Consider the following 57065-nt stretch of genomic DNA (forward strand, 5'->3'; position numbering starts at 1 on the left):
TTTTTCATCGCCGAATAAAACGGATTGATCGCGGCGCCCGGCACGCCGAAGGCCGTGTCGATGCCTTCTTTCTCGAGTACGAGTACGGCTGCGTCGACGGCTCTCATTTTCGGCATGGGTGTCTCCTGTCCTGAAATGACAATGCGTTCTTCGATTGGAAGCACTGTAGAAGTCCGGCAAAGGTTTGATAAGATCGCTTCCGGTTGATAGATCCGATACAAAAAGTATTGAATGGCGCGAGCATCCGGGCGCCGCGCACAAGGAGACCGGCGATGGACCGCTTCAAGCAGATCGAAACGTTCGTGCGCGTGGCCGATGCCGGCAGCCTGGCGGCTGCTGCGCTTGAGGAAGGCGTCTCGCCCGTGGTGCTCGGGCGGCGCATCGATGCGCTCGAAAAGCGCCTCGGGGTGAAGCTGATGTACCGCTCCACGCGCCGTCTGGTCGTAAGCGAGGACGGCGCTGCGTTTCTGGAGCGCTGCAGGGGGCTGCTCGCCGAGTGGGATCAGGCCGAAAACGAGCTCGCGGCCGGCCGCCGCGCGGTGGGAGGGCACCTGATCGTTTCCGCGCCGGCTGCGTTTGGCCGCAAGCACGTGGCGCCGCTCGCTCCGGCGTTCATGGCGGATAAGCCCGATCTGAGGGTGTCGTTCAATCTGACCGATCGTGTCGTCGATCTCGTTCGCGAGGGCTACGATCTTTCGATCCGGATCGGCGGCGCGGTCGATCCGAGTTTCGTTGCCGTGAAACTCGCCACGAACCGGCGCGTCGTGTGCGGCACGCCCGCGTACTTCGCCAGGCACGGGCGCCCGCGCGCGCTCGACGAGCTGCCCGCGCACAACTGCCTCGCTTTCAATCTGCAAGGGGGCCAGAACAGGGGCTGGTACTTTCGCCGTAATGGCAAGCTTGCGACGGTTCGCGTAACGGGCACGCTCGATTGCAACGACGGCGAACTGCTGCACCGCTGGGTGTCGGAAGGGCTCGGCCTCGGCTGGCGCTCGACCTGGGAGATTGCCGAGCAGCTCGCGCGCGGCGAGCTCGAGACGGTGCTCGACGAATTCGCGCTGCCCGATTACGACATCCTCGCCGTCTATCCCCAACAGCGGTACGTCCCGGCCAAGGTCCGATACTTCATCGACTACCTGAAAGCGGTTTACGCCAAACCGGGATACTGGGGCGGGGCGACCTGATCCCGCTCCCTTGCAGCCGCTACCACCCTTTGCCACCCACCCTTTGCCGCCCGTACCACACCGGCCCGGCGGGCCATCGTCGGGCCGGTCAGGGGGCAAGGAGAGTTGGGGGGCGGCGCTGAATTGCGCGCGCAGCCGGACTGGGTTACAATTTCCGGCTTCTCACTTGCCACACCGGTTGGTTGCTGCTGACCATCGACGCCCGGGTGGCTTCAATCCAAAAGGAGTGAATATGCGTCATTACGAAATCGTCTTCGTCGTGCACCCCGACCAAAGCGAGCAGGTGCCCGCGATGATCGAGCGGTACAAATCCACGATCACCGCCCGCAGCGGTCAGATCCACCGCATCGAAGACTGGGGCCGTCGCCAACTGGCCTACATGATCGAGAAACTCGCGAAGGCTCACTACGTCTGCATGAACATCGAATGCGATCAGGCGACGCTCGAAGAGCTCGAGCACGCATTCAAGTTCAACGACGCCGTTCTGCGTCACCTCATCGTCAAGATGAAGAAGGCCGAAACCGGCCCTTCGCCGATGATGAAGGAAGTGCAGCGCGAAGAAGCCAAGAAGGCGGCTGCATCGCAGCCGTCCGAAGCGCAGGCTTAACGGTATTTACGTTTAGAGCCGCCGAGGTCAAACCGCGTACTCCGTATTTCAGCCGCTGCCGTGAACAGGCTGCAACTGCTGGCGAGCGTCGTCGAGCGCGAACCGCTGCGCTACACGCCCGCGGGTGTGCCGATCGCCAGCTGCACGTTGCATCACCGCGCGGAAGTCGTCGAAGCCGGCATCGTCCGGCAAGTCGAACTGACGATTCCCGCGCTGGCGGCCGGTACGGTGAGCGGCAAGCTCGAAAGCTGTGAGATGGGCGTGGATGCGCTTTTCACCGGCTTTCTCGCGAAAAAGAGCCGCAACGCGAAGACCTTGGTGTTTCACATCACAGAATTGCAGGACATTGGAAAGGACTGAACATGGCCCGCCCCACCGGTAAGAAATTCGACAAGCGTCGTCAGCAACAGAACCCGCTCTTCAAGCGCAAGAAGTTTTGCCGCTTCACGGCTGCCGGCGTCGAGTACATCGACTACAAGGACATCGAAACGCTGAAGGACTTCATCGGCGAAAACGGCAAGATCACGCCGGCTCGTCTGACGGGTACGAAGGCCCACTATCAACGCCAGCTCGATACGGCCATCAAGCGCGCGCGCTTCCTCGCGCTGCTGCCGTACACCGATCTGCACAAGGCCTAATCAGACGACGCAACAAGGAGAATCCGAATGCAAATCATTCTTTTGGAAAAAGTCGTCAACGTGGGCAACCTCGGCGACATCGTCAAGGTCAAGGACGGCTACGCCCGTAATTTCCTGATTCCGCAAAAGCTCGCCCGTCGTGCCACGAAGGACGCGATCGCCGAATTCGAAGTGCGCCGTGCCGAGCTCGAGAAGGCCGCTGCCGAGAAGTTCGCCGCCGCACAGGCGCTGGGCGAGAAGATGTCGGGTCTGACGGTCCAGATCGCTCAGAAAGCCGGCGTCGACGGCCGTCTGTTCGGCTCGGTGACCAACGCTGATGTGGCGGAAACGCTCACGAAGCAAGGCTTCGCGGTCGAGAAGGCCCAGGTTCGCATGCCGTCGGGCCCGCTCAAGGTCGTGGGCGACTATCCGGTGCAGGTTTCGCTGCACACGGACGTGACCGTCGACGTCACGGTGTCGGTGCTCGGCGAGCACGCCTGACATCGAACAGCGGGCGTACAGCCCGCGGCGCGGTCCGAACGAGGGCAGGAGCCGGGTTTCCGGTTCCTGCCTTTTTTCATGTGCGCGTCGCTGGCTAATGGCCGGCCAATTCGCGATAATTCCACCCCATGAACGCACCGTCCAAAGACCCTCAGCTCGAGTCGCTGAAAGTACCGCCGCATTCGATCGAAGCCGAGCAATCGGTGCTGGGCGGCCTCTTGCTGGACAATGCGGCGTGGGATCGCATCGCGGATTTCCTCGCCGCCAGCGACTTCTATCGCTACGACCATCGCGTCATCTACGAGCACATCGGGCGCCTCATCGCCGGCACGCGGCCGGCCGACGTCGTCACGGTCTATGAGGCGCTGACGACGTCCGGCAAGGCGGACGACGTGGGCGGCCTGGCCTACCTGAATGCGCTTGCCCAGAACACGCCGAGCGCGGCCAACATCCGGCGTTACGCGGAAATCGTGCGCGATCGCGCGGTGCTGCGCAGACTCGTCTCGGTGGCGGACGAAATCTCGGCCGATGCTTTCAATCCGCAAGGCAAGGAAGTTCGGCAACTGCTCGACGAGGCCGAGTCGAAGGTTTTCTCGATCGCGGAAGAGGGCGCGCGCGGCACGCAGGGTTTTCTCGAGATCGGCCCGCTATTGACCGAGGTGGTCGAGCGCATCGATACGCTTTACCACACGGCGAATCCGAGCGATGTCACGGGCACGCCTACCGGCTTCGCCGATCTCGACCGCATGACGTCGGGCATGCACGGCGGTGAGCTCATCATCGTCGCGGGTCGCCCGTCAATGGGTAAAACCGCATTCTCCATGAACATCGGCGAGTACGTTGCGGTGGAGTATGGCCTGCCCGTGGCCGTCTTTTCGATGGAAATGCCGGGTACGCAACTCGTCATGCGGATGCTGGGCTCGGTCGGCCGCCTCGATCAGCACCGCATGCGCACGGGACGGCTCACCGACGAAGATTGGCCGAAGCTGACGCACGCTGTCCAGAAGATGAGCGAGGCGCAGCTTTTCATCGACGAAACTGGCGGCCTCAACCCCATGGAGCTGCGCTCGCGCGCTCGCCGGCTCGCCCGGCAATGCGGCAAGCTCGGGCTCATCATCGTCGATTACCTCCAGCTGATGTCGGGCAGTTCGCAGGGCGAGAACCGTGCCACCGAAATTTCGGAAATTTCGCGCTCGCTCAAAAGCTTGGCGAAAGAACTCGACGTGCCGGTGATCGCGCTTTCGCAGCTCAACCGCAGTCTCGAGCAGCGGCCGAACAAGCGTCCTGTCATGTCCGACTTGCGAGAATCCGGCGCTATCGAGCAGGACGCGGACGTCATCCTCTTCATTTACCGGGACGAGGTCTACAACCCCGACAGCCAGGACAAGGGCACGGCCGAGATCATCATCGGCAAGCAGCGTAACGGCCCGATCGGGCCCGTGAGGCTCACGTTCCTCGGGCAATACACGAAGTTCGACAATTTTGCGGGCCCGCAGACGTTTTACGGCGGGGAGTAAGGTCCACGCCCCTCGTGGGCGCGGTCTCATCCCTTGCGGATGGGCGCCGCCATGCATGCCGGCGCCCATTCTCTCTCAGGCCGTCAGAGCAGTTCCACTGCCACTGCGGTCGCTTCGCCCCCTCCGATGCACAGGCTGGCGACGCCTCGTTTTGCGTTGTTCGCGCGTAGCACACCGAGCAACGTAACGACGATCCGCGCGCCCGATGCGCCGATGGGGTGACCGATCGCGCACGCGCCGCCATGCGCATTGATGCGCTCGCGTGCCACGTCGAATTCGCGCATCACCGCCATCGGCACGACCGCAAACGCTTCGTTGATCTCGTAGTAATCCACATCGCCCGGTTGCCAGCCCGTGCGAGCGAAGAGCTTCTTCAATGCGCCGATGGGCGCGGTCGTGAACCACTCCGGCTCCTGCGCGTGCACGCTGTGCGCGTGAATCACCGCGAGCGGCGTCTTGCCGAGCCGCTTCGCGACCGATGCGCGCGTCAGCACGAGTGCCGCCGCGCCGTCCGATAGCGGGCTCGAACTCGCCGGCGTAATCGTGCCAGTCGGGCTGAACGAGGGCTTGAGCTTCGGGATCTTGGCCGCATCGACGGTCTGAGGCTGTTCGTCCGCGGCAATCGCGCTCGTGCCTTGCTTCGTTGTCACCTCCACGGGGGCGATCTCCCAATCGAAGCGGCCGTCGCGTTGAGCTTGCTGCGCGCGCAGCAGCGACTCGGTCGCGTACGTATCCTGCGCCGCGCGCGTGAAGTCATAGTGCTGAGCGCACTGTTCGCCGAATTCGCCCATCGCGCGGCCACGATCGTAGGCATCTTCCAGACCGTCGAGGGCGACGTGGTCGTAGAAGGTTGCATGACCGTTGCGATAGCCGGTGCGCGCCTTCAGCGCGAGGTACGGTGCGTTCGTCATGCTTTCCATGCCGCCGGCGACGACGAGTTCCGTGCTGCCGTTGGACAGCCCATCGAATGCGTAGCGGATCGCCTGCATGCCCGATCCGCATACCTTGTTCACGGTCACGGCGGCTACCGAGCGCGGCAGCCCGGCGCCGATCACCGCCTGCCGCGCGGGCGCCTGTCCAAGCCCTGCGGACAGCACGCATCCCACATACGCTTCTTCAACGCTCGACGGATCGATGGCCGCGCGCTCGACCGCCGCGCGAATGGCCGTTGCGCCAAGCTCGGGAGCGCTCTTCGACGACAGATTGCCCAAATAGCGGCCAACCGGCGTGCGCGCCGCGGAGAGAATCACGATTGGATCGGAGGACATGGCAGGCTCCAAAGGGAAGGGAAGGGAAGTGGAATGCATTCCGCATATTGAATGCGTATGCATGTATTTGAGGCTGCAGCCGCATCATACTACGCAACGGTGCTTTGGATGACGATCGTCATGCAAATGCCCGGGTAGCGCTTGTTCAGCGGCAGGGTCGTGCCAAGGCGGGCGGCGAAGAGGAGGGAAGGTAGGTGTGGTGATGCGTGCGCGTCAGCCGGCCATTCGGTCGACCGCCTTTACGCCTGCCGTCAGCAGTTGCTTCGAGAGCGCGGGATCGTCGACCGTGCGTGCGAGCAGCAGCGCGCCGACCGAGAGGGCGACGGTTGCCAGGGCTGTGTCGCGACGTTCGGCGGGCGTGCCGTCATCGGGCATCGCGCTTCGGATGAGCGCATCGAGCTGCTCGGTGAATACGCGCCGCACCGTCTCGTCGCAGCGGCCGATCTCCGCACCGAGTGCCGCGGCGACGCAGCCTGCATCGGGTTCGTTTCGGTGGTGCTCGTTCAAATAGGCCTTGGCGAAGGCAACGGGCTTCGACCGTCCTGGGTGACGCGCAATGCCATTGCGCAAGCGCTGCGCGGCTTGCTCGAAGCCCAGCGCAACGGCGGCAGCGATGAGCGCATCCTTGGATTTGAAATGCGCGTAGAAGCCGCCGTGCGTGAGCCCGGCGCTTTCCATCAGGCTCGCTATGCCGACTGCGTCGATTCCTTCGCGGCGAAAGCGGGCGGACGCGACCGTTTCGATGCGTTCGCGGGTTTTGGCCTTATGGTCGGAGTCGTAGCGCATGGCATCACCATGAAGATAAAGAGCCTTGAGGGAGACCGAAACGTCGAGCGCGCCGCTTACCCGGCCAGCGCCTCGGTGACCGCATAAACCTCATCGCCGAACGCCTGGATGTCGCGCTTGCCGATGCGGCGCGCGAGTTCCTTTTGCGCCTCTTCCCAGTCGGGCAGGCAAGCCTCGAGTAGCGTGCCGCCCTTGCGCGTGAGGCTCCAAAGCCGCATTCTCCGGTCTTCATCAGCGGTTTGCGCGCTGACGAGCTTGCGTGTTTGCAGCGTGGCGAGCGTGCGGCTCAACGTCGTCTGGTCGAGCAACAGCAGCGTCGACAGCAACCCGGTCGATAGCTTTTCGCCACCGCGCAGGGCCATCAGGATCGTGAACTGCGTGATGCGGATTCCGTGCTTCGCGAGCCGCGCATCGTACAACGATGTCACCGCGCGCGCGGCTTGCCGCAGCGTGCCGCAATGGCAGTTCAATCTCAGCGGACCTTGGCTCACGACCTGCTCCTCCTTGCATACGGCCGGTTTGCCGACATTCTATGCTATTGCATTGAAATTCGCGCGAAGCGGCGTCAGCGGCTCGCCGCGACCGTCGGATCATCGCTGTGCCAGCCCCCGCCGAGTGCGCGGAAGGTCGCAACGGCGGCTCGCGCATGATCGGCTTTCAGTCGCGCGAGTTCCGCGCGTGCCGAGAGCAGTTGCCGATCCTCGATCAGTACTTCCACAAGGCTCGCATCTCCTTGCGCGTACGCTTCGCGCGCAGCGCGCTGAGCGGCCGCCTCGGCGTCCACCTCGCGTGCGACTTCGTCGCGTTGCTCGCTCACGTGCGCCCACATGGTGACGGCGTTCTCGACGTCTTCCGCCGCGCGCAAAACCGCCTGCCTGTATTGCGCGAGCGCTTCCGCATAGCGGCCTCTCGCATGCGCCACCTCCGCATCGACACGGCCGAAGTCGAATAGCCGCCAGCGCAGTCCGGCGAGCGCGCCCGGCTGGAACGCGGCCGACTTGAAGAGCGGACCGTTCAATGCCTCGAAGCCGAGAATGCCGGATAGCGAAACGTGCGGATAGTATTCGGCGAGTGCGCTGCCGATCTCCGCGTTGGCGGCCGCGAGCCGGCGTTCGGCGGCGACGACGTCGGGTCGCCGCCGCAGCAGTGCCTCGGGACGGATGTCGCCGGACAGCGCCGGGACCGAGAAATCCGCGGCCGCAGCGGCGAGCTCGGCGGAGAACGTGCCCGGTGGCGAGCCCATCAGAATGTCGAGCCGGTTCGATTCGCGCACGCGTTGCGCGTCGAGCGGCGGCAAGAGCGCGCGCGTCTGTGCGAGACGCGCATCGGCTTCGGCTGCCTCTCGGCGCGTGGCGACGCCGTTTGCCACGCGGTCGCGCACGAGCGAGGCAAGGCGCGCGTTTGCATCGATCTGCTCTTTCACGATCGCGATGTTCGCCTGCAGCCCGCGCAGCCTGAAGTAGGCATCGGCGGCGTCGGCCGCGACCGACACGCGCGTGCCCGCATGGAGCGCGTTGGCCGCCTGCGCCTCGGCGCGCGCCGCTTCGGCCGCACGGCGCTGGCCGCCCGCCAGATCCAGTTCCCAGCTCGCACCGACACCTAGCTGCGTGAGCGTCTGATTGCGGTCGTAGCCGGGCAGCGCGGAGCCTATCCGCCCGAGCGGCGATTCGAGCGACTGCCGCTGCCGTGCGGCGGAGCCTTGCAGGTCGATGCGAGGCAGATACGTGGCGCCTGCTTCCGCGGCGGCCGCGCGGGCCTGCGCGATTCTCGCCTCGGCCGCGGCCATGTCGAGGTTCTGCGCGAGCACGCGTTCGACGATGCGCGTGAGCGCTGGATCATGAAAGTCGAGCCACCAGGTATCGAGCGAAACGGTGCTGGCGGGCGACGTGGTCTGCACGCTGTGCAGTGCGTCCTGGCTCGCGTATGCGCTGGCAAGCGGTGCTTGCACGGGCATGTAGTCGGGGCCGACCGCGCAGCCCGAGAGGGCGAGCATGCCTGCGAGCGGGAGTGCGGGGACGAGACGGGCGGCGGCGAACAAGCGAAAGGGAAGCGTCGAAGGCATCGGGCGAATTCTCAATGAGCGTTCTTCGTCGGACCGGGCGAGGGGGGCGTGACTTTGCGCATCAGCGGCACAATCAGCGTGGCGAAGAGAAAGCCGATCATGATCGTCGACAGTGCGTCGCCATACGCCATCGTCTGTGCTTCGCGAAACGCGATGTTGTGCAACTGCTCGAGCGTGGCCACGTGCGCGGCCTGGGGCGAGCCGAGCGCGAACGAGAGATGGGTATCGAGTTTGCCGAGCATGTCGAGCATCGGTGCGTTCGCACTCGTGAGCCGTGAGGCGATGTCATGGAAATGCTGGTTCGTGCGGTCGTTGAGAATCGCGCCCACCACGGCGATGCCGACCGCGCCGCCGAGGTTGCGCATCATGTTGAAGAGGCCGCTCGCGTATTTCAGGCGCTCCGGAGTCAGGCTGCCGAGCCCGAGCGTGACGGCGGGCGCGATCGCGAACACCTGCGGAAACCCGCGCAGCAGTTGGGGCCACAGCAGTTGATCTCCGCCCCAATCGTGCGTGATGAAGCGCATGTCCCACATCGACAGTCCGAACATCGCCATGCCGAACATCATCAGCCAGCGCAGATCGGTCTTGCGCGCGAACATGACGTAGACGGGCACGCCGATGAGTGCGGCGATGCCCGTCGGCATCATTGCGATGCCGGTTTGCCACGCGTTATAGCCGCGCACGTAGCCGAGAAAGAGCGGCGTCAGGTAGATCGACGAAAATGCGCCGACGCCGGTCAGAAAAGACAACGTGCAGCCGATCGCAAAATTGCGGTTGCCGAACGCGCGCAGATCGACGATCGGATTGTCGATGCTCAGGCAGCGTGCGACGAACACCAGCCCGGCGCACGCGGAGATCGCGATCGCGCGCGCAATCGTGGCGTCGTCGAGCCAGTTCCAGCGTGCGCCTTCTTCGAGCACGTATTCGAGCGTGCCGAGAAAGATGGCCATCAGTACGATGCCGGGATAGTCGGCGGCGCGCAGCAACGAGTGATCCGGCTTGTCGATGTCGCCGCCGAGCGAAACGCCGAGCGCGACGAGCAGTCCCGGAATCAGATTCACGTAGAACAGCCAGCGCCAGTTCGCGGTTTCGGTGATCCACCCGCCCACGATCGGCCCGAGCGCGGGCGCGAGCGAGGCGATCGTGCCGATGACGGCGGCGGCGATCACGCGCCGCTTGCCGTCGAAGTAATGGAACGACGACGTGAAGACCGTCGGAATCATCGATGCGCCGAGCACCCCTTGAATCGCGCGAAACGCGATCATGCTCTCGATGTCCCACGCGAGCCCACACAGCATGCTCGCGGCCGTGAAGCCGAGCGCAGAGGCCGTAAACAGCCTGCGCGTGGAAAAGACGCGCGTGAGCCAGCCCGACATCGGGATCACGGTAATTTCGGCGATCAGGTACGCGGTCTGCACCCAGCCGATCTCGTCTTGCGCGGCGTTCAGGCCACCGCCGATCTCCTGTAAAGACGAAGCGACGATCTGGATGTCGAGCAGCGCGACGAACATGCCCACGCACATGACGGCGAACGGCCAGGCAGGCGGCGTCGCGGCGGCGCTCGCCGCCTCGCGCGCATCGACGATTTGCGCGGTATCGCTCACCGGTCGGCTCCGCGCGTGTCGACGGTCACGATCGTGGAAAGGCCGGGGCGCAGCGTGCCGAGTACGGCATCGGCATCGTCGAGCGCGATGCGCACCGGCACGCGTTGCACGATCCGCGTGAAGTTGCCCGTCGCGTTTTGCGGGGGAATCACGCTGAATACGGCGCCCGTCGCTGGCGCGAAACCGCGCACGACACCATGGAAGCACTTCGACGGCAGAATGTCCGCGCAGACCTTCGCGGGCTGCCCGGGCTTCATGTGCGTCAGTTGATCTTCCTTGAAGTTCGCGTCCACCCACATGCCGCGCGCGGCGACAACCGACATCAATTGCGTGCCCGGCGTCACGTAGCTGCCGACGTGCGCGGCACGGTTGCCGACGTAGCCGTCGATCGGCGCCGTGAGCTCCGTGTAGCCGAGGTTCAGGTCCGCCTTGCGCAGTGTCGCGCCCGCGCGCTTGAGCGATGCGTCGGCCTCGGCGATCTTGCCGTCGAGCACCGCGATCTGCTGGCGTGCGGCGCGCAGTCGCGCCGTCGATGCGTCGAGCTGCGCCTTCGCCTGTTTGAGCGCCGCATTCGAGCGCTCTTCGCTTTGCCGTGTGCCCGCTTCGGTGGCCACGAGCCTGCGGTAGCGCGCGGCGTCCGCCTGCGCGAAGCTGAGCGCGGCTGTCTTGTCGGCGACATCGGCGCTCGCCTGTTCGATCGCCGTTTGCTGCAAGGCGCGCTCGGCGGCGAGTTGCTCGCGCGTGGCGCGCATCTCTGCCTGGGTTGCCGTTGCCGCATCACGCTCTGCCTGGAAGTCGCTCTGATGCAGGCGCAGCAACGGCTGCCCCGCGTGTACGCGTTGGTTGTCCTCCACGAGCAGCTCCGAAACATAGCCGGCGACATGCGGCGAGATCACGGTGATGTTGGCGCCGACATACGCATCGTCGGTCTTTTCGATGAAGCGGCCGGTGAGCCACCAGTAGACGCCATACGCGATGAGCGCGATCAGCAGCGCAATCACGACGGGCAGCACGAGCCTTGGGCGTTTGCGGGTAGTGCGGTCCACGGACACGGGCGCGTCGGAACGAATGTCGCTCACCTGTCGAATCTCCTCTTGCGATTACGCGTTCGAAATGCGGGAAGCTCATGCCGCCGGACAGGCCGCTCCGCAACTTTTGATATTACTATCATCATATAAAGAATCGTTGTCAAGCAAGGCCTGCGCGCGGGGGGGCGGTTGCGGGGCGAAACAGAAAAGGAAACGGAAAAGGAAAAGGAAAACGCGGACGCGGGGCGGAGGCGGGCCGCGGGCACGACGCGCCGCGGGCGGCACTCACGCACGAGCGCGCGGCATCCGCTCGGGCATGCAGGCCGGTCGACGCAGCGAACCGGCCTGCATGCGAGGACGCGAGGCGTAACGCGCTACCAGGTCGCGAGCAGCGAATCGACGCCGCGCAGCGCATTGTTGCGCCGGTAGTTCAGCGTATCGACGTTGGTGAGCTGCAACTTCGGCAGGCGTTCGAACAGCGTTTCGAGGGCCGCTACGATTTCGAGCGTCGCCAGCCTCGCACCAAGGCAATAATGCAGCCCGTTGCCGAACGACAGGGGGCGCACACCCTCGCGATCGATCTTGAGCGTGTTCGGATCGTCGAACTGCTTCGGGTCGCGATTGCCACCGCCCAGGAACACGCAGACAAGGTCGCCACGCTGCAGCTCGTGACCGTCGATTTCGAGGTCTTCGAGGGCGACGCGCTGCGCGATCAGCACCGAACTATCGTAGCGCAGGCACTCGTTCACCACGGCTGGCAAAATCGCCGGGTCCGTTTTGGCGCGTGCGAACGCATCGGGGTGGTGATGCAGTGCGATCAGCGAGTTGCCGATCATGTTCTCGGTTGTTTCATGACCGGCGACGAAGAGGAAACACAGGTTCGCGACGATTTCGTCGTCGCTGAGCCGCTCGCCGTCTTCCTCCGCGAGAATCATCTGGGAGATCAGGTCGTCGCCAGGCTGCCTGCGGCGCTCGGCCAGCACGCGGCCGAAATAGGCCTCCAGTTCCAACGCCGATTGTTTCGCGACTTCGAGCTGCTCGGCATTGAGCGGAGTCACGTTGAGTGCGCCGGCCGCATTGTCGGCAGCCTTTTTGAACATCGCGGCGTCCTCGAGCGGCACGTCGAGAATCGTGCAGATGGTTTGCATCGGCAGAAGGAATGCAAAGCCGCTGACGAGATCTCCTTGCGGCTCGCGCGCGAGCTTGTCGATGAGCCGGTTCGAGATCGTGTATGACGCTTCGCGAAACTTTTCGACCTGCCGTGCGTTGAACGACTTCATGATGAGCGCACGCAGATGCGTGTGCTTCGGCGGATTAAGGCCCGGCAGCATCGAGCGGAACGTGCGAAACGGCGGCTGATCGATCACGCCTTCGCCATAGCGTGCCTTCACCGCTTCGACGATGCCCTTGCCGAACCGGCGATCGAGCAGCAGCTTTTCGCCGAACGCGTAATGCGCCGTCGCATAGAGTTTCGGCGCGAGCCTTACGAGTTCGCCTTCGTCCCGCATGGCATCGAAAATCGGGTACGGATTGGCGAAGTACTCGGGTGTCGAAAGATCGCTGTATTGCATGGGGGTTCGAGTCCTTTGATTGTGAACGGGAAGGGGACTGGGCACCGCTCAGATGCGAACCATCTCGAAGTCGCTCTTCGGCACGTCGCATTCGGGGCAGCGCCAGTCGTCGGGAATGTCTTCCCAGCGCGTGCCCGGTTCGATGCCGGCTTTCGGGTCGCCGGCCGCTTCGTCATACAGGTAGCCGCATATCAGGCACATCCATGTGCGGTATTCGATGGCGATGTCGGACATCTACGATTCTCCTCGTCAGCCGTGCAACGCGGGTTCCGCGTCCGCATCGACGGGGCTTTGGTTAAGTTGTTTGCGCAGGCGATGCAGATCCTTGAGCGTGAGCAGCGGGCACTCGAGAAGAATCGCCAGGTTGTGCAGAATGCGGTCCGCGACGCGGCTCTCCCATTCGCGGTCGAAATGAATTTGCGCGTCCAGCCAGTGGCTGAGCCATTCGGGGTCCGGAAGCCGGCTTTGCACCGTATCGTTCGGAAAGAGCGACCGGTTGACATGCAGGTTCGTCGGGTGAATGGCCTTGGCCGAACGGTTGCCGCTCGCCATCAGCGTGCCGATCTTCGCGAACGCGCGGCGTGCATCGTCGCCATGGCGTTCGAGCGCGCGCCGCATGTACTTCAGGTAGGCGGCGGCGTGCCGCGCCTCGTCGCGCGAGATGAGCTCGTAGATCTGCCGGATCACCGGCTCCGTGTGCCATTGCGCGGCGCAGCGGTACCAGTGGTTGAGGCGGATTTCGCCGCCGAAATGCAGTGTCAGCGTCTCGAGTGCGGGTGCTGGATCGAACGGAAAGCGCACCGCGTGCAGTTCTTCCTCGCTTGGCGCGAGATCGGGGCGGAACCGCCGCAGATACTCGATCAGCACCAGCGAATGCTTCTGCTCCTCGTAAAACCAGATCGACATGAATGCCGAGAAATCGCTGTCGTCCTGGTTGTCGCGCAGGAACATCTCCGTAGCCGGCAGGGCGGCCCATTCGGTGATCGCGTTCATCTTGATCGAACGCGCCTGATCCTCCGAGAGCCGCCTCGGGTCGAAGCGATCCCAGGCGACGTCGCGCTGCATGTCCCAGCGCGCGCGCTCGAGACTCGTGAACAGTTCGGGATAGAGCATCGCCGCTCTCCTCAAGAATCGGCTCCGGAGGCCGCGCCAGTGCCTGCGCTCAGGAAGCCGGTCGTCCTTTCGAGCACATATGCGTCGGACAGAATGCGCACGTGACCGACCTTATCGATGCGCTCGAATGTCGTGTCCGGCAGCGCCGCCACGATGTTCTCCGCTTCGCAGATCGGCACGATCTTGTCGGCCGGGCTGTGCATCACGAGCATCTCTACCGCGAGTCCGCGACCGAGTGCGCCGATGTCCCAATGTTGCGGCGGCACACCGTTGCGGCGGTGCAGCTCCGCATACATTGCGCGCATCGTGCTCGGGCTCAACTGCAGAAAGCCGTTCGACCAGCGGTCGATGACGGCGGGTAGTGTGCACGGCGGTGCAAGCAGGACGAGCCGCGAGGGCGCCGCGGGGCCGAGCTCGGCGAGCGCGCCCGTGGATGCGATGCTGCCGAGCGAATGCGCGACGATTCCGTGCACTCCGCCGAGCGAGGCGATCGCGCCTTTCACCGCGTTCTTGAACGCGGTCATCGTCGTGACTGTCCCGGTGGACACGCCGTGCGCGGGAGCGTCGAACGCGGCCACGCGAAAGCCGGCTTTCACGAGCTTCGGCACGAAGGAGAACATCGTGCTGCTGTCGGCGCCCCAGCCGTGCACGAGCAGGACGGTGCGCTCGGCGTTGCCCCATACGTGGCCGTGCGTCACGCCGTCGACACCTTCGATCGCAAAGCGTCGCGCACCGAGCGGCGTCACGTCCTTCGGCGGTTTCTTTCGATAGCCGCGCGTGTAGCCGAATACGTCGGTCGCGCGGCGCGCGGCCGCACGCGGCGAGACGGCGCTCAGGACGTCGACGTAGCCTTTCATGACCCGCTGCCTGAACGGGAGCTGCGGCGGCGGGATCTGCGGCGGGACGGCGGCCGGCGCGGGCACGCTCACGTGGCCGGGCGCCGGGCGAAGAATGGACTGCTCTGTGGTATCGGACATCGCGGCTTCCCCTGGCTGAATGACGTCAGACCGCTGCATCGGCCTTGGGCGGCGTCGGCGCAGCCGGCGTCGCGATGGTCTCGAACGACTGGTAATAGCCGTGCAGCGGATCGTAGAGGTGGCACGAGCGGATCACTTTCCAGACCTCGCCGGCCGTGAACGGCTTCTGGCGGATCGCCCCGGGATAGGCCTGCTTGAGCGCTTCGCGTGCTTTCGGCAGGTTGTAGAACGGGATCACCGGCACGACGTGGTGCGCCGTATGCACCGAAATGTTGTGCGTGAAAAAGTGCAGCCACTTCGGGTATTCGTAGTCGGTCGTCATCAACAGACGGCTTCCGTTCTGCGTCCAGTGCTCGCGCGTGAGGAACGGCAGATCATCCGAGATGTGATGCATCATCGTCGTCGTGCTGAACCACGCGTGGATGCCGAGCCACGGACCGAGAAAGTACAGAAAGAAGCCCTGCCAGCCGGTGAAGTAGACGAGCGTCGGCAGGTAGACGACCGCGAACAGCAGCGTGACGGCGATCGAGCGGCGGACGTCGTTGCGCGCCTCGCGCTTCGGGAACATGCCCGGGCGGAACCCGGAGTGCCGCTGATAGTTGACGGTGCCGAGCCAGAAAAGCCAACTGCGCGTGCTGCGATAGACGAACTTTTCCCATGGGCCCATGCGCCGGTATTGCTCCGGCAGCACAGGGCGCCAGTCGGTGTCCATCTCGAGGCTGTTCGTGTTGGCGTGATGCAGGTTATGCATGTGCCGCCAGCCGTGGAACGGATACAGCAGCGGGAAGAGCGAGATCTGGCCGAGGATGAAGTTGAACCGCCGGCTCTTCGAGAACGAGTTGTGGCCGCAGTCGTGCGCGATGCAAAAGAGCCCCCAGCCGCCGAGCCCGGCCGCGAGCCACAACGGAATGTAAAGTGCCCAGTGCGGCGCGTAGTACACGCCGACGACCGCGCCGACGTACAGCGCCGCGCTCGCGAAAAATCCGAGCAGCCCGCGGGCCAGGCGCGGTTCGTACAGTTCGCGCGGGATGGCGTCGGCAAGCCGTTCGCCATCGAGTTCGTGAATCGCGTCGACGAACGCGCGGAAATGCTGCGTCTGCTGTCGGGGTAGCTGAATCGTTGCCATCGTATGTGCTCCTTGGGGCGTGCCGACTACGCCTTGACTTCGGCGGAAGCGAGTTCGCTCGCGAGATACCGGGTGAGATCGTCGATGTTCTGGTATTCGAACAGCAGCGCCGGCGACAGACGCTGTTCGAGCAGCTTCTCGAGGTCTCCCGCGACCTGCAGCGCGACGATGGAGTCGAGCCCATACGATTCGAACGAGCGAGCGGGGTCGATTTGCGACGAGGGCACGTCCAACTGCTTTGCGAGCCGCTCGACAAGCCACTTGTGCAGGTCGGCCTCGGTAATCGGCCCGGTTGCGCGCTTTTCCTCGGCGAGGCCGATCTTGCTGAACAGGCTCGAAATAAACGCCATGATGTGTACTCCGGTTGAGGTGACGAAACGGTTCGTGCGCTCAGGCAGCGTTGCGCCTGCGGACGCGGTCGATCATGTCGCGGCTCGGCGAGCGCAGCTCCCAGACCACGCCGAGCTTGCCGAGCAGGGCGAGAATCCAGCCCGAGAGGTCCGGCTCCCACCAGCGCACGCCGTGGCGAAACCAGGCGGGGAACGCATGATGGTTGTTCTGGAGCCCCTCGCCGAATGTGAGAAACGCGACGATCCAGTTGTTCGTGCTGTGGTCGTTCGTGTCGAACGGCCGCGCGCCATAGCGATGGCAGATCGAGCCGACGCACCACGCGAACTGATTGGCAATGAACATTCGCGCAAAGCCTCCGAACACGAGGCCGGACAGTGCGCCGTGCCAGTTGCCGGTTGCGAAGCCGCCGATGCCGGCCGGAATCAGCAGGCCGAGTACGACCCAGTAGAAATAGGTCTGATTGAAGAAGAAGAGTGCGCGATCCTTCAGGATGTCCTGGGCGAAATAGCTCCAGCTCGACATTTCCGGCGACATCATCCACGGCATGTGTGCATGCCAGAGCCCGCGCAACCGCTGGGCGCGGCTTTCTCCGCACAGATTCGGCGAATGCGGATCGCCGGGCCGGTCGCTGTATGTGTGATGACGACGATGCGTCGTGACCCAGAATAGAATCGGACCCTGTGCGGCCATCGAGCCGCAGATCAGGATCAGGGCCCTGAACCAGTTCGACGTCTTGAACGCGCGATGAGCGAGAAAGCGGTGGTAGCCGATGGATACGCCGGCCATGTGCAGCACGTACATGACGGCGAAAAGCCATGCGTCGACCCACGTCGCCAATCCCACATAGAGCATCCATACGCCGGCGAGCGTGCCGGCGAACGGAATCGCCATGACGCCGAGTGCGGTCAACGCCTTGATACGTGCACCGCGCGCGTCGAGCACGCTGACGCCGCGCACGGGCGCGCTGTGGTCGGCCGGCGAGCCCTGGCCGGCCGGGTTCATCGGCAAATCTCCGGTTGACGGAATGTGCATGAGGGGGCTCCTGTGATCACGATTGCGCGGCTTGCGCGGCGGGGCGTTCGGGGCGGCGCACGTCCCATACGAGGCCGAGCAGCGCGAGCAGCTCGATGAACGAGCCGGAAATGTCGAGCTGCCAGAAGTGCTGGCCGGTACGTGCGAGCGCCGGAAACGCGTGGTGGTTGTTGTGCCACCCGCCTCCGACAGCCGGCAGGGCGAGCCATGCGACATTGCGGCTCGCGTCTCGGGTGCGGTTCGGTCTCGGGCCGAAGCTGTGCGCAAACGAGTTGATTGCCCACGTGGCCTGGTCGACGAGAAATATCCGCATCAGCCCTCCCCACAGAAAACCCATCAAGGCGGAGTACGCAGTTCCGCCGATCAGCCAGCCGGCCGCCGCGGGAAGCGCGAGCCCGAGCGCGATCCAGGCGAAGTAGAGGCGGTTGAGTTGCACGATCCAGCGATCGCGCAGAAGGTCCGGCGTGAACTGGCTCCAGTTTTGGCGGCGCAGTGTGAAGAGCCACCCCACATGGGCGTGCCACATGCCGCGCAGCCGGCCGCGCAACCCGCTGCCATGCAGCCGCGGGGAGTGCGGGTCGCCTTCCTGATCGGTGAACGCATGGTGCATCCGATGCGTTGCCGCCCAGAACAGCACGGGACCTTGCGCGGCCATCGAGCCGAAGATCGCAAAGAGAGCGGTCACGATCGGCCCTGCCTTGAAAGCCTGGTGCGAGAAAAATCGATGCAGGCCCGCCTCGACGCCAAGCGCCGTGCACAGATACATCGATGCGAGCAGCCCGATCTCGAGCCGGCCGACCCCGTAGCGAATCGCAAGCGCCACCGTGGCGGCGGCACCGACGGTCGGGATGCCGACGGTGAGCCATGCGAGGCGGCGCTCGGTGATGCCGGTGCGATCGTCGAGCTGCACCGGGCGGGAAGACGCATGCGGATGCTGATGGTCCATGGTGTCGTTTGCCTGTTATTCGCCAGTGGGGGAATAGGTCGCGAGCGCACGCGATAGCAACGCGTGCCGCGTCGCGTAGCGCTGGATCTTGCCGCTCGTCGTCAGGGGAATCGCGCCCATCGGTGCGAAATGAACGACGTGCGGTGCGGCGCCGAAATTCGCCGTCACGCGCTCGACGATCGCCTGACGCATCGATTGCAACTCGTTGGTGCCGAGGCGTTCTCCGCGGCGAAGCTCGGCGACGACGGCGATGCGCTCCGCGTCGCCGTCGTCGATCGAAAACGCGGCCACGCCGTTCGGGCGAATCCGCGTATCGGCTTCCTGCACCGCAAGCTCGATGTCCTGGGGATAAAGATTGCGTCCCGCGACGATGATGAGATCCTTCATCCGGCCCGTGACGTAGAGCTCGCCGTTGCGCAGAAAGCCGAGATCGCCGGTCCGCATGTATCGCGCCGGCGAGCCGGACAGCGTGGCCTGAAACGTGTCGCGGCTTTCTCTCTCGCGCTTCCAATACCCGATGCCGACGTTCGGGCCACTGACCCATACTTCGCCGATCGCGCCATCGGGCACGGGATGTCCGTTCGCGCCGACGATGCGCACGTCGTGGCCGGGCGCCGGCACGCCGCAGCTTGCAAGCGGGAACGCGCGCGGGTCGTCGTCATCCACGGTTGCGGCTTCGCCGCGCGCGAGCTGGTCCTGGTCGACGACCGCGAAGGTCGGCGCGGCGCCATCCGGCTTGCCCGATACGAACACGGTGGCTTCGGCGAGGCCGTAGCACGGACCGAACGCGTCGGCGCAAAAGCCGCAGCGCGCGAAGCGGGCGGCGAAGCGCTCGAAGGTGCCTCGCCGCACAGGTTCGGCGCCGCAGTAGATCGCCTCGAGCGACGACAGGTCGAGCGCGGCAAGCGCGTCCTCGGCAATCGTGTCGCAGCAGAGGTCGAAGGCGAAATTGGGCGCGATCGTCGTCGTGACGCGATGGCGCGAAATGGCCTCGAGCCATCGCAGTGGCTGCTGGATGAAATGGCCGGGCGAGAGGATCAGCGTCGGGAACCCTTCGTAGATCGGCTGCAGGATGCCGCCCATGAGCCCCATGTCGTGGTAAGGCGGCAGCCACGTGCAGCCGATACGAGCGCGCTCGCCGCCCATCCAGCTGCTCGCACAATGGCAGTTGCTGAGCAGATTGCCATGGGTGAGCATCACGCCTTTCGGATCGGAGGTCGATCCGGAGGTGTATTGCAGCAGCGCGAGATCCGAGGCGGCAACGAGCGGCAGATCCGATCCGGCTGCCGTCGCGGAATTAGATGTATATGCATGTGAATGCGCTAAAAGGACGGCTTCGGCCTCCAGCCAGCCGTCCTCCGGAAAAGAGTGCGGCAGCAGCGCGAGCACACGCTCGCGCAGCCGCGAGAAGCGGGCGTTGGTCAAGATCAGCTCGGCTTGGGCGTCTTTTGCGATCAAGGCCAGCCGGCCGAGCGCACGCGTGCCCACCGGGGGGAACGACGGTACCGCCACCGCGCCGGCCATCAGTACCCCCATGAGTGCGGCGACGTACTCGATGCCGGCTTCGAACAACAACAGCACGCGCTTGCCGGTGGCACCGCGCTCGAGCAGGCTGCGGGCAATCGCAGTGGCCTGGCCGCATAACTGCACATAAGCGATCGGCACCTCGTCGCGCTCGCCGTCGACCAGGTGAATGAACGCGGTTTGCTCCGGCATGGCTGCGGCACGCAGACGCAGTACGTCGATGAGCGTCTCGACGGGAGATTCGCCAAGCGTTGCAGGCGCGGCATGATTGGGACGAGCCGTCGACGGCGCGCGCACGTGCTCCACGATATCCGCTTGAAGATCGGTCATATATCGGTCCTTCGATTGTGGGCCAGCACTCGGCCATTACGAAACCTTCGCGCGCAAAACCACACGGCCGGCGTTCGAAACGGCGGTCCTGCATTGCATATTACTAATTCCCGGGCACGGCGAAGCCCCGCCCGGGAGGTGGCAATCGTAATTCTAATAAGGCGGCTCGACGCTGAAAGCGCGTCGCGAAATAAAGCGATTATTTAAATTTTCAGATGCGACGAATTCTCGGTGTCTCGTCTATTACATACGCTTCGCTTAACCGCGAAGCCCTCATTGGCGAAGCATTGGTTTGCCAATAAATCTCGGACTGCGAACGGTCAAACGACATCGCAACAGCCGCCCATCGCGGCGCGGGATCGCGGACGCGATCGATTCCGCCGCAACAGCGGCATGCGAACAACGGGTAGACGGACGCGCGCTACGGGCGGCCCGCGGCCACCAAGGCGTTCCACCGGCGGAGTGCCATGCGCAAGACTCCACGCCAGTGAGAACCGCGCGCTTGCGCGACGGACGGCACGGCGACGTGCCCGCCGCCGGTGAGCGGCACCGGGAAGGGAAACGGCCTAGTATTCATGAGCCCCTCGGAGGCAGATTATTTATATGCGTACGCATGCATATTTATTCAGTCTGGGACTAAAGTCAAGAGTATTCGCGAAAAATTTTATGCCTCTCTGCGGTGCGAAGCGTGGCGCGATATACGTATTATTGCGTAGGGATGGGGCTGATTTCGGTAACTGCGTGCGGCCGTCCACCTTGTAATGAAAGGAAAGCGAGAAGTCGGGCGCGCCGGCCGGTAAAACGGCACGATGCAACGGCGGCGAAAGCGCAATATCCAAAAGGAGAGTAAGTACACTAAGAATGGATTGGGTTTACCGGCTACGCACAACCGGGCCTTGGCGGGACTGTCGTCCGATCGTGCGTGTTCCGGATGGGTTTCGGCAAACAAGTGTTTCAAAAGCGCGAGCGAAATGATTCGCAGTGGATTTCCCGCGGACTTCCAGGTCCTGCAGTGTGTTCGTCCCTTTCGCCAAGGCGAATAAACGCGAGTCGAGGCGAGTCAAGGCGAGTCAGGCGAAAGCGCTGACTTGGGCGTGCCCTGTTTTCCGGAACGGCCTCTGCTTGCCGGAGCGCTGCCGCTTTCCTATAGAATGCCGCTTGTCACAATCCTGTCACCCAGGCGGACGATGCGCAACGGGCGTTGTCGAGACGCTGCGGTTTGGGCGCCGCTGGCGCGGGTCTTATGTATAAGACCATGATTTCATTGCAAGTTTAGGAACGGGCTACCTTTCTATGTTTGGCCGATTCATGCCCACCGAGGGCAAATTCTTCGAAATCTTCGATGCGCACGCCAAGTGCATCGTGGCCGCGAGTCAAGAGCTCGAGCTTTTGATCGACAACCTCGGCGAAGCCGAGGTCCACAAGCAGCGGGTGCAGGCGAACGAAAAAGCCGCCGACAAGCTGACGCACGAGACGATCGATCTGCTCCACAAGACGTTCATCACGCCGCTCGACCGCGACGAGATCCACAAGCTCATTACGACGATGGACGACATCCTCGATCTGATGGAGGACGTCGCAACGGCCATTTCGCTTTACGACGTGCAGGCTGTGACCTCCGAGGCGAGCCAGCTTGCCCATATCTGCACGAACACGGCGAAGCACGTTCAGCAGGCCGTCAGCATGCTCTCCGACATGAGCCAGGCTCGCGCGATTCTCACGGCCTGCGAGGAGATCGACCGGCTCGAATCCGAAGCCGATCGGGTGTTGCGCGCCGCGATGTCGAAGCTCTTTCGCGAGGAAGACGACGTCAAGACGCTGATCAAGCTGAAGGCGGTCTACGAACTGCTCGAAACGGTCACCGACAAATGCGAGGATGTCGCGAACATCATCGAAGGCATCGTTCTGGAAAACGCCTGAGCCTCTCCGAACAATTCAACCGATGCACTCGATACAAATCGCTCTTTGGGCGCTCGCGACGCTGATCGCGGTGGCGCTCGTCTTCGACTTCATGAACGGCTTTCACGACGCGGCGAACTCGATCGCCACCGTGGTGTCGACCGGTGTTCTGAAGCCTCAGCAGGCCGTGGCGTTTGCGGCGGCCTGCAACGTCATTGCCTATTTCATCTTCCACCTGAAAGTTGCGCAAACGGTAGGCAAGGGAACGATCGATCCAGGGATCGTCGACCACTACGTCGTCTTCGGTGCGCTCGTGGGTGCGATAGGCTGGAACATCCTGACGTGGCGCTTCGGTATTCCGTCGAGCTCCTCGCATGCGCTGATCGGGGGGCTCGTGGGCGCGGCGCTCGCGAAGTCGGGCTGGTGGTCGCTCAACCTCGACGGCTTGCTGAAAACCGTTGCTTTCATCTTCATTTCGCCGCTGCTCGGCTTCGTGCTCGGGTCGTTCTTCATGCTGACGGTGTCGTGGATCTACTTCCGCACGCCGCCAAGCAAGGTCGATCGCCGCTTCCGGCGCTTGCAACTGTTCTCCGCGGGCCTTTACAGCCTCGGCCATGGCGGTAATGACGCGCAAAAGACGATCGGCATCATTTGGATGCTGTTGATCGCGACCGGCTATGCGTCCGCCACGGCCGATGCGCCGCCGATCTGGGTCATTGGCCTGTGCTATCTCTCGATGGGCCTCGGCACGCTGTTCGGCGGCTGGCGGATCGTACGCACCATGGGCCAGAAGATCACCAAGCTCAAGCCGGTTGGCGGGTTTTGCGCCGAAGCGGGTGGGGCGATCACGCTTTTTCTCGCGTCCGCGTTAGGCGTACCGGTCTCTACCACGCACACGATCACCGGTGCGATCGTGGGTGTCGGGGCGACACAAAAACTCTCGGCCGTGCGCTGGGGCGTGGCAGGCAACATCGTCTGGGCCTGGATCTTGACTATCCCGGCGTCGGCCTTGCTGGCGGCGATCGGGTGGTGGGTCGGCCACCGGTTCCTCTAAGGCTTCGCGCCGTCCGTTTGCTGCTGTTCGTTTGCCGCTGTTCGGTTGCGTCTGTTCGTCTGCGAGGATGGGGCGGTGGCCCACGCGCCGCGCGCCCCATCGCCGCGCTCGCGTGGCGCCGGTGCGCCGACGCAGGGCCGCGCTGGCCCGGTACCTTCCGGGTGCGCGCCTGCGGGGGCTTCCGACTATTCCCCGTCTGCCGCGAAACGCGCGATCGGGTCGTCGGTTGTGGACGTCGTGGCTGGCTGGGGATTCGGCGTGGTGGACGCGCGCATGATCTGCACGCCCGGTAGCGCCGGCTCGATCGACCGGCCACCGGCTTGCCGGGCTTGCCGCGATGCTTGAACGGCGGCGGGCGGTGGCGGCTCGAACGCATCCGCCGCTGCGTCGATTGCATCCACGGGGGCGGCCGTGGTCTTGCCGATGCCCGTGGACGAGACGGTAGCGAGGCTTGCGTGGTCGCCCGCCTGATTACTGACTGCCGGCGGCGGCTGATAAGGCTCGATCGGCGTACCGGCCTGAGTGGCGTTGTTTGCAATGGTGTCTGCGCGCCTGCCGGCCGTTTCGGTGCGTGTCGGGGTGCCGGGCGCGGGATGCGATTGCTGCGCCAAATAGGTCGGTGCGTCGAACGGTGCCGGCTGTTGTTCCAGCGGCGGGGCGACTCGTCGAATGCCGTCGAAGCGCTTGGCCCAGTAGGGGTTGGTCAGGTAATCGAGCCGTACGGTCCCACCGGTCGATGGTGCGTTGATGAAGCGCAGCTTGCCGACATAAATGCCGACGTGCGAGTGCGGTCTGCCGCTCGTATTGAAAAAGATGAGGTCGCCCGGCGCGATCTCGTCGGGCTCGACTGCCTGACCACGCAGACTCATTTCCGCGGTCGTACGCGGCAGCTTGACGTCGGCCGCACGCGCGAGCACATACTGAACCAGGCCGCTGCAGTCAAAGCCGCTCGCGGGTGTGTTCCCTGCCCAGCGGTAGGGAACGCCGACGAGGCTCATGGCCTGTACCGAAATCTCCTCGCGTCCAATGCTGTGATCGACGAAGTTGGGCAGGCCGCGCGGAACGGTGCGCAGCGCCTCGCCGCCCGCGCGCGAGTTCGAGCGGGACGCTTGCGGCGGCGCGCTCGAGCAGGCGGCCAGCGAGAGCGCAACGAGAATGAGGAACCAGAATCGGCGCATGAGCAAAAAAACCGATAAACGCCTGCGGTTGAGCAGACGAATGAGCCGGTGCGACCGATAGTAGCCTTAGCGGCGGCGCTCTCGCAAGGATTCCTCATAAATTACTTTAAGTTCGGCCGCGGATTGTTGCGTCGCGGGCACGTCGGGCCGTCGCAAGACCAGCGTGGCCAGGTTCGCCCGAGCCGCTGTTGCGGCGGCATCGCCGCCGTTGCGGGTGCAGCCGGCAGGCGAAAAAAACCCGGCCGAAGCCGGGTGTGGTTCTGGGGCTGCTTGTCCTCTCGCTACGGACCGGCTACTGACCTGCTGAGAAGCGGCCGAGACGTCGCGTCGGGTACCGAAGGTCAAAGGATGTCGGACGCGTAATCGGCCAGCCGCGACCGCTCGCCACGCGCGAGCGTGACATGGCCGCTGTGCGCCCAGCCCTTGAAGCGATCGACGACGTAGGTCAACCCCGAACTGCCCTCGGTGAGGTAAGGCGTATCGATCTGCGCGATGTTGCCCAGGCAGACGATCTTCGTTCCAGGGCCTGCGCGCGTGACGAGCGTCTTCATTTGCTTGGGCGTCAGATTCTGCGCCTCGTCGATGATCAGGTATTTGTCGACGAACGTGCGGCCGCGCATGAAGTTCATACTCTTGATCTTGAGCCGCGAACGAATGAGCTCCTGCGTGGCGGCCCGGCCCCATTCGCCGGCGTTGTCGTCGGTCTTTTGCAGGACCTCGAGGTTGTCGTCGAATGCGCCCATCCACGGCTGCATCTTCTCCTCTTCGGTTCCGGGCAGAAAGCCGATGTCCTCGCCGACCGGCACCGTCGCGCGCGTGACGATGATCTCGTTGTAGCGCTTTTCGTCGAGCACTTGCGCGAGGCCCGCGGCGAGCGCCACCAGCGTTTTGCCTGTGCCCGCCTGACCCACGAGCGTGACGAAGTCGATCTCGGGGTTCATCAACAGATTGAGAGCGAAGTTCTGTTCGCGGTTGCGCGCGGTAATGCCCCAGACGTTGTTCTTGTGATGACTGTAATCGCGAAGCGTCTGCAGCAGCGCCGTCTTGCCGTTGATCTCGCGCACGATCGCCTGAAACGACGGCTCGCCATTCGTAGGCTCGAGGTAGAGGAACTCGTTGACGAGCAGCGATGGACAAAGCGGGCCTGTCACGCGGTAGTACGTCGTGCCTGTCTTCGTGTCCTGCCAGCTTTCCATGCCTTTCGCGTGCTTCGTCCAGAAATCCTGGGGCAGCGCGCGTACGCCCGAAAACAGCAGATCTTTGTCTTCGAGAACCTGGTCGTTGAAGTAGTCCTCGGCTGGCAGCCCCAACGCATGAGCCTTGATTCGCATGTTGATGTCTTTCGACACCAACACGACGAGCCGGTCCGAGCGGTCGCGTTGCAGCGCCCGCACGACGCCGAGGATCTGGTTGTCGGCCTTGCCCTGCGGCAGACCCTCGACTGGCTCGATGTCCGTCAGCGTGGTCTGGAAGTAGAGCCGGCCCAGCGCTTCGCGGCTGCCGAGCCGCGAAAGCGGCAAGCCTTCCGCAATCGGTCCTGCGTTGGCGACGAGCGTGTCGAGCGTGCGGCTTACCTGCCGTGCGTTGCGCGCGACTTCCGACATCCCTTTCTTGTGGTTGTCGAGCTCCTCGAGCGTCATCATGGGCAGATAGACGTCATGCTCCTCGAACCGGAAAAGGCAGGTCGGGTCGTGCATCAGCACGTTCGTGTCCAGCACGAAGAGCTTGCGAACGTCCGTCGGCACGGCTGTCGCCGACTTGCGCGAGCGCGCGGGCTTGGCGGCACCGCGCTCATTGGCTGCCGGTGCCGGCTCGGCGGCCGGGGTTTCGTGCCGGGCGGCGGGCGCCGGGACAGGCTGCAGCAAGGCGGCCGTCTGCCTTGGTTTGCGGCCGCGCGCAACGGCCGCGGCCTCGGCGGGAGGCGGTGTTTCCACGAGCCTCGGCATGGCGGCGGTGTGGCTCGAGCTCGCTACGGGCTCGGCGGCGCGCGGCGCACTGCCGGCGCTGCCGTAATCGGCCGCTTCTGCTTGCTCCCCGACGGTGCCCTGTTTTTTCGCGTTTTTCGCTGGCCGAGCTTTGGCCTTGAATTCATCCGGCGGCAACAGACTGCCGAGCTTGCTGGGCGGGGTAGGCAAAGGCATGGTTTCCCTCAAAGAATCGGGTCGCTATCGTACGCCGCTGTAGCGTCCGGCTCGAGCCACGTTATCGGGCCGAGCACGCGGACGACAAGCGGCGCGCTGTCAATTGAAACGCCGGTTCGCCTAGATTTCGATCGACTCCTTGGTGTCGGGGCGCCAGGGCGGTTTACCGGCCTGGCTGCGCGGAAATAAAAAAGCCGCCGCTCCTCGTGCATCGGAGCTGGCGGCTCGGCTTCGAGCGAAGCGCTGCGCCCGGCGAACGAAAGAAAGGCGTGTTCGGTCGAAAGGCGCAACTGCAGCGGAAACGGAATAAACGGGAACTCATTGCAACGCAATATAACGCGCGTCAAAGTCCTTGTACAGCTTGCAGGATCTCGTCCACATGGCCAGGCACCTTCACGCCGCGCCACTCGCGCCGCAAGACGCCGCTTGCGTCGATGAGAAACGTCGAGCGCTCGATGCCGCGTACTTCCTTGCCGTACATCTTTTTCATTTTGATGACATCGAAAAGCGCGCAAAGCTGCTCGTCGCCGTCGGACAACAGCGGGAAGGGCAGCTCGAGCTTGGCCTTGAAGTTCTCGTGCGAGCGGATGCTGTCGCGCGAGACGCCAATGATCTCGGCTCCGGCCTTTTTGAATTTCGGATACAGGTCGCGAAACTGCAAGCCCTCGGTTGTGCAGCCGGGCGTGTTGTCCTTGGGGTAGAAGTACAAGACCACTTTCTTGCCCCGCAAGCCGGACAGCGCGAACGCGGCCCCGCCGGTAGCGGCGGCCGTAAAATCGGGGACAGGTTGGTCGACTGCAATGGGCACGTGGTTTCTCCTTTTTTATCGCGCAAAGCGTTCGAGCAGGGCGGTGGCCGGCTTACCCCGGCGCAGCCCAGGCGGCGCGTGCCAGCCCTAGTCGGGCTGGACGATCAACTCGCCCGCACGCCCCGGAATCTCGCCCCAGGTCACAGGGTACGATGGGAGCGAGTCGCGGTCCAGCGTCGCATGGTAATCGCCCATTGTCGCGAATGTGTGACCTTGCGCCTGCCATCCGGCCAGCAGTCGCTCGAAGACCGGTGCGAGCTTCTGGCCTTCCAGTTCGGCATGCAGCGTGAACACCTGATCGTGCGGGTTGCGTTCCGTTGCGGCGAGCAAACGCGTGGCCACGCTCGTTTCGTCGAGGCTATCGACGCCGAGCAGTTCGTCGAGCGTAGGCAAGGTCGTCGGCAATTGAACGTGGTCGAGCGTCCGGGCGCCGACCACCGGGCGATACGGTCCATGGCCGCGTCCGTCCGACGCGTAGCGCATGCCCCATGCGTCGATCTGCTCGAACGCGTGTTCGTTCATTTGCCAGCCTGCGGCGCCGTGCGTGGTGGGGGCGGTGCCGAAAATTTCGGCGAATCGCTCGTAGCTCTTGCCCATTTCACCAGCAGTCCAGGCCTGCGACCGGCTGCGGACGTTGTCCTGCCAATAGACGTGGTCCCACGTGTGGATACCGCATTCGAAGCCGGCTTCATGCACCGCACGCATCTCGGCGGCTGCGCGTACCCCGATGTCGGGCCCCGGCAGCAGCACGCCATACATGAGCTGGCGCACGCCGTAATGCTCGACGACGGACGTGCGCGACACCTTTTTCAGAAAGCCTGGCCGAAAGACGCGCCTGAGCGCCCACCCCGTATGGTCCGGACCGAGGCTGAAAAGGAACGTGGCCCGCGCTTTGAACCGATCGAGCATGCGCGCGAGGTTGGGCACGCCTTCGCGCGTGCCGCGCAGCGTATCGACGTCGATCTTGAGGACGATGCGAGCCAACGTGCGCCGCCTTACTGTTGCTGTTCGACGAGCGCGCGGGCGTCGGCCACGTGGGAGCGATAGGCTTCGAAGATCTTGCGCAGCGCGTCGTCGAACGTCGCCTGGGGCGCCCACCCGAGTTCCGCCATCGTGTTGTCGATCTTCGGCACGCGGTTTTGCACGTCCTGGTAGCCCTGGCCGTAGTACGCGCCCGACGACGTTTCGACGAGCTTCACGGCTTTCGCGGACTCGGCGTACTCCGGATACTCGGCTGCCAGCGCCAGCATCTTGTGCGCGAGCTCGCGCACCGAGAAGTTGTTCTTCGGGTTGCCGATGTTGTAGATCTTGCCCGAAGCGATGCCGTTCGCGTTTTCGATGATCTTCATGAGCGCACTGATGCCGTCGTCGATATCGGTGAACGCACGTTTTTGCGAGCCGCCGTCGACGAGGCTGATGTTCTCGCCACGAACGATGTGGCCGAGGAACTGCGTGACGACGCGCGAGCTGCCTTCCTTCGGCGTATAGATGGAGTCGAGGCCGGGCCCGATCCAGTTGAACGGTCGGAAGAGCGTGAAGTTCAGCCCTTCTTGCATGCCGTAGCCCCAGATCACGCGATCCATCAATTGCTTGGAGCAGGCGTAGATCCAGCGCGGCTTGTTGATCGGGCCGTAGGTGAGCGCCGAGGCTTCGGGGTCGAATTCCTCGTCGGCGCACATGCCGTAGACTTCGGAGGTCGACGGAAACACGAGGTGCTTACGGTACTTCACGGCCGAGCGGACGATCGGCAGATTCGCCTCGAAATCGAGTTCGAACACGCGCAGCGGCTGCTGGACATAGGTGGCAGGCGTGGCGATCGCGACGAGCGGAAGAATCACGTCGCATTTCTTCACGTGATACTCGACCCACTCCTTATTGATCGTGATGTCGCCCTCGAAGAAGTGCATCCGCTCGTGGTTGGCCAGATCGCCGAGCCGGTCGGTCTGCATGTCCATGCCGAAGACTTCCCAGTTGGTCGTCTCGAGGATGCGCTTCGACAGGTGATGGCCGATGAAGCCATTGACGCCGAGAATCAGTACTTTTTTGGCGAGATCTGCCATGTTCATGAATGCCGGGAAGAGTGGATGATCTGAGCGAACTGCGCGGGCGTGACGACCGATTCCCGAGCGTCGCGCACGAGCCTCAGCTCGGAGATGGCAATGGCGCGCGCGTCGCCGCACACGCCGAATAACGCATTATCGCTTAGGTGCAGACCGGGCGGCAAATTTGCCAGTGCCGTCGCCGCGTCGGCTCCCACAGGCACAAGGCGCGCACGCGCAACGATGAAGCGCGCGCCGCCCTGGTCGGTGAACGCGCCCGGATAGGGCGGCGCGACCGCGCGCACGAGGTTGTAGACGCGCTGGGCCGGCTGCGACCAATCGATGCGGCCATCCTCGGGCTTGCGGCCGCCGAAGTAGCTGCCGCTGGCGAGATCGTTCGGCAGACGCGGAGCCTCGCCGGCGATCAGTGCCGGCAGTACGCGCCAAAGCGTCTGCTCTGCGGCGACGGTCACTTTGTCGAATACCTGGCGCGCGGTATCGTCGGGCAGAATCGGCACGCTCGTCTGGCCGATGATCGCGCCGGCGTCGGGCTTGGCCGTCATTTCATGCAGCGTGGCGCCCGTTTCGGTTTCGCCGTTGAGCACGGCCCAATTGGTGGGCACGCGGCCGCGGTACTTCGGCAGCAGCGAGCCGTGCATGTTGTAGGCGCCGCGCGGCGCGAGCGCGAGCACGTCGGGCGGCAGCATGTGCCGGTAATAGAACGAGAAGAGCAAGTCGGGCCGCACGCGGCGTACGGCCTCGCGCAGCTCGGCGCTGTCCGGCCCGGCTGGCCGGATCGCTTCGATCCCATGCTCGGCGGCGACGCTCGCGACACTTTCGAACCAGAGGTTCTCGTTCGGATTGTCTTCATGCGTCACGACGAGCGCGACGTCGACTCCGCGCGCGAGCAGCACTTGCAGGCAGCGCACGCCGACGTTGTGGTAGGCGAACACGACGGCGCGTGGTTTCATCGGTTGCCGTCCCCGTCGACGAGGTGCTCGGCGCGCGAGCCGAACCCGGCTGGCGCGGCCAATTTTTCGCCCTCGCGTGCTTCGAGCACGGCCTGGACGAGATAGCGGGGCCGCGCGCGCACTTGCTGATAGATGCGGCCGATGTATTCGCCGAGCAGGCCCAGCGCGAAGAGGATGACCCCGAGCAGGAAGAACGTGATGGCGAACAGCGTGAAGACGCCCTGGACTTCCGCGCCGATCAGGAAGCGCCGGACGACGAGCAGCAGGAAGAGGCCGGCCGAGCCGAGCGACAGAATGACGCCGATGAACGAGAGCCACTGCAGCGGCACGACCGAGAAGCCCGTGACGAGGTCGAAATTGAGCCGTATCAGGCTATAGAGCGAGTATTTCGATTCGCCGGCGAAGCGCTCTTCGTGGGCCACCTCGATTTCGATCGGGTTTTGCGCGAAGGTGTAGGCGAGTGCCGGAATGAAGGTGTTGACCTCGCCGCAGCGATTGATCGTATCGATGATCTGGCGGCTGTAGGCGCGCAGCATGCAGCCCTGGTCGGTCATGCGAATGTGCGTAATGCGCTCGCGCAGCCGGTTCATCGCGCGCGACGCCTTGCGCCGCCAGAGCGTGTCCTGGCGCTCGCGCCTGATCGAGCCCACGTAGTCGTAACCCTCGCGCATCTTGGCGACGAGTTTGCCGATCTCCTCTGGCGGGTTTTGCAGGTCGGCATCGAGCGTGAGCACGATCGCGCCGCGCGAGTGCTCGAAGCCTGCGAGAATTGCCATGTGCTGGCCGTAATTGCCGTTGAGCAGCACGACGCGCGTGGTGTCGGGCCGTGCGCGGAACTGTTCGGCGAGCATCGCCGCCGACTTGTCCCGACTGCCGTCATTGATGAGAATGACCTCGTAGCTCGTGCCGAGCGCATCGAGCGCCGGGTAGAGACGGGCGAAGAGGGCGTGCAGCCCTGCTTCTTCGTTGTAGACGGGAATGACGACCGAGACTTCCGGCGACGTCGAACGGTATTCGGTGTGGCTCATGTCCGCTTATTTCCCGTGTTGTTCGCAAATTCTGTTGACTGCCGAGACTACGCGCTCGACATCGCGCTCGGTCATCTGCGTGAAGAGCGGCAGCGTGACCGTCGTCGCGCCATAGCGCTCGGCATGCGGGAACATGCCCGGCGCGAACCCGCGCGCGCGATAGAGCGTGAACAGATGAATGGCGGGATAGTGCACGCCGGTGCCTATCCCATAACTGTCGTGCATCATTTGCATGAAGCCTGCGCGATCGAGCGAAAGCCGCTCGAGCGGCAGCGCGATCGGGAACATGTGCCAGTTGCTATTTTCGAAGTCGGCGAGCGGCAGGCCGATTCCGAGCGCCTGTGCGGGGCCGCTCGCGAAACCCTTGAAGTAGGCGCGCGCAAGTTCGCGGCGCTTCGCCGTGAACCGCTCGATCTGCGCGAGCTGGCCGAGGCCCACGCGGGCCGCGACGTCGGTCAGGTTGTACTTGCCCCCGAGCAGGTCGCAGTCCATGCCGTCGTATCCGGTACGCGTAATGCCCTGGAGCCGGTATTTGCGTGCAAGTTCCGCCTCGCGCTCGTCGTTGAGCACCAGTGCGCCGCCTTCGATCGACGTGAGATTCTTGTTCGCATGGAAGCTGAACGAGACGATGTCGCCGAGCTTGCCGATGCGCTCGCCGCGCCAGCTCGAGCCGAATGCCTGCGCGGCATCCTCGATCACGCGCAGGCCGTAGCCGCGGGCGATTTCGTAGAGCCGGTCCATATCGAGGGGCAGCCCGGCGAGATAGACGGGGATGATCGCCTTCGTGCGCGGCGTGATTGCCTTTTCGAGCAGGCTCAGGTCGATGTTTCGCGTTGCCGGGTCGATATCGACGAAAACGGGTGTCGCGCCCACTTCGAGAATGACGTTGCTCGTCGATACCCATGACATCGGCGAGGTGATGACCTCGTCCCCCGGGCCGACGCCCGCGATGCGCAAGCCGATCTCGAGCGTCGCTGTCCCCGAGTTGAAGGTGCGCACGGGGCGCCCGCCGCAGTACTCGGACAGCCGCTGCTCAAAGGCCTGGTTCTGAGGGCCGGTGGTGATCCAGCCGGAACGCAGCACGTCCGCTACGCCTTGAATCGTCTCTTCGTCGATTTCCGGGCGCACGAACGGCAGAAAGGGGGGAGAGTCCTGGGTCATGAATGAGTGCGATGCACGAATAAGAATGAAGTCCTGTCAGCTGCGCGAGAGCACGACCACCCCGACGAGAATGATCGCGATGCCGGCTATGCGCTGGATCGTGATCACTTCGCCGAACAGATACCACGCTGCGAACGCGTTGACCACGTAGCCGAGCGAGAGCATCGGATAGGCGACCGACACGTCCACGCGCGACAGCCCGACGATCCAGACGCCCACGCTGACGACATAGCACGCGAGGCCGCCGACGATGGGCCACTGCGTTGCGAGCTTGAACCCGACGGGCAGAATGTTCGCACGGGTGAATTCGAAGTGTCCAACTGCGTTCACGCCAGCCTTGAGCAGCAGTTGCGCCCCCGCATTCAGCATGACGCCAGTCAGGATGCAGACGAGCGATATGGGGTTCATCTTGGCAGGGTCCGATTCGTCAGAAGGTTCAAGGGCGGGCGCATCAGGGCTTTTCGACGATCACGCGGCGCACGTCGCGGGCGATGACGCGCATCGGTACGTGCTGCGCGGCGAGCGAGTCATAGCGGTCGACTGTCATCACCGCGAGTGCATGCGGCTGCGCGTCCCAACGCTTGATCCACTCGGCGACGGTCGGCACCCACTTGCCAGGCTCCTGCTCGACGCCGAACGAGAGTTCGTTCGGGTCCTCCACCATGATCATCGTGTGGCCGATGTAAAAGGGCAGCGTGTGATCGAGCAGCGCAACCGAGTAGAACGGCGTGTCGGCCGGCAGCCGCGCGAGCGCCGCCTTCGCGGCCGGCGCGAGCAGTACGCCGGAGCTTTGGCGCCCGAACGCTTCGTGCCCCGTGCCCGCGATCGTACAAAGCAGCAGCCAGCCGGCGCTGAACGCCGCGGCCGACGGAAGAATCGAGCCGCGTGTACCTCGCGCAAGCGCCAAAGCGACGAGCGTCATCGCGAATGCGGCGGCAATTCCGGCGAATACCCAGAGGCGGAATTCCCGATAAAGCGCGTTCGGCGTTCGGGCGTCGCCGAATCGGGCGATGAAGATCGCGCCCACGGCGAGCGCGGCCAGCAGGAGGAGGTAGCCGACGAGATGGCGGCGCCACGCCCCGCGGGGGAGTTCGGGCAGATAGGCCCCGATCACGAGTGCGAGCGCAGGTGCTACGGGCAGCACGTACGAGACGAGCTTCGAATGCGACACGCTGAAAAAGAGAAAGATGAACGCGCACCAGACGAAGAGCAGCGACGCGGGGCGGAACCCGTTCGATTCCGCGGGCCCCCTGGCCATCTGGCGGATGCTTTGCACGGCAATCGAGAGCCACGGCAGAAAGCCGACGAGCAGCACCCAGACGAAGTAATGGAACGGCCCCGGCCGATGCTGAGCGGGAGTCAAATAACGTTCGAATTGTTGAACGACGAAAAAGAAGTTCAGGAACTCGGGATTGCGTTGCTGGACGAGGACGAACCACGGTGTCGCGATCGCGAAAAAGACTACGAGCCCCGTGGCGAGATTGAGCCGCTTCCAGATTGCCCAGTCGCGCTCGATCAGCGTGTAGAGGACGAGCACGGCGCCGGGCAAAATGATGCCGACGAGCCCCTTGGACAGTACGGCGAGCGCCATGGCGGCCCAGCTCGCCCACATCCACAGCCGTCTTTCGCGCGCCGATGCCGCGCCGCGCTGGGCGAGCAGCATGGCGCACAGCGTCAGCTCCATCCAGAACGACAGGCCCATATCGAGCGTGTTGAAATGGCCCATCAGGCTCCAGTAAGGCGCACCGACGAGTACCAGTGCGCTCGCGAAACCGGCCGCCGGGCCGATGAGGCGCGACGCGGTGTAGCCCGCCAGCAGCACGCCGGCGAAGCCCGTGAGCGCCGTATACAACCGGGCCTGCCACTCCCCGATGCCGAACCACGCGAACGTGAGCGCATTCGCCCAGGTTTGCAGCGGCGGCTTCTCGAAATACTTGTAGCCGTTGTAGCGAGGCGTGATCCAGTCGCCCGTCAGCAGCATTTCGCGCGCCATTTCCGCATAGCGCCCTTCGTCGCTCGGGACGAGATGGCGCAAGCCGAGCGGCAGGAACCAGATGAGCGCGAGCGCGACGACGAAAATGAGCAGCGCGACGCCGCCGAGCGGCGCGACGGCGGCGGCCCGGCTGGGCGGGGCGACCCGCTCGGCGGCCGACTCGGCCGCCCTGGGATAACGTTGTAGCGACATGGGTCCGAATCCGTCAGAGATGCCGCGAGAGCGGCGAAAGCGCGCAGCGCGGCGGCGCAGGCGGCCGCTCGCGATACGCGCGGTGGGGCGAAGCGCCGGGTGTCATTGCTCGATGAGCAGTGCGGCGACGACGCGGCGGCCCTCGGCCATCAAAATGTTGTAGGTGCGGCAGGCGGCCATGAAGTCCATCGACTCCACGCCGATGCGCCGTGCCGTGAGTTCCGCGGTGAGGCGCGGGTGGGGAAAACGCAGCCGCGCGCCGCTGCCGAACACGACGAGTTCCGGCTCGGTGGCGAGCACGAGTTCGAAATGTTCGGGAGCAAGGGCTTCGAACGACGAAACCGGCCACGCGATGACCGGCGCGTCGGGCACGACCACGATGCTGCGCTCGTGGCGTTCCAGATTGACCTCGACGTAGTGGGCGCCGTAACCGGTGACGGTGTTCAAGGCGCCGCTCGCATCCTGGTGTAATTTCAAATCCGTTGTTCCGTAGTTCGCTGGGCCGTGCGCTCCGCCACTGCCGCGGGGAGTCGATGTACCGCCTCGGCTCAGGCTCCGGGCGGGGCCCGATCAGGTCCGGCCAAGCGCTTCGCGACAGCCGCGCATTGCGAAAGTTGGCCAAAATCCGCTAAATTATAACTTTTTAGCCGCCCGGCGGCGCCTTTTGCATCGCGATCGACGCGCGAGAAGCGCCAAAAGCGCTTTCGAGCGCTTACAGTCTCACCGGCTCCTGTCTCGATCCAAATGCGCGATCCAATGCGCGGCGTCATTCGCCGCCACGTCCAGCGCCACCTGCGCGGTGCCCGGCATCCCCTTTTTGGCTATTCCGCGAGGAACCGTGTCCGTCGTGAAACCGATCCTGAAGTCGAATAAACTGCTGAACGTCTGCTACGACATCCGCGGGCCCGTGCTTGAGCATGCGAAGCGCCTCGAAGACGAAGGCCACCGCATCATCAAGCTCAACATCGGCAACCTCGCGGCTTTCGGCTTCGACGCACCCGACGAAATCGTGCAGGACATGATCCGCAATCTGCCCATGTCGTCGGGCTATTCGGATTCCAAGGGCGTGTTCGCGGCGCGCAAGGCGATCATGCACTACACCCAGCAAAAGGGTGTGGTCGGCGTGGAGCTCGACGACATCTACATCGGCAACGGTGCATCCGAGCTCATCGTGATGGCGATGCAAGGCCTGCTCAACGATGGCGACGAGGTCCTGCTGCCCGCGCCCGACTACCCGCTGTGGACGGCGGCGGTGAGCCTTTCGGGCGGCACGCCGGTGCACTACCTGTGCGACGAGTCGAACAGCTGGATGCCCGATCTGGACGACGTCCGCGCGAAAATCACGCCGAATACCCGGGCACTCGTCATCATCAATCCGAACAATCCGACGGGGGCTCTCTACTCGGACGAACTGCTGCTCGATCTGATCGCCATCGCGCGTCAGCACGGCCTCGTGATCTTCGCCGACGAGGTCTACGACAAGATCGTCTACGACGGCAAGAAGCACACATCGGTGGCCGCGCTGTCGGAGGACGTGCTGACGGTGACGTTCAACAGCCTCTCGAAGAGCTATCGTTCGTGCGGATACCGCGCCGGGTGGATGTACGTCTCGGGACTGACGGGCGAGAATCGCCGGCGCGCGAAAGACTACTTCGAGGGCCTCGGCATTCTTGCCTCGATGCGGCTTTGCGCGAATGTACCGGGCCAATTCGCGATTCAGACGGCGCTGGGCGGCTATCAGAGCATCAACGATCTGATCCTGCCGGGCGGACGGCTCTACAAGCAGCGCCAGATCGCTCACGAGATGCTCAATGCGATCCCTGGCGTGAGCTGCGTGAAGCCGGAAGCGGCGCTTTACATGTTTCCACGCCTGGACCCGAAGGTGTACCCGGTGCACGACGATCAACAGTTCGTGCTCGATCTGCTGCTCGAGGAGCGGGTGCTGCTCGTGCAGGGCACGGGCTTCAACTGGCCGTCACCGGACCATTTCCGTGTCGTATTTCTGCCCAATGCGGACGATCTGACCGATTCGATCAACCGTATCGCGCGCTTTCTGGATGGCTATCGCAAGCGTCACGGCACCTGACACACCACGGCCCGCCGCCAGAGGTTGCGCGGCGCGCGCGTTTTCGCTTTTATCAAGGCATTTCCCAATCTGGACAGACGCTGCATGGAACCGATCAAAGTTGGCCTCTTGGGCTTCGGCACGGTAGGTAGCGGCACCTTCACGGTGCTGCGCCGCAATCAGGAAGAAATCAAACGGCGCGCCGGCCGCGGCATCGAGATTGCACGCATTGCGGTACGCAATCCGGCCAAGGTGCTCGCCGCGCTCGGCGAGGCGGCCGGCAGCGTGACCGTCGGCGCCGATTTCAACGCCGTCGTCGACGATGCCTCGATCGGCATCGTCGCGGAGATGATCGGCGGCACCGGGCTTGCACGCGAGCTGGTGCTGCGCGCGATCGCGAACGGCAAGCACGTCGTGACGGCCAACAAGGCGTTGCTCGCCGTACATGGCACCGAAATCTTTGCCGCCGCCCGCGACAAGGGCGTCATGGTGGCGTTCGAGGCGGCCGTCGCGGGTGGCATCCCCATCATCAAGGCGTTGCGCGAAGGGCTGACGGCCAATCGCATCCAGTACATCGCCGGCATCATCAACGGGACGACCAATTACATCCTCTCGGAGATGCGCGAGCGCGGGCTCGACTTCGCCACGGCGCTTGCCGCTGCCCAGGCGCTCGGCTATGCCGAGGCTGACCCGACGTTCGACGTCGAGGGAATCGATGCCGCGCACAAACTCACGATCATGAGCGCAATCGCCTTCGGCGTGCCGATGCAGTTCGATCGCGCCTACATCGAGGGCATCTCGAGGCTCGACGCCACCGATATCAAATACGCCGAGGACCTCGGGTATCGCATCAAGCTGCTCGGCATTACGCGGCGCGCCGAGCACGGCATCGAGCTGCGGGTGCACCCGACCCTCATTTCCGCGAAGCGCCTGCTCGCGAGCGTCGAGGGCGCGATGAACGCCGTGGAAGTGCACGGCGATGCGGTCGGGGCCACGTTGTATTACGGCAAGGGCGCGGGGGCCGAGCCCACGGCGTCGGCTGTCGTGGCCGATCTCGTCGACGTGACGCGCTTGCACACGGCCGACCCCGAGCACCGCGTGCCGCATCTCGCCTTCCAACCGCAAAGCCTTTCCGACACGCCGATCCTGCCGATCGACGAGGTCCGCAGCGGCTACTACCTGCGGTTGCGCGTGGCCGACGTGACCGGCGTGCTCGCCGCCATCACGCGGCTGCTCGCCGATGCCGGTATTTCGATCGACGCGATGCTCCAAAAGGAGTCGGAGCAGGTCGATGCCAACGGCCAGACCGACGTCGTCATCATTACGCACGAAACGCTCGAGAAGAACGTCAATGCGGCGATCGCGCGCATCGAAGACCTCGCAACGGTGGTCTCGAACGTGACGAAGCTTCGCATCGAGGCGCTCGACTGATTGATCGCGGGGCTTTGTCCCGAACGAACCGGATCCGACCATGAATTACATTTCCACTCGCGGTGCCGGCGCCGGCGAGCGACATACGTTCTCCGACATCCTGCTTGGCGGTCTTGCCAAGGACGGCGGGCTCTATCTGCCGGCCGAATACCCGCGCGTTTCGACTGACGAACTTGCACGCTGGCGGGCGTTGCCGTATGCGGAGCTCGCGTTCGAGATTCTGCGCAAGTTCAGCGACGACATCCCGGCCGAGGATCTGCGTGCGCTGACCGAGCGCACTTACCGTGCCGACGTTTACTGCAATGTGCGCGCGGGAGAGGATGCGGCGGCGATCACGCCGCTGCGCGCGCTCGGCATCGAGGGCGGTGCGCCGCTCAGCCTGCTCGAACTCTCGAACGGCCCGACGCTCGCCTTCAAGGACATGGCGATGCAACTGCTCGGCAATCTGTTCGAGTATGCGCTCGCCAGGCACGGAGAGACATTGAACATCCTGGGGGCGACCTCGGGCGACACGGGGAGTGCCGCCGAATACGCGATGCGCGGCAAGGCGGGCGTGTCCGTGTTCATGCTGTCGCCGCATCGCAAGATGAGCGCGTTCCAGACCGCCCAGATGTATAGCCTGCAAGAGCCGAACATCTTCAACGTCGCGATCGAAGGCGTCTTCGACGATTGCCAGGACATCGTGAAGGCTGTCTCGAACGACCACGCGTTCAAGGCCCGCCAGCGCATCGGGACCGTCAACTCGATCAACTGGGCACGTGTCGTCGCGCAGGTCGTCTACTACTTCAAGGGCTATTTCGCCGCCACGCGCTCGAACGACGAGCGGGTTTCGTTCACGGTTCCGTCCGGCAACTTCGGCAATGTCTGCGCCGGCCACATCGCCCGCATGATGGGGCTGCCGATCGAGAAGCTCGTCGTCGCGACGAACGAAAACGACGTGCTCGACGAGTTCTTCCGCACGGGCGCGTACCGGGTGCGCGGCGCGGCGCAGACCTACCATACGAGCAGCCCGAGCATGGACATTTCGAAGGCGTCCAACTTCGAGCGCTTCGTATTCGACCTGGTGGGCCGGGATCCGGCGCGCGTACTGCAGCTTTTCCGGGACGTCGAGGAAAAGGGCGGCTTCGATCTTGCCGCGAGCGGAGATTTCGCCCGCGTGAAGCAGTTCGGTTTCGTTTCGGGGCGCAGTACGCATGACGATCGCGTCGCGGCAATCCGAGATGTCTTCTCGCGGTACGCGACCATGATCGACACGCATACGGCCGATGGAATCAAAGTTGCGCGCGAGCATCTGGACCCGGGCGTGCCGATGATCGTGCTCGAGACGGCCCAGCCGATCAAGTTCGGCGAGACCATCCGCGAGGCGCTCGCGCGCGAGCCCGAGCGCCCGGCCGCATTCGAAGGCCTCGAGTCGCTGCCGCAGCGCTTCGACGTGCTCCCGGCCGACGCCGCGCAGGTCAAGGCCTTCATCGCGGCCCGCACCGGGCTCTGAGCGCAACGCGCACAGGCGGGCCGAGCCGCGCGTCGTTACAATGGAAGCTTCGCCGCTTTCAACGCCCGCCAGTCACATGTCTACGCCTCATGCCTCAGCCGCGCGTTTGCCGGTCCTTTCGACGGCCGACGCGCTCGCCACGCTGCTCGCCGCGGTCCGCCCCGTCGAAGGGGCGGAAACGCTGCCAACGCTCGACGCGCTGGGTCGGGTGCTGGCAGCGGATGTCGTTTCGGGGCTCGACGTCCCGCCGATGAATACGAGCGCGATGGATGGCTACGCGGTCCGTACGGCCGATCTGCTGCGCGGCGACCGGCGGCTGCCGGTGTCGCAGCGCATCGCGGCCGGGCAGATGCCTGAGCCGCTTGCGGCGGGTACCGCGGCGCGGATTTTCACGGGCGCTCCTGTCCCACCGGGGGCGGATGCCGTCGTCATGCAGGAGCAGGCCGAGGTATCCGGCGAGGCCGTCGAAATTCTGCATAGCCCCAAGCCGGGGGAGTGGATCACGGCGCAGGGCGCCGACATTCGCCGCGGCGCCGTAATTCTGCCGGCCGGCACGCGGCTCGCGCCCCAGGCGCTCGGGCTGGCCGCGTCGACGGGTTGCGCGCAACTGACCGTCTCGCGGCGCGTCAAGGTCGCTGTCTTTTTTACGGGCGACGAGCTGACGATGCCCGGGGAGCCCCTTGCGCCGGGCGCAATCTACAACTCGAATCGCTTTACGCTGCGCAGCATGCTGGCGCGCCTCGGTTGCGACGTGACCGATTACGGCATTGTCCCGGACCGCCTGGAGGCCACACGCGCCGCGTTGACTGAGGCCGCACGCGAGCACGACCTGATTCTGACCTCGGGCGGCGTGTCGGCCGGCGAGGAAGATCATGTGAAGCCGGCGGTACAGGCGCTCGGGCGACTGGCGCTCTGGCAGATCGCGATGAAGCCCGGCAAGCCGCTCGCCTTCGGCTCGATCAGGCGAGAATCGGCGGGCAACGAGACGTATTTCATCGGCTTGCCGGGCAACCCGGTGTCGAGCTTCGTCACCTTCTTGCTGTTCGTGCGACCGTTCGTGTTGAGACTGGCGGGCGCCGCCGACGTGGCGCCGCGCGCGGTCTCGCTGCGGGCCGACTTCAGCCAATCGAAGGCAGATCGGCGCAACGAGTTCCTGCGCGCGCGCGTCAATGCGGCGGGCGGGCTCGACTTGTTTCCGAACCAAAGCTCGGCGGTGCTGACATCCACGGTCTGGGGCGACGGCCTCATCGACAATCCGCCGAATCACGCGATCAGCGCTGGCGAAACCGTCCGGTTTTTGCCGTTTGCGGAACTGCTCGGATGAATTTGCCTGCGCGGCACGTATGAAGATACGCCTGCGCTCACAACGAACCGCCATCGAATGAAGATCGAACTGAAGTATTTTGCAAGCGTACGCGAATCGCTCGGCATCGCTCACGAGACAGTGACGTTGCCGGATGGCATCGCGACGGTCGGCGATGTGCGCGCCTGGCTGCGCACGCGCGGTGGCGCATGGGCCGAGGCGCTCGCGCAAGGCAGGGCGCTGCGCATGGCCTGCGACCAGACCATGACCGACGAGACGACACGCCTGACCGACGGTTGCGAAGTGGCCTTTTTCCCGCCGGTGACGGGCGGCTGACGTCTGCCGGCATGCAGGAGAATCAACGATGATCGTCCGCGTACAGACCGCCGATTTCGACCTCGGCGCCGAGGTGGCGGCGTTGCGAGCGCAAAACCCGAAAGTGGGCGCCGTGGCGTGCTTCGTCGGCACGGTGCGGGATCTGAATGAAGGTGACGCAGTCAGCGCCATGGAACTCGAGCACTACCCAGGCATGACCGAAAAGGCGTTGGAGGCCATTGCGGCCGAGGCCCGGCAGCGCTGGCCGGGGTGCGATGTCCTGATCGTGCATCGGGTCGGCAAGCTTTATCCGCTCGATCAGATCGTGTTGGCTGCGGCGACGGCCGCGCATCGCCAGGAAGCATTTGCCGCCTGCGAATTCGTGATGGACTATCTGAAGACCCAGGCGCCTTTCTGGAAAAAGGAGACGACGCCAGAGGGCGCCCGGTGGGTCGATGCACGCGTGGCGGACGACAAGGCGCTCGAGCGCTGGGGCATCGTTGCGGGCAACGCGGCACCGGCCGGTCCCAGCCAAGGCTGAGGGCGGTCGGCCGCGCGTGTTTGGCTGTCAGTCGTCGTGCGTGCCGCGGCCCACGATTTTCGCGGGAAACGGTTCGCCCCGGCGCCGCTCGTGGGATTGGTCACTTGCGGCGCCGGCTCCCGTCGGGCGGCGTTTCGGTGCGACCTGTTCGAGCAGTGCCTGTTGCTCGGGCGGGATTTGGTATTCCCAGCCGAAGCGGGCGAGCTGGAGACTCTGCGCGATGCGCAGTGCCGGTTCCATGAAGCGCACGGCGGCGGCTGGCTCGTAGCGGTCGCAGACAGCATCGAGAAAAAGGTGGAGCCAGCGGCTGAAATGGCGCGGCTCGATCCCCTCCAGTGGCTGATGCGCTTGCTGGACGTTGCCGCGGTAGCGCTTGTCGCCGAGCACGAGGCTACCCCAAAAGAGGCACATCTTGGGCAGATGATCGTCCCAGCGGCCGTGCAATACCGTATCGAACACGGGGCCAAGCAGGACATCGGCGCGCACGCGATCGTAGAACGCGTAGACGAGTTCGCGGATATTTTGTTCGGTTGGCTCCGCGTGCCGGCTGGTGGCGGACGCCTCTGTGTGCGGGGGAAGCGGGGTGGTCATGACGAATCCGAAAACAACGTGCGGTGCGGGTGCCCTGCGGCCATGCGAGAAGCGTGCCGCGATGACGCCGGAAATTGGGTGGCGCACCCTAAACTGCACCGGTAATGCATGTTATGGTCAAGGCGCCGCGGACACAACCCTGCAGGTAGTATTGTTTTTTTGAGATTGGCGGCGAGCGGGCGGCGCCCAAGAGGATACGAGCTTTGCCATGAGACTGACCGATTACACCGACTATGCGCTGCGCGTCATGCTGTATCTGGCCGTCCGCCGGGATGGATTGTCCACGATTCAGGAGATTTCGGACGCGTATGGGATTTCCAAGAACCACTTGATGAAGGTCGTCCAGCAACTGGGCGAGCTCGGCTGGATCGACACGGTCCGCGGGCGGCATGGCGGCTTGCGCCTCAACGAGAGGTCGCTGAATCTCACGATCGGCGAAGTGGTACGCGCCACGGAAACCGATTTTGCGCTGGTCGGCTGCTTCGAGCGGGACGGCATGGACGGCCGATCCTGCGTCATCGAGCCGCAGTGCCGTCTGAAGGGCGTGTTCGAGGCAGCCCGCGGGGCATTCCTTGCGGAGCTCGATCGCCACACGCTCCGGGAGCTGATCGGCCCTGCCGCACCGCTTTCGGCGCTGCTCGGCCTGCCGGCCGACGGCGGCAGGCGTTCGCTCGGCATCCCGATCGTTTCGGTGGCGCACGACGACGATACGTGACGATAATTGATGCGCCCGCTTGAAACGGGCGCCGCGCACCTCATGTTGGTGGTAGTCAAAAATTGGAGGTCTCTTCATGAGGATCGACAAATTCACCACCAAATTCCAGGAAGCGCTTGCTGATGCGCAGAGCATTGCGGTCGGACGGGGGCAGCAGTATCTCGAGCCCGTGCACGTACTCGCCGCGCTCGTCGCGCAGCAGGACGGCTCGGCGCGTTCTCTGCTTTCGCGCGCCGGCGTGCACGTTCAGGCGCTGCAAACGGCACTCGAGGACGCGATCGGGCGTCTGCCGCAGGTCGAGGGTACAGACGGCAACGTTCAGCTCGGCCGCGAACTGAGCGGGCTTCTGAATCAGGCCGACAAAGAGGCGCAAAAGCTCAACGACACCTACATCGCGAGCGAGATGTTCCTGCTGGCAGTCGCCGACGATAAAGGCGAGGCGGGCAAGCTGGCGCGCCAATACGGCTTGACGCGCCGGTCGCTCGAAGCCGCCATCGCGGCCGTGCGCGGCGGCGGGCAGGTGCATAGCGCGGATGCCGAGAGCCAGCGAGAGGCGCTCAAGAAGTACACGATCGATCTGACCGAACGGGCGCGAGCGGGCAAGCTCGACCCCGTGATCGGGCGCGACGACGAAATTCGCCGCTCGATCCAGATCTTGCAGCGCCGTACGAAGAACAACCCGGTGCTGATTGGCGAGCCCGGAGTCGGCAAGACCGCGATCGTCGAGGGGCTGGCGCAGCGCATCGTCAACGGTGAGGTGCCCGAGACGCTCAAGAACAAGCGCGTGCTCGTGCTGGACATGGCAGGGCTGCTTGCTGGGGCAAAGTATCGCGGAGAGTTCGAAGAGCGACTGAAGGCGGTGCTGCACGACGTCGCGCGCGACGAGGGCCAGACGATCGTCTTCATCGATGAAATCCATACGATGGTGGGCGCGGGCAAGGCCGAGGGGGCGATCGACGCGGGCAACATGCTCAAGCCGGCGCTTGCGCGCGGCGAACTCCATTGCATCGGCGCGACGACGCTCGACGAATATCGCAAGTACATCGAGAAGGACGCGGCGCTCGAGCGGCGTTTCCAGAAAGTGCTCGTCGACGAACCGTCGGTCGAGGCGACGATCGCCATCCTGCGTGGCCTGCAGGAGCGCTATGAGCTGCACCATGGCGTCGAAATCACCGACCCGGCTATCGTAGCGGCTGCCGAGCTTTCGCACCGGTACATCACTGACCGGTTTCTGCCCGACAAGGCGATCGACCTCATCGACGAGGCGGCCTCGAAGATCAAGATGGAGATCGATTCGAAGCCGGAGGAGATGGACAGGCTCGATCGCCGGCTGATCCAGTTGAAGATCGAACGGGAGGCGGTGAAGAAGGAGAAGGACGAGGCGTCGCAAAAGCGTTTGCAACTGATCGAGGACGAAATCGAGCGGCTCGGCCGCGAGTACTCGGACCTCGAAGAGATCTGGACGGCCGAGAAAGCGGCTGTGCAGGGCAGCGCGCAGCTCAAAGAGGAGATCGAGAAGACGCGCGCGGAGATCACGCGGCTGCAGCGCGAGGGCAAGCTCGAGAAGGTGGCCGAGCTGCAATACGGCAAGCTGCCGGAACTCGAGGCACGCCTCAAGCAGGTTACGCAGGCCGAGGCGAAGGGCGAGCGCGACCCGTCGCGGCCGCGCCTGCTGCGCACCCAGGTTGGTGCCGAGGAAATCGCGGAAGTGGTCTCGCGCTCGACGGGCATTCCCGTCTCGCGGATGATGCAGGGCGAGCGCGAAAAGCTGCTCCAGATCGAATCGAAGCTGCATGAGCGGGTAGTCGGTCAGGACGAAGCGATCAATGCGGTTGCCGATGCGATCCGCCGCTCGCGTGCGGGTCTCGCGGATCCGAACCGTCCGTACGGATCGTTCCTGTTCCTCGGGCCGACGGGTGTCGGCAAGACCGAGCTCTGCAAGGCGTTGGCCGCTTTCCTGTTCGACTCGGAAGAGCATCTGATCCGAATCGACATGAGCGAGTTCATGGAAAAGCACAGCGTCGCGCGCCTGATCGGCGCGCCCCCCGGTTACATCGGTTACGAGGAAGGGGGCTATCTGACCGAGGCCGTGCGTCGCAAGCCGTACAGCGTAATTCTGCTCGACGAGATCGAGAAGGCGCACCCGGACGTCTTCAACGTGCTGCTGCAGGTGCTCGACGACGGGCGTATGACCGATGGGCAGGGGCGGACGGTGGACTTCAAGAACACAGTCATCGTCATGACCTCGAACCTTGGTTCGCAGATGATCCAGGCGATGTCGGGCGAGCCGCAGGAAGCGATCAAGGATGCCGTCTGGACCGAGGTCAAACAGCATTTCCGCCCCGAGTTTCTGAACCGGATCGACGAAGTCGTCGTTTTCCATTCGCTCGATCGCAGCAACATCGAGTCGATTGCCAGGATCCAGCTCGAGCGTCTGCACGAGCGGCTCGCGAAGCTCGAGATGCAGCTCGTCGTGTCGGATTCGGCGCTCGAGCATATTGCGAAAGTTGGCTACGACCCGCTTTTCGGTGCGCGGCCGCTCAAGCGCGCAATCCAGCAGGAGATCGAGAACCCCGTCGCCAAGCTGATCCTCGCAGGCAGGTTCGGGCCGAAGGATGTGATTCCGGTCGAGTTCGAAGACGGCAAGTTCGTGTTCGAGCGCGTCGTCCACTGAACGCACTTGCGTGGTAGGGTAGACGGCGGTCGAGCGTTTGACGCTCGACCGCCGTTTTTTTTTGATCGTTGCGCAAAGCCGCTTGACTTCGTGTGCGCTCGAACTCTTACCGTAGAGGACATCATGTCGGAGGCACTGACGATCGGCCGCATGGCTGCCGTGCTCGGCGTATCGGCGCACACGCTGCGCTACTACGAGCAGGCCGGGCTGCTTTTGCCCGTTTCGCGCACGAGCGCCGGGCATCGGCTCTACGCTCGCGCGGATGTCGAATGGCTGCGTTTCGTGATGCGCCTGAAGGCGACGGGCATGCCGATTTCGCGCATGCAGGCGTTCGCTGCGTTACGTGCGCGCGGCGACGAGACGGCGCAAGAGCGGCTGCAACTGCTTGTCGAGCATCGCGAAGCTGTGCTCGAGCGGCTTGCTCAGTTGCGCGAGAACCTCGCGGCCATCGACGACAAGGTGTCTCATTACGAGGCGCTTGCCCACGACATGACGAAGAAGCAGTCGGATCAACGTCAACGGGACAAGGAGCAGCGATGGAACACTTCGGCACCGAAGCAGGCAATGGGCGCTACGCGCGGGGATGGAACAAGCTGAAGGAAATCGACGGCGAAGCCGGCGAACGGGTGATCGAGGCACTTGCGCCGATCGCACCCGATTTCGCGCGCCTGCTGATCGAGTTTCCCTTCGGAGACATCTATAGCCGCGGCGGGCTCGATCTGAAGGCGCGCGAGATTGCCACGATTGCGGCGCTGGCGGCACTCGGCAATGCGACTCCGCAGTTGAAGGTGCATATCGAGGGCGCGCTGAATGTGGGCTGCACGCGCGAGGAGATCGTGGAGATCTTCATGCAGATGGCCGTCTACGCTGGCTTTCCCGCTGCGCTCAATGCGCTTTTCGCGGCCCGGGAAGTGTTCGCCGCACGCGACGCTCAAGCTGAACGGGTGGGCGAGATGGGCGAGGCGGCCGAGGCATAACGCCGGCTGACGTGGCGCCAGTACAGGAATAGGCCAGCGCCGGCAGCCGCGAGGCTTGCCGCGCTGGCCGTCCAGAAACCGCGGGCGCCGGTGAGCCACGGCGGCGCGATGCCGCCGACGTCGAAGCCGAGCAGGTATCCGCCGCCGAGCCCAACGCCCCAGAGCGCAACGGCATAGATGACGGTCGGAATGACGGCGATCTTGTAGGCGCGCAGGATGAAGGCGACTGCCGTCTGGAACGTATCGAAGATGTGATAGACGAGCATGATCGGCATCAGCGGCATGGCTGCCGCGATAACGGCGCCGTCTGTCGTGTAGCCGGCGAGGATGGCGGGTCGCAGCGCGAATGAAATCGCGGCGTAACAGCAGCCGATCGCGCATGCCATCTGAATGCCGTGACGGGCGAGCGCGCGAGCCGTCTGATGGCCTTCGGCACCGAGAGCGTGCGCAACGAGGGTGGATGTGGCGATGCCGATCGACATCGGCGTCATATAGAGCACGGCGCCGAAATTACCGGTGATCTGATGACCGGCGAGCGTGGTCGTGCCGAAGCGCGCGATGAAAAGTGCCATGAACGCGTATGACGTCACCTCGATCAGATAGGAAAGCCCCATTGGCAGGCCCAGCTTGAGCAACGCGGCCAAGCGTTGCCGGTTGGGCAGGCAGAAGCGCTCGAATATTCCGAACGGCTCGAAGATGTCGAGGCGCGCGAGCGCGGTGAGCGCGATGCCGGCGAGTGCGAAGTTGATCACGGTGCTTGCCAGTGCGCAGCCAGGGCCGCCGAGCGGCGGCACGCCGGCGCCACCGAAAATGAACCAGTCGTTCAAGCCGATCTTGACGATAAGCGCGCCGATCTGCAGGACCATCACGAGGCGCGGCTTGCCGACCGCATTCGCGAGCGCCGAATAGACGCGGAACACGAGGCTGGCCGGCAGCCCGACGGCGGCAATGCGCAGATACAGTTCGGTCCGCTCGTAGAGTGCCTGCGGCACGTGAGCAAGTGCGAGCAGCGGGCCGGGGAACACCATCGCGAGCACGCCGAGCACCGACAATGCCGCGGCGAGCCAAAGCGTTTGCCGGACCTCTTCGCCGATTTCGGCGTACCGCCGCGCGCCGAAGAGCTGGGCCGCGATCGGCTGCAACGCGAGCACGACGCCGGTCAGACCGACATACACCGAGACGAAGATGGAGGAGCCGAGGCCAAGCGCAGCCAGATCGACGGCCGAGTACCGCCCGGCCATCACTGTGTCGATGAGACCGAAAGCAATAACGGCCAACTGCCCGATCAATACGGGCCACGCCAGGCTGGCAATCTTACGGATGTCGGCGAGCATGCCCCGGTCAACCGCGATGCCCGGACCGCTTGCGGTGGATGACAGGCGGCTTGGGCCGGTCGACCCGCACATAGAGCCGGAACCGTTCATCGCGATCGGCTGCACGGCGGCCCTCCCAAACGAGCTTCCAGATATAGCTCGGCATGGGGCTGGGTGCGATGAAATCCTGAGGGTCCTGGCGCAGCAAGACGTCGCAGTCGCCGCTGAAGGAGAACTGCATGTCGGCGAAATAAGCGAAGGACGCAAGCTGCGCGTCGCCGAGCCGTACCGGCGCAATGCAGGTGTAGTCGGCGGGCAGGTGCGCGGCGATCTGCAAGGCGACGTCCCGGTAGGTCCGGCTGTAGTTCACGATGGGCAGCCACAGCGTCATCAGCAGCACCCACATGAGCGTCGTGCCGGCACTCGAAAGCACGACGCTTCGCCAGAGCACATTCGGATGGCGCGCAAGCCGCCAGCGGACGAGCGCAAACCAGCAGACGGTCACGCCGATCGCGCAGACGAACGAGAGGGGCGCGAAATGCGGCGTGTAGCCGGGGACGAGCCGCGCGAGATTGCGCGCAAGCTGGCCAGGGAAGCCGGTTTGCGAGGCGAGCCAGACGAGCCAAACGAACGTGCTGAGGATCGTGAAGCTGAGCAGAGCGAACCAGTCGATTGCATTGATGGCGCCGCGCTTGAGCGTGGGCAGGGCGAACGCGGCCAGTACCGAAAGCGGCGGCAACAGCAGCATATAGAGGCGGTTCGTCTGATGGCTTTGCAACACCGAGAGAATCAGCATCGGTGCAATTACGCAAAGCGGCACGGCGATGTGGGGCTTGCGTCGCAGCCCGCCCCAACTGAACCACGCCCACAGCGCGAGCGGCCAGACTGGCCACGTGAAAAGCGGAAGGTTCTTGAGCGCGTAGGCGACCACATGGCCGGGTGGGGCCGTGAACCGGTTGATGCTTCCGTTGATCCATTGCCCGAGGAACCAGCTCGCATCGTCGTGGTAGAGCGAGAGGACGGTGAGCGGCCATACAAAGGCAAGGGCGGCCGCGAGCGGGACGCCGATCGCGAGGAACCAGACGGAACGCGCCTCGGGCACGATCGCAACCAGCGCGATCGCGCCCACGAACAGCGCCAGCGCGAGTAGCGGATTGCCGGTCAACGCGACGAGCCCGAGCCCGAGCGCCCAGTAGAGCGCACCCGCGCGCGGTTTGTCGAGGCCGCGCACGAGGCCATAGACGATCAGCGAGATGCTGGCGAACTGCGCCAGTTGAGGGGTGCTTTCGTGCCCGCGCTCGGCAAGTCCGAAGGCGGCCAGCAGGATCAGCAGTGCACCGTCGCCGAGTACTCGGCCATAGTCTCGCGGCTCCGGCTCGCCGCCGAACGCATATTTGAACGGTTGAACTTCTGGGCGCCGGCCGAGCAGATAGGCGGCATACCATACGAGCGCGCAAGTCGCGCAAAAGAGGATCCCCGTGGAAACACGCGATGCATCGGCGGCGTCGACCCAGGGGGACAGCAGGCGAATCGATGCCGCGCCGAGCCAGTAGCCGACGGGGCCGTTATCGGTGATGAACTTGCCGACGAGATTGGGCAGCAGCCAGTCGTGCAAATCTCCATTCGCCATCGTCCACATGACGCCGAAGCCGGCGGCATCCTCGTTTTTCCAGGGGTCGCGGCCAAACAGGCCAAAAGCCGCATAGACGATGCAAATGGTGAGGAGCAGCCAGCGCGGGAGAGCACGCGTGGCGGAGGCGGTGAGTCGGACGACGGGTTTCATGCAAGTTGGCGGCTGTCGTTGTCGTTATACGCTGCGAGGTCGGGGCGGCCCAGCGAATCGGCATTGTAGACGGGGGCGCCGCTGGCGTCAGCGCGGAGGAGGGATGAAACGGCCCCGGTAATAAAAAAGGGCAGCCACAGGCTGCCCCTTTTTATTACGGCGTATTGCCTACCACGCCTGATTCGGCCTGACGCTTACTTGGCCGCCTTGCCGGCAGCGCGTGCGCCGAACTTCTTGTTGAACTTCTCGACGCGGCCGGCCGTGTCCATGATCTTTTGCTGGCCCGTATAGAACGGGTGCGATTCCGAGGACACTTCGATCTTCGCGAGCGGGTAGCTCTTGCCTTCGTATTCGATCGTTTCGCGCGTTTGGATGGTCGAGCGCGTCACGAACGTGAAGCCGTTCGAAACATCCTGGAAAACGACTTCGCGGTAATTGGGGTGAATGCCTTCTTTCATGGTCTTTCCTTTGATATGGCCGGTAGCCAACCCGCTGCCTCTGCCGTCCGGTGCCGCCTTCGCTGCCGTCAATCAATCCCTGACGGGCGAAGACCCGGCCGGCGGGCTTGAACCGCGAGCCACTTGCCTAAGGTCGAAAAACGGCGATTATGCCAGAAAATCAATCCGTTGGGGAGTGATTCGTATCCATTTGGGGGCCGCTCTCCGCCCGGCTGCTCAAGGCGCCTGTGCGAGCGGGGTCCTGGCGATAGTAGCGCGCGAGCAGCCGGTACAACTCGGGATACTCGGCCTCGAATGCCTGCGGCTGAACGAAGAGTGCCTCGCTACAGATCGCGAAGAATTCCGACGGGTGATCGGCCGCGTAGGGGTCGATCAGCGACTCGCGCTCGAAGCGCGTCCAGCGCCGTTGCGGCACCGCATCGACGGTGGCGCAGAAGTGGTCGAAGGCATGGTCGAACACCGAGGCCCACGTCTCGGCATCGAGCGGGGCATGCAGGCGGCGAAAGAGGGGCGGATGCCCGTCGGCCTCCCCGGTCAGCATATCGATCTTGTGCGCGAACTCGTGGATGACGACGTTGTAGGCTTCGCGCGAATCGGTCATTTGCGCGTCTTCCCACGACAAGAGGACCGGGCCGCCTTCCCAGGCTTCGCCGCTTGCATCGTGCTCCACCTCGTGGACCACGCCGAACTCATCCTCCACCGTTTTGCGGATGACGAATTCGCCGGGGTAGACGACGATGCCCACCCAACCCCGATATAGATCGAGGCCGAGATTCAGTACGGGTAGCGAGGCTTGCGCGGCGATGCCCACCATCATTGCGTCGGTGAGCTCCAGCCCATGCGCCGTCGAAAACGACTTTTGCGCGATGAAGAGGCTCGTCATCTCCCGCAGGCGTGAAAGATCGGCTGCGCCAAGGTGAGCGAGAAACGGCAGGCCGTCGAGGGTGGCCTGCCAGACGTCGTCGGCGATCGGATGAGCGCGCAAGGCGCGCTCTCGACGGCGGGTTTCGAACCAGCGGGTGAGCTTGGTCAACATGGCGGGCGGCAATGGCCGTCGTCGGCAACCCAGGCGGGCGCTGCCTGTGCGCTCGCCTGCGGTGTCAACCGCCGCGGCGCATCAGATCGAAGAATTCCGAGTTGCTCTTGGTCTGGCGGATCTTGTCGAGCAGGAATTCCATCGCCTCGACCTCGTCCATGTCGTGGATGAATTTGCGCAGGACCCAGATCTTCTGCAGGATCTCGGGCTTGATGAGCAATTCTTCGCGGCGGGTGCCGGACTTGTTGAGGTTGATGGACGGGTAGACGCGCTTTTCCGCGAGACGTCGTTCGAGGTGCACTTCCATGTTGCCGGTGCCCTTGAACTCCTCGTAGATCACGTCATCCATACGGCTGCCCGTTTCGATGAGCGCCGTGCCGATAATCGTGAGCGAGCCGCCTTCCTCGATGTTTCGCGCGGCACCGAAAAAGCGCTTCGGACGCTGCAGCGCGTTTGCGTCGACACCGCCCGTCAGCACCTTGCCCGAAGCGGGAATCACGGTGTTGTAGGCGCGTGCGAGACGCGTGATCGAATCGAGCAGGATCACGACGTCATGCTTCATCTCGACTAGGCGCTTGGCCTTCTCGATGACCATTTCGGCGACCTGCACGTGCCGCGTGGCCGGCTCGTCGAATGTCGAGGCGATCACTTCGCCCGCCACCGAACGCTGCATTTCCGTCACTTCCTCGGGGCGCTCGTCGATGAGCAGCACGAAGAGCACGACGTCGGGGTGGTTCGCCTTGATCGCGTGGGCGATATGCTGAAGCATCACGGTCTTGCCCGACTTGGGCGAGGCCACGAGCAATCCGCGCTGACCCTTGCCGATCGGCGCGATCATGTCGATGATGCGGCCGGTGACGTTTTCCTCGCCGCGCATTTCGCGCTCGAGCAAGAGCGGCTTGTTCGGGTGCAGCGGCGTGAGGTTCTCGAACATGATCTTGTGTTTCGAGGCCTCGGGCGGCTGCCCGTTGACTTTGTCGACCTTCACCAGCGCGAAATAGCGCTCGCCGTCTTTCGGCGTGCGCACCTCGCCTTCGATCGTATCGCCCGTATGCAGGTTGAAACGGCGGATCTGCGAGGGGCTGATATAGATGTCGTCGGTGCTCGCGAGATACGACATTTCCGGCGAGCGCAGGAAACCGAACCCATCGGGCAGCACTTCGAGCGTGCCGTCGCCGAAAATGGTCTCGCCGGTTTTGGCGCGCTTTTTCAGGATGGCGAACATCAGTTCCTGCTTGCGCAGACGGTTCGCGCTTTCGATCTCGAGGCCGTTCGCCATCTCGATCAATTGAGACACGTGCAGAGACTTAAGCTCGGATAAATGCATACGGAGATCCCGCCGGGGAGAGAAGTGCGACGAAAAGAAATTTGGGAGGAGAATGAGCGGAACCGCTCAGAGACTTATACGTCTTGAAGTCTTATCATTCTAGCATAGCATACGCCGCGACCTGTTCGTGTTGCCGATCGGGCGGGCGCCGGGCCTGTTGCACTCGGACAACAAGCCCGGCCGGTCGAATTACAGGTGGCTGTCGAGGAACGCCGTCAGCTGCGACTTCGAGAGCGCGCCGACTTTCTGTGCCGCTACCGCGCCGTTCTTGAACAGGATCAGCGTCGGAATGCCGCGCACGCCGAACTTGGCCGGGGTGGACTGGTACTCGTCGACGTTGATCTTCGCGATCTGCAGACGGTCGCCGTAGTCCTTCGCGATCTCGTCGAGGATCGGCGCGATCATCTTGCACGGGCCGCACCATTCGGCCCAAAAATCGAGCAGTACGGGCTTGTCGGAATTCACGACGTCCTGCTCGAACGATGCATCGCTGATGTGCTTGATTTGTTCGCTCATGTAGAAGTACCTCTTCGGGTTCAAGGCCCGAGACTGAATTGCCCGCCACAATACACCAAAACAGGAAAACATTCCGTCGGTGTGCGTTCCGATGGGCGTGCGTGCGGTCGCAAGCAATAGCTGTCGGCGGCGGAGGGCGCCGGTTACGGGTGTCCGAATGTCATATTAGCCGAAATCGCTATGTGCCGTGCGAGGCCGATAGCTACCCGGGCGAAACCCTGGCGGCGGCGCGGCGGCGTTCCGCCGTGAGGAGGATCGCATGGTCGGGCCTGCGTGGACGGCCCGCCTTGCGCGCCTTCTTGCGAAAGAACGAGCACGGCGCATGCGACGGTGTTAGAATGCGACGTGACGGGCCTCCTCGCATGGAGGTGCGGTCAACCTGGTCAGGTCGGGAACGAAGCAGCCACAGCCGTTTTCCACCAGTGCCGAGGGTCGGGCTCGTCACCTTCCACTCTCCTCCTGTTGCTTCGCGCATTCGCGTACGTTCCTCGCGCTCTTCTCCCGCAATTCCGCTTACCGCTTGCTGACGGGGACCCCGCTGGCGCCAGATCGTTGCTGATACAATTCCGCGATGACCTATCAAGTTCTCGCACGCAAATGGCGGCCGAAGGATTTCGCGTCGCTCGTCGGACAGGAACACGTCGTGCGTGCGCTCACGCACGCGCTTGACGGCGCGCGCCTGCACCACGCTTACCTTTTCACCGGCACTCGCGGTGTCGGCAAGACCACGCTTTCGCGCATCTTCGCGAAAGCGCTGAACTGCGAAACGGGGATCACGGCCACTCCGTGCGGAGTGTGCCGCGCCTGCCGCGAGATCGATGAGGGGCGGTTCGTCGATTACGTCGAAATGGACGCCGCGAGCAACCGCGGCGTCGACGAAATGGCCGCGCTTCTCGAGCGGGCTGTGTACGCCCCCGTCGATGCGCGCTTCAAGGTCTACATGATCGACGAAGTGCACATGCTGACGAATCACGCCTTCAACGCGATGTTGAAGACGCTGGAAGAGCCGCCGCCGCACATGAAGTTCATTTTGGCGACGACTGATCCGCAGAAGATCCCCGTTACGGTGCTTTCGCGGTGCCTGCAGTTCAATTTGAAGCAGATGCCGGCTGGCCACATTGTCGGCCACCTCGAGCGTATTCTCGCGGCAGAGGGCATCACGTTCGAGCCGCAGGCGCTGCGGATGTTGGCGCGGGCGGCCGACGGCAGCATGCGCGATGCATTGTCGCTGACTGACCAGGCCATCGCCTATTCGGCCAATCAGGTCACCGAGGAAGCGGTGCGCGGAATGCTCGGCGCGCTCGATCAAAGCTATTTGATCCGGCTCGTCGATGCGCTCGTGGAGGTCAACGGAGCCCGCGTGCTCGAAATCGCCGACGAAATGGCGCTGCGCAGCCTGTCGTTTTCCGCGGCGCTGCAGGACCTCGCGAGCCTGTTCCATCGCATTGGCTGGGCGCAGTTCGCGCCGGCTTCCGTGCTCGACGAGTGGCCTGAGGCGGGGGACGTACGGCGCTTCGCGCAGGCGCTCACGCCCGAGCAGGTACAGCTCTTCTATCAGATCGCGACGATCGGGCGCAGCGAATTGGGTTTGGCGCCCGACGAATACGCGGGCTTCACGATGACGCTGCTGCGCATGCTTGCGTTCGAGCCTGCTCTCGGCGGCGGCTTCGGCGGGCCGGCCGGGCCGGCCACGCGTACGGCGGCGGTCGGGGGCAGCGCCCCGGCGCGCCGCGACGCGCCGATTGCGACTGCGCAACCGGCACAATCGAGGCCGGCGCCGGCTCCGCGCACCGATTCGCGCACCGATTCGCAAGCCGCGCCCGCTCCGGCACCCGATACGGCCATGCGCGAGGCCGCCCCGGCGCCGGTTCCCGCAGACCCGCTCGAGCCGGCCGAAGCTGCCGATCCGGGCGAGCCCCGGATTCCGGCGGCCGAGCCCGCTGCGTTGCCGCGCGCAGGCGATGCAGCGCACGACGTGCATGACACGCATGACGCGCCCGCGCCGGAGGCGCTTGCTCCGTCGGCCGCGCCGGCTCGAGCCGGTGGCGCCAGTGCGGCGCTCGAAGTGCTGCGCAGTGCCGGATTGCGCGTATCCACCGACCGCGGTCGCGCCGCCGCGGGGCCGAAGGCGGCGGCGCCCGTGCCGAAGCCTGCTTCGGCACGGGCGCCGATCGTCGTGCCTGCGCCTCGCGAGCGGCGCGAGTCGGCGGCACCCACCGCCGCCCGCGAGACGCCGGCACCCACGCCACCGTGGGATGACGGGCCGCCGCTCGATGCGCAATACGACAACGGCCTTTCCTCGTTTGCCGAAGAGGCATACTTCGCGACACTCGACGGTGGCCAGGACACGGCGCCGGCCGCTGCGCGCACGAACCAGCAGGGCATGCGCGCGCCGGAGATCGATCTGAGCACGCTCGCGCCGGCCATCACGCTCGAGCCGATCGGCTTCGCGGGCGACTGGCCGACGCTCGCCGCGGAGCTCGGCCTGACCGGCGTCGCGCATCAATTGGCGTTCAACAGCGAGCTGACCGCGCTCGAGGGGGAGACGCTCACGCTCGTCGTCCCGGTGCCGCAATATGCCGAGAGCACTCAGGTCGCGAAGCTGAAGGCGGCGCTGGCCGAACGGCTCGGCAAGATGGTCGAGGTCAATGTCTCCGTCGGCGCGGCACGCCGTACGGCTGCGGCGCTCGATGCGGCCGCTCGAGCCGAGCGGCAACGCGAGGCCGAGCGCGAGATCGACGCCGATCCTTTTGTGCAGTCGTTGATTCGCGAATTCGGCGCGACCATCGTGCCGGGCTCGATCAAACCGCTGGGGCCGGATGCCGGCGCGGCGGCGCACTGACGAGGCCGCGGCGCGCAGATTGAAATAACGATTTCCGGCACCCTCGGTGCCGGCACACCCCATCCACACGATTCCACACGATCAAGGAGCACGACCATGATGAAAGGTCAACTCGCCGGGCTGATGAAGCAAGCCCAGCAGATGCAGGAAAACATGAAGAAGATGCAGGAGCAACTGGCGCAGATGGAAGTCGAAGGGCAGTCCGGCGCCGGGCTCGTCAAGGTGACGATGACCTGCAAGAACGACGTGCGGCGCGTGTCGATCGACCCGAGCCTGCTCGCGGACGACAAGGACATGCTCGAAGACCTCGTCGCGGCCGCGTTCAACGATGCGGTGCGCAAGGCGGAAGCCACCGCGCAGGAAAAGATGGCGGGCATGACTTCGGGCCTGCCGCTGCCTCCGGGCTTCAAGCTGCCGTTCTGAGCGTGTCGCGCTCACCCGTCGCCCGTTTCGACCGATGAAGCAACCATCCGCCCTCATTGCGCTCGTGGAGGCGCTGCGCGCGCTGCCCGGCGTCGGCCCGAAATCGGCGCAGCGCATGGCCTATCACCTCATGCAGCACGATCGCGAAGGCGCCGAGCGGCTTGGCCGCTCATTGCTGTTCGCGACCGAACACCTGCAGCACTGCGAGAAGTGCAACACGTTCACCGAAGCACAGGTCTGCGACGTGTGCGGCGATGAATCGCGCGATCCGACCTTGCTCTGCGTCGTAGAAACGCCTGCGGATCAGATCATGCTCGAGCAGACGATGACTTACCGCGGGCTCTACTTCGTGCTGATGGGGCGCCTGAGCCCGCTGGATGGCATCGGGCCGAAGGAGATCCACTTCGAGCGGCTCGTGCGGCGCGCCTCGGACGGTGTCGTGAGGGAAGTCGTGCTGGCGACGAACTTCACCAACGAAGGCGAAGCAACGGCGCATTATCTGGCCCAGATGCTGAAGGCGCGGGACCTCGCGGTGACGCGGCTCGCGCGTGGCGTGCCTGTTGGCGGGGAACTCGAGTATGTCGACGCGGGCACCATCGCGCGTGCCATGCTCGATCGGCGCTCCCTCTAGTCCCGTCTGCCCTTCCAAGACCCA

At 64.4% G+C, this 57065-nt stretch carries 55 protein-coding genes and 1 other RNA gene (1 of these 56 only partly in view); 22 read left to right on the forward strand and 34 right to left on the reverse strand.

The genetic code is table 11. The annotated features are described in order from the left end of the window. Positions 1-116 carry the 5' end (the start) of a glyoxylate carboligase gene (gene gcl / locus U0034_RS19030; protein ID WP_085229137.1) on the reverse strand. The gene continues 1660 nt to the left of window position 1, outside the view, so only the first 116 of its 1776 coding nucleotides appear in the window; it begins with the start codon at positions 114-116; the stop codon falls past the left edge of the window. Between the two features lie 156 nt (positions 117-272). On the opposite strand from gcl, the gene U0034_RS19035 reads away from it, so the two are divergent. The 6 genes from U0034_RS19035 (at position 273) to U0034_RS19060 (ending at position 4426) form a co-directional block, all read left to right on the forward strand. Continuing rightward, on the forward strand, positions 273-1184 hold the full coding sequence (locus tag U0034_RS19035) for a LysR family transcriptional regulator (RefSeq protein WP_085229138.1): 912 nt from the start codon (positions 273-275) through the stop codon (positions 1182-1184). A 232-nt stretch (positions 1185-1416) separates the two neighbouring features. Then, positions 1417-1791: a 30S ribosomal protein S6 gene (gene rpsF / locus U0034_RS19040; protein ID WP_085229139.1), complete on the forward strand. Its 375-nt coding sequence runs from the start codon at positions 1417-1419 to the stop codon at positions 1789-1791. A 60-nt stretch (positions 1792-1851) separates the two neighbouring features. Then, the gene (priB, locus tag U0034_RS19045; protein WP_085229140.1) at positions 1852-2151 is read left to right on the forward strand and encodes a primosomal replication protein N; all 300 of its coding nucleotides are present in this window, start codon (positions 1852-1854) and stop codon (positions 2149-2151) included. 2 nt (positions 2152-2153) lie between these two features. Then, positions 2154-2429 carry a 30S ribosomal protein S18 gene (gene rpsR / locus U0034_RS19050; protein ID WP_076785003.1) on the forward strand — a complete coding sequence of 92 codons (276 nt, stop codon included), beginning with the start codon at positions 2154-2156 and terminating at the stop codon, positions 2427-2429. Between the two features lie 27 nt (positions 2430-2456). Beyond that, the gene (gene rplI / locus U0034_RS19055) at positions 2457-2909 is read left to right on the forward strand and encodes a 50S ribosomal protein L9 (protein ID WP_085229141.1); all 453 of its coding nucleotides are present in this window, start codon (positions 2457-2459) and stop codon (positions 2907-2909) included. A 128-nt stretch (positions 2910-3037) separates the two neighbouring features. After that, positions 3038-4426 carry a replicative DNA helicase gene (locus tag U0034_RS19060; protein WP_085229142.1) on the forward strand — a complete coding sequence of 463 codons (1389 nt, stop codon included), beginning with the start codon at positions 3038-3040 and terminating at the stop codon, positions 4424-4426. Between the two features lie 83 nt (positions 4427-4509). On the opposite strand, the gene U0034_RS19065 is transcribed toward U0034_RS19060, so the two are convergent. The 15 genes from U0034_RS19065 to U0034_RS19135 form a co-directional block, all read right to left on the reverse strand. Continuing rightward, on the reverse strand, positions 4510-5694 hold the full coding sequence (locus tag U0034_RS19065) for an acetyl-CoA C-acyltransferase (protein WP_085229143.1): 1185 nt from the start codon (positions 5692-5694) through the stop codon (positions 4510-4512). Positions 5695-5907: 213 nt separating this feature from the next. Then, the gene (locus U0034_RS19070) at positions 5908-6480 is read right to left on the reverse strand and encodes a TetR/AcrR family transcriptional regulator (RefSeq protein WP_085229144.1); all 573 of its coding nucleotides are present in this window, start codon (positions 6478-6480) and stop codon (positions 5908-5910) included. A 56-nt stretch (positions 6481-6536) separates the two neighbouring features. Continuing rightward, complete coding sequence (locus U0034_RS19075) at positions 6537-6956, reverse strand: MarR family winged helix-turn-helix transcriptional regulator (protein WP_085229263.1); 420 nt, start codon at positions 6954-6956, stop codon at positions 6537-6539. 89 nt (positions 6957-7045) lie between these two features. Continuing rightward, on the reverse strand, positions 7046-8542 hold the full coding sequence (locus U0034_RS19080; protein ID WP_085229145.1) for an efflux transporter outer membrane subunit: 1497 nt from the start codon (positions 8540-8542) through the stop codon (positions 7046-7048). Between the two features lie 11 nt (positions 8543-8553). Beyond that, a complete protein-coding gene (locus U0034_RS19085) occupies positions 8554-10146 on the reverse strand; it encodes a DHA2 family efflux MFS transporter permease subunit (protein ID WP_085229146.1) in 1593 nt (530 codons plus the stop codon). Beyond that, complete coding sequence (locus tag U0034_RS19090; RefSeq protein WP_085229147.1) at positions 10143-11225, reverse strand: HlyD family secretion protein; 1083 nt, start codon at positions 11223-11225, stop codon at positions 10143-10145. Before U0034_RS19090 ends, U0034_RS19085 begins: the two co-directional genes overlap by 4 nt. 323 nt (positions 11226-11548) lie before the next feature. Then, the gene (locus U0034_RS19095) at positions 11549-12745 is read right to left on the reverse strand and encodes a cytochrome P450 (protein WP_085229148.1); all 1197 of its coding nucleotides are present in this window, start codon (positions 12743-12745) and stop codon (positions 11549-11551) included. Between the two features lie 48 nt (positions 12746-12793). Continuing rightward, a complete protein-coding gene (locus tag U0034_RS19100; RefSeq protein ID WP_085229149.1) occupies positions 12794-12979 on the reverse strand; it encodes a rubredoxin in 186 nt (61 codons plus the stop codon). 15 nt (positions 12980-12994) lie between these two features. Beyond that, positions 12995-13858 carry an acyl-ACP desaturase gene (locus U0034_RS19105; RefSeq protein ID WP_085229150.1) on the reverse strand — a complete coding sequence of 288 codons (864 nt, stop codon included), beginning with the start codon at positions 13856-13858 and terminating at the stop codon, positions 12995-12997. Between the two features lie 11 nt (positions 13859-13869). Continuing rightward, on the reverse strand, positions 13870-14835 hold the full coding sequence (locus tag U0034_RS19110) for an alpha/beta fold hydrolase (protein WP_158243534.1): 966 nt from the start codon (positions 14833-14835) through the stop codon (positions 13870-13872). Positions 14836-14860: 25 nt separating this feature from the next. Then, entirely contained in the window at positions 14861-15961 is a 1101-nt protein-coding gene (locus U0034_RS19115; RefSeq protein ID WP_085229151.1) for a fatty acid desaturase, read from the reverse strand. 26 nt (positions 15962-15987) lie between these two features. Beyond that, complete coding sequence (locus U0034_RS19120; protein WP_085229152.1) at positions 15988-16311, reverse strand: acyl carrier protein; 324 nt, start codon at positions 16309-16311, stop codon at positions 15988-15990. A gap of 40 nt (positions 16312-16351) precedes the next feature. Next, positions 16352-17344, reverse strand: coding sequence for an acyl-CoA desaturase (locus tag U0034_RS19125; protein ID WP_233211955.1), 993 nt, complete (start codon positions 17342-17344; stop codon positions 16352-16354). 16 nt (positions 17345-17360) lie between these two features. Further along, complete coding sequence (locus tag U0034_RS19130) at positions 17361-18290, reverse strand: acyl-CoA desaturase (RefSeq protein WP_085229154.1); 930 nt, start codon at positions 18288-18290, stop codon at positions 17361-17363. Positions 18291-18305: 15 nt separating this feature from the next. Beyond that, positions 18306-20144 (reverse strand): fatty acyl-AMP ligase, encoded by a 1839-nt coding sequence (locus U0034_RS19135; RefSeq protein ID WP_085229155.1) that lies wholly within the window; start codon positions 20142-20144, stop codon positions 18306-18308. Positions 20145-21437: 1293 nt separating this feature from the next. Between U0034_RS19135 and U0034_RS19140 the strand changes: the two genes are divergently transcribed. Both U0034_RS19140 and U0034_RS19145 read left to right on the forward strand, forming a co-directional pair. Continuing rightward, positions 21438-22064: a DUF47 domain-containing protein gene (locus U0034_RS19140; RefSeq protein ID WP_085229156.1), complete on the forward strand. Its 627-nt coding sequence runs from the start codon at positions 21438-21440 to the stop codon at positions 22062-22064. Positions 22065-22086: 22 nt separating this feature from the next. Continuing rightward, positions 22087-23097 (forward strand): inorganic phosphate transporter, encoded by a 1011-nt coding sequence (locus U0034_RS19145; protein WP_085229157.1) that lies wholly within the window; start codon positions 22087-22089, stop codon positions 23095-23097. 185 nt (positions 23098-23282) lie between these two features. Here the strand turns inward: U0034_RS19145 and U0034_RS19150 are convergent, their stop codons facing one another. The 11 genes from U0034_RS19150 to U0034_RS19200 form a co-directional block, all read right to left on the reverse strand. Beyond that, positions 23283-24275 (reverse strand): C40 family peptidase, encoded by a 993-nt coding sequence (locus U0034_RS19150; RefSeq protein WP_085229158.1) that lies wholly within the window; start codon positions 24273-24275, stop codon positions 23283-23285. A 341-nt stretch (positions 24276-24616) separates the two neighbouring features. Then, on the reverse strand, positions 24617-26416 hold the full coding sequence (locus U0034_RS19155) for a PhoH family protein (protein WP_085229159.1): 1800 nt from the start codon (positions 26414-26416) through the stop codon (positions 24617-24619). A 343-nt stretch (positions 26417-26759) separates the two neighbouring features. Next, on the reverse strand, positions 26760-27224 hold the full coding sequence (locus U0034_RS19160; protein WP_085229160.1) for a peroxiredoxin: 465 nt from the start codon (positions 27222-27224) through the stop codon (positions 26760-26762). Between the two features lie 87 nt (positions 27225-27311). Beyond that, the gene (locus U0034_RS19165) at positions 27312-28208 is read right to left on the reverse strand and encodes a polysaccharide deacetylase family protein (protein WP_085229161.1); all 897 of its coding nucleotides are present in this window, start codon (positions 28206-28208) and stop codon (positions 27312-27314) included. An 11-nt stretch (positions 28209-28219) separates the two neighbouring features. Continuing rightward, the gene (locus U0034_RS19170; protein WP_102623000.1) at positions 28220-29284 is read right to left on the reverse strand and encodes a bifunctional UDP-4-keto-pentose/UDP-xylose synthase; all 1065 of its coding nucleotides are present in this window, start codon (positions 29282-29284) and stop codon (positions 28220-28222) included. 2 nt (positions 29285-29286) lie between these two features. Beyond that, entirely contained in the window at positions 29287-30234 is a 948-nt protein-coding gene (locus U0034_RS19175; RefSeq protein WP_085229163.1) for a formyltransferase, read from the reverse strand. Beyond that, positions 30231-31262, reverse strand: coding sequence for a glycosyltransferase (locus tag U0034_RS19180; RefSeq protein ID WP_085229164.1), 1032 nt, complete (start codon positions 31260-31262; stop codon positions 30231-30233). Before U0034_RS19180 ends, U0034_RS19175 begins: the two co-directional genes overlap by 4 nt. 6 nt (positions 31263-31268) lie before the next feature. Beyond that, positions 31269-32423, reverse strand: a complete 1155-nt coding sequence (locus tag U0034_RS19185) for a DegT/DnrJ/EryC1/StrS family aminotransferase (protein WP_085229165.1) — start codon at positions 32421-32423, stop codon at positions 31269-31271. Positions 32424-32459: 36 nt separating this feature from the next. Next, a complete protein-coding gene (locus tag U0034_RS19190) occupies positions 32460-32831 on the reverse strand; it encodes a DMT family transporter (protein WP_085229166.1) in 372 nt (123 codons plus the stop codon). Between the two features lie 43 nt (positions 32832-32874). After that, the gene (locus U0034_RS19195) at positions 32875-34608 is read right to left on the reverse strand and encodes a glycosyltransferase family 39 protein (RefSeq protein WP_085229167.1); all 1734 of its coding nucleotides are present in this window, start codon (positions 34606-34608) and stop codon (positions 32875-32877) included. A gap of 102 nt (positions 34609-34710) precedes the next feature. Further along, complete coding sequence (locus U0034_RS19200) at positions 34711-35085, reverse strand: Mth938-like domain-containing protein (protein ID WP_085229168.1); 375 nt, start codon at positions 35083-35085, stop codon at positions 34711-34713. Between the two features lie 361 nt (positions 35086-35446). On the opposite strand from U0034_RS19200, the gene U0034_RS19205 reads away from it, so the two are divergent. From U0034_RS19205 to moaE, 6 genes are all read left to right on the forward strand, one after another. Further along, a complete protein-coding gene (locus U0034_RS19205) occupies positions 35447-36694 on the forward strand; it encodes a pyridoxal phosphate-dependent aminotransferase (RefSeq protein ID WP_085229169.1) in 1248 nt (415 codons plus the stop codon). Between the two features lie 84 nt (positions 36695-36778). After that, positions 36779-38104 carry a homoserine dehydrogenase gene (locus tag U0034_RS19210; protein ID WP_085229170.1) on the forward strand — a complete coding sequence of 442 codons (1326 nt, stop codon included), beginning with the start codon at positions 36779-36781 and terminating at the stop codon, positions 38102-38104. A gap of 40 nt (positions 38105-38144) precedes the next feature. Then, the gene (gene thrC / locus U0034_RS19215; RefSeq protein ID WP_085229171.1) at positions 38145-39596 is read left to right on the forward strand and encodes a threonine synthase; all 1452 of its coding nucleotides are present in this window, start codon (positions 38145-38147) and stop codon (positions 39594-39596) included. A 76-nt stretch (positions 39597-39672) separates the two neighbouring features. Further along, a complete protein-coding gene (locus tag U0034_RS19220; RefSeq protein WP_085229172.1) occupies positions 39673-40920 on the forward strand; it encodes a molybdopterin molybdotransferase MoeA in 1248 nt (415 codons plus the stop codon). A 57-nt stretch (positions 40921-40977) separates the two neighbouring features. Further along, positions 40978-41235, forward strand: coding sequence for a molybdopterin converting factor subunit 1 (moaD, locus tag U0034_RS19225; RefSeq protein ID WP_085229173.1), 258 nt, complete (start codon positions 40978-40980; stop codon positions 41233-41235). A 28-nt stretch (positions 41236-41263) separates the two neighbouring features. Then, positions 41264-41755 (forward strand): molybdopterin synthase catalytic subunit MoaE, encoded by a 492-nt coding sequence (gene moaE / locus U0034_RS19230; RefSeq protein WP_085229174.1) that lies wholly within the window; start codon positions 41264-41266, stop codon positions 41753-41755. A 27-nt stretch (positions 41756-41782) separates the two neighbouring features. On the opposite strand, the gene U0034_RS19235 is transcribed toward moaE, so the two are convergent. Beyond that, the gene (locus U0034_RS19235) at positions 41783-42346 is read right to left on the reverse strand and encodes a group III truncated hemoglobin (RefSeq protein WP_085229175.1); all 564 of its coding nucleotides are present in this window, start codon (positions 42344-42346) and stop codon (positions 41783-41785) included. Between the two features lie 208 nt (positions 42347-42554). On the opposite strand from U0034_RS19235, the gene U0034_RS19240 reads away from it, so the two are divergent. The 4 genes from U0034_RS19240 (at position 42555) to U0034_RS19255 (ending at position 46712) form a co-directional block, all read left to right on the forward strand. Next, positions 42555-43061 (forward strand): Rrf2 family transcriptional regulator, encoded by a 507-nt coding sequence (locus U0034_RS19240; protein ID WP_085229176.1) that lies wholly within the window; start codon positions 42555-42557, stop codon positions 43059-43061. A 76-nt stretch (positions 43062-43137) separates the two neighbouring features. Next, on the forward strand, positions 43138-45735 hold the full coding sequence (gene clpB / locus U0034_RS19245) for an ATP-dependent chaperone ClpB (protein WP_085229177.1): 2598 nt from the start codon (positions 43138-43140) through the stop codon (positions 45733-45735). A gap of 123 nt (positions 45736-45858) precedes the next feature. Then, positions 45859-46332, forward strand: coding sequence for a MerR family transcriptional regulator (locus U0034_RS19250; RefSeq protein WP_085229178.1), 474 nt, complete (start codon positions 45859-45861; stop codon positions 46330-46332). Beyond that, positions 46272-46712 carry a carboxymuconolactone decarboxylase family protein gene (locus tag U0034_RS19255; protein ID WP_085229179.1) on the forward strand — a complete coding sequence of 147 codons (441 nt, stop codon included), beginning with the start codon at positions 46272-46274 and terminating at the stop codon, positions 46710-46712. The genes U0034_RS19250 and U0034_RS19255 overlap by 61 nt, the downstream gene beginning before the upstream one ends. On the opposite strand, the gene U0034_RS19260 is transcribed toward U0034_RS19255, so the two are convergent. From U0034_RS19260 to trxA, 6 genes are all read right to left on the reverse strand, one after another. Then, on the reverse strand, positions 46667-48046 hold the full coding sequence (locus tag U0034_RS19260; protein ID WP_085229180.1) for an MATE family efflux transporter: 1380 nt from the start codon (positions 48044-48046) through the stop codon (positions 46667-46669). The two genes, U0034_RS19255 and U0034_RS19260, sit on opposite strands and share 46 nt — an antisense overlap. A gap of 7 nt (positions 48047-48053) precedes the next feature. After that, positions 48054-49808, reverse strand: coding sequence for an ArnT family glycosyltransferase (locus U0034_RS19265; RefSeq protein ID WP_085229181.1), 1755 nt, complete (start codon positions 49806-49808; stop codon positions 48054-48056). Positions 49809-50002: 194 nt separating this feature from the next. Further along, positions 50003-50266: a type B 50S ribosomal protein L31 gene (locus U0034_RS19270; protein ID WP_085229182.1), complete on the reverse strand. Its 264-nt coding sequence runs from the start codon at positions 50264-50266 to the stop codon at positions 50003-50005. 160 nt (positions 50267-50426) lie between these two features. Beyond that, the gene (locus U0034_RS19275) at positions 50427-51302 is read right to left on the reverse strand and encodes a M90 family metallopeptidase (protein ID WP_085229183.1); all 876 of its coding nucleotides are present in this window, start codon (positions 51300-51302) and stop codon (positions 50427-50429) included. 64 nt (positions 51303-51366) lie between these two features. Beyond that, on the reverse strand, positions 51367-52629 hold the full coding sequence (rho, locus tag U0034_RS19280) for a transcription termination factor Rho (protein WP_085229184.1): 1263 nt from the start codon (positions 52627-52629) through the stop codon (positions 51367-51369). A gap of 189 nt (positions 52630-52818) precedes the next feature. Continuing rightward, a complete protein-coding gene (trxA, locus tag U0034_RS19285) occupies positions 52819-53145 on the reverse strand; it encodes a thioredoxin TrxA (RefSeq protein ID WP_085229185.1) in 327 nt (108 codons plus the stop codon). A 347-nt stretch (positions 53146-53492) separates the two neighbouring features. Here trxA and ffs point away from each other — a divergent pair. The 4 genes from ffs (at position 53493) to recR (ending at position 57041) form a co-directional block, all read left to right on the forward strand. Then, positions 53493-53591, forward strand: an RNA gene (gene ffs, locus U0034_RS19290) — signal recognition particle sRNA small type. Positions 53592-53716: 125 nt separating this feature from the next. Beyond that, on the forward strand, positions 53717-55987 hold the full coding sequence (locus U0034_RS19295) for a DNA polymerase III subunit gamma/tau (protein WP_085229186.1): 2271 nt from the start codon (positions 53717-53719) through the stop codon (positions 55985-55987). Between the two features lie 96 nt (positions 55988-56083). Beyond that, positions 56084-56410: a YbaB/EbfC family nucleoid-associated protein gene (locus tag U0034_RS19300; protein WP_085229187.1), complete on the forward strand. Its 327-nt coding sequence runs from the start codon at positions 56084-56086 to the stop codon at positions 56408-56410. A 34-nt stretch (positions 56411-56444) separates the two neighbouring features. Beyond that, positions 56445-57041, forward strand: a complete 597-nt coding sequence (recR, locus tag U0034_RS19305; protein ID WP_085229188.1) for a recombination mediator RecR — start codon at positions 56445-56447, stop codon at positions 57039-57041. The last annotated feature ends 24 nt before the right edge of the window (positions 57042-57065 follow it).

Source organism: Trinickia caryophylli (genome assembly GCF_034424545.1).
GTDB classification, from domain to species: Bacteria; Pseudomonadota; Gammaproteobacteria; order Burkholderiales; family Burkholderiaceae; genus Trinickia; species Trinickia caryophylli.

Coding starts and splice junctions, on each gene's coding strand:
- U0034_RS19035 (WP_085229138.1), top strand. CDS start 273: ATGGACCGCTTCAAGCAGATCGAAACGTTCGTGCGCGTGGCCGATGCC.
- rpsF (WP_085229139.1), top strand. CDS start 1,417: ATGCGTCATTACGAAATCGTCTTCGTCGTGCACCCCGACCAAAGCGAG.
- rpsR (WP_076785003.1), top strand. CDS start 2,154: ATGGCCCGCCCCACCGGTAAGAAATTCGACAAGCGTCGTCAGCAACAG.
- rplI (WP_085229141.1), top strand. CDS start 2,457: ATGCAAATCATTCTTTTGGAAAAAGTCGTCAACGTGGGCAACCTCGGC.
- U0034_RS19060 (WP_085229142.1), top strand. CDS start 3,038: ATGAACGCACCGTCCAAAGACCCTCAGCTCGAGTCGCTGAAAGTACCG.
- U0034_RS19065 (WP_085229143.1), bottom strand. CDS start 5,694: ATGTCCTCCGATCCAATCGTGATTCTCTCCGCGGCGCGCACGCCGGTT.
- U0034_RS19070 (WP_085229144.1), bottom strand. CDS start 6,480: ATGCGCTACGACTCCGACCATAAGGCCAAAACCCGCGAACGCATCGAA.
- U0034_RS19080 (WP_085229145.1), bottom strand. CDS start 8,542: ATGCCTTCGACGCTTCCCTTTCGCTTGTTCGCCGCCGCCCGTCTCGTC.
- U0034_RS19095 (WP_085229148.1), bottom strand. CDS start 12,745: ATGCAATACAGCGATCTTTCGACACCCGAGTACTTCGCCAATCCGTAC.
- U0034_RS19100 (WP_085229149.1), bottom strand. CDS start 12,979: ATGTCCGACATCGCCATCGAATACCGCACATGGATGTGCCTGATATGC.
- U0034_RS19105 (WP_085229150.1), bottom strand. CDS start 13,858: ATGCTCTATCCCGAACTGTTCACGAGTCTCGAGCGCGCGCGCTGGGAC.
- U0034_RS19110 (WP_158243534.1), bottom strand. CDS start 14,835: ATGTCCGATACCACAGAGCAGTCCATTCTTCGCCCGGCGCCCGGCCAC.
- U0034_RS19115 (WP_085229151.1), bottom strand. CDS start 15,961: ATGGCAACGATTCAGCTACCCCGACAGCAGACGCAGCATTTCCGCGCG.
- U0034_RS19120 (WP_085229152.1), bottom strand. CDS start 16,311: ATGGCGTTTATTTCGAGCCTGTTCAGCAAGATCGGCCTCGCCGAGGAA.
- U0034_RS19125 (WP_233211955.1), bottom strand. CDS start 17,344: ATGCACATTCCGTCAACCGGAGATTTGCCGATGAACCCGGCCGGCCAG.
- U0034_RS19130 (WP_085229154.1), bottom strand. CDS start 18,290: ATGGACCATCAGCATCCGCATGCGTCTTCCCGCCCGGTGCAGCTCGAC.
- U0034_RS19135 (WP_085229155.1), bottom strand. CDS start 20,144: ATGACCGATCTTCAAGCGGATATCGTGGAGCACGTGCGCGCGCCGTCG.
- U0034_RS19140 (WP_085229156.1), top strand. CDS start 21,438: ATGTTTGGCCGATTCATGCCCACCGAGGGCAAATTCTTCGAAATCTTC.
- U0034_RS19145 (WP_085229157.1), top strand. CDS start 22,087: ATGCACTCGATACAAATCGCTCTTTGGGCGCTCGCGACGCTGATCGCG.
- U0034_RS19150 (WP_085229158.1), bottom strand. CDS start 24,275: ATGCGCCGATTCTGGTTCCTCATTCTCGTTGCGCTCTCGCTGGCCGCC.
- U0034_RS19155 (WP_085229159.1), bottom strand. CDS start 26,416: ATGCCTTTGCCTACCCCGCCCAGCAAGCTCGGCAGTCTGTTGCCGCCG.
- U0034_RS19170 (WP_102623000.1), bottom strand. CDS start 29,284: ATGGCAGATCTCGCCAAAAAAGTACTGATTCTCGGCGTCAATGGCTTC.
- U0034_RS19175 (WP_085229163.1), bottom strand. CDS start 30,234: ATGAAACCACGCGCCGTCGTGTTCGCCTACCACAACGTCGGCGTGCGC.
- U0034_RS19180 (WP_085229164.1), bottom strand. CDS start 31,262: ATGAGCCACACCGAATACCGTTCGACGTCGCCGGAAGTCTCGGTCGTC.
- U0034_RS19185 (WP_085229165.1), bottom strand. CDS start 32,423: ATGACCCAGGACTCTCCCCCCTTTCTGCCGTTCGTGCGCCCGGAAATC.
- U0034_RS19190 (WP_085229166.1), bottom strand. CDS start 32,831: ATGAACCCCATATCGCTCGTCTGCATCCTGACTGGCGTCATGCTGAAT.
- U0034_RS19195 (WP_085229167.1), bottom strand. CDS start 34,608: ATGTCGCTACAACGTTATCCCAGGGCGGCCGAGTCGGCCGCCGAGCGG.
- U0034_RS19210 (WP_085229170.1), top strand. CDS start 36,779: ATGGAACCGATCAAAGTTGGCCTCTTGGGCTTCGGCACGGTAGGTAGC.
- thrC (WP_085229171.1), top strand. CDS start 38,145: ATGAATTACATTTCCACTCGCGGTGCCGGCGCCGGCGAGCGACATACG.
- U0034_RS19220 (WP_085229172.1), top strand. CDS start 39,673: ATGTCTACGCCTCATGCCTCAGCCGCGCGTTTGCCGGTCCTTTCGACG.
- moaD (WP_085229173.1), top strand. CDS start 40,978: ATGAAGATCGAACTGAAGTATTTTGCAAGCGTACGCGAATCGCTCGGC.
- moaE (WP_085229174.1), top strand. CDS start 41,264: ATGATCGTCCGCGTACAGACCGCCGATTTCGACCTCGGCGCCGAGGTG.
- U0034_RS19235 (WP_085229175.1), bottom strand. CDS start 42,346: ATGACCACCCCGCTTCCCCCGCACACAGAGGCGTCCGCCACCAGCCGG.
- U0034_RS19240 (WP_085229176.1), top strand. CDS start 42,555: ATGAGACTGACCGATTACACCGACTATGCGCTGCGCGTCATGCTGTAT.
- clpB (WP_085229177.1), top strand. CDS start 43,138: ATGAGGATCGACAAATTCACCACCAAATTCCAGGAAGCGCTTGCTGAT.
- U0034_RS19250 (WP_085229178.1), top strand. CDS start 45,859: ATGTCGGAGGCACTGACGATCGGCCGCATGGCTGCCGTGCTCGGCGTA.
- U0034_RS19255 (WP_085229179.1), top strand. CDS start 46,272: ATGGAACACTTCGGCACCGAAGCAGGCAATGGGCGCTACGCGCGGGGA.
- U0034_RS19260 (WP_085229180.1), bottom strand. CDS start 48,046: ATGCTCGCCGACATCCGTAAGATTGCCAGCCTGGCGTGGCCCGTATTG.
- U0034_RS19265 (WP_085229181.1), bottom strand. CDS start 49,808: ATGAAACCCGTCGTCCGACTCACCGCCTCCGCCACGCGTGCTCTCCCG.
- U0034_RS19270 (WP_085229182.1), bottom strand. CDS start 50,266: ATGAAAGAAGGCATTCACCCCAATTACCGCGAAGTCGTTTTCCAGGAT.
- U0034_RS19275 (WP_085229183.1), bottom strand. CDS start 51,302: ATGTTGACCAAGCTCACCCGCTGGTTCGAAACCCGCCGTCGAGAGCGC.
- rho (WP_085229184.1), bottom strand. CDS start 52,629: ATGCATTTATCCGAGCTTAAGTCTCTGCACGTGTCTCAATTGATCGAG.
- trxA (WP_085229185.1), bottom strand. CDS start 53,145: ATGAGCGAACAAATCAAGCACATCAGCGATGCATCGTTCGAGCAGGAC.
- U0034_RS19295 (WP_085229186.1), top strand. CDS start 53,717: ATGACCTATCAAGTTCTCGCACGCAAATGGCGGCCGAAGGATTTCGCG.
- U0034_RS19300 (WP_085229187.1), top strand. CDS start 56,084: ATGATGAAAGGTCAACTCGCCGGGCTGATGAAGCAAGCCCAGCAGATG.
- recR (WP_085229188.1), top strand. CDS start 56,445: ATGAAGCAACCATCCGCCCTCATTGCGCTCGTGGAGGCGCTGCGCGCG.